This is a genomic window from Gordonia liuliyuniae (assembly GCF_021739025.1).
Classification (GTDB): Bacteria; Actinomycetota; Actinomycetes; order Mycobacteriales; family Mycobacteriaceae; genus Gordonia; species Gordonia liuliyuniae.
On the sequence record NZ_JAKKOT010000002.1, the window covers coordinates 691,571 to 749,241 of the forward strand.

54 protein-coding genes, 2 tRNA genes and 1 other RNA gene (1 of these 57 cut by a window edge) are annotated in these 57,671 nt (G+C 66.8%); 37 read left to right on the forward strand and 20 right to left on the reverse strand.

The window, feature by feature from the left end:
* Positions 1-44: 44 nt before the first annotated feature.
* Together L5G28_RS04200 and L5G28_RS04205 are read right to left on the reverse strand one after the other, a co-directional pair.
* The gene (locus L5G28_RS04200) at positions 45-812 is read right to left on the reverse strand and encodes a deoxyribonuclease IV (protein WP_237000420.1); all 768 of its coding nucleotides are present in this window, start codon (positions 810-812) and stop codon (positions 45-47) included.
* Between the two features lie 52 nt (positions 813-864).
* Complete coding sequence (locus tag L5G28_RS04205) at positions 865-1,737, reverse strand: acyl-CoA thioesterase domain-containing protein (protein WP_237000421.1); 873 nt, start codon at positions 1,735-1,737, stop codon at positions 865-867.
* Between the two features lie 24 nt (positions 1,738-1,761).
* On the opposite strand from L5G28_RS04205, the gene L5G28_RS04210 reads away from it, so the two are divergent.
* Positions 1,762-2,325, forward strand: a complete 564-nt coding sequence (locus L5G28_RS04210) for an HdeD family acid-resistance protein (RefSeq protein WP_237000422.1) — start codon at positions 1,762-1,764, stop codon at positions 2,323-2,325.
* Positions 2,326-2,365: 40 nt separating this feature from the next.
* Here the strand turns inward: L5G28_RS04210 and L5G28_RS04215 are convergent, their stop codons facing one another.
* Positions 2,366-2,935 carry a hypothetical protein gene (locus L5G28_RS04215; protein WP_237000423.1) on the reverse strand — a complete coding sequence of 190 codons (570 nt, stop codon included), beginning with the start codon at positions 2,933-2,935 and terminating at the stop codon, positions 2,366-2,368.
* Positions 2,936-3,031: 96 nt separating this feature from the next.
* Between L5G28_RS04215 and L5G28_RS04220 the strand changes: the two genes are divergently transcribed.
* From L5G28_RS04220 to L5G28_RS04240, 5 genes are all read left to right on the forward strand, one after another.
* Complete coding sequence (locus L5G28_RS04220) at positions 3,032-3,928, forward strand: cation diffusion facilitator family transporter (protein WP_237000424.1); 897 nt, start codon at positions 3,032-3,034, stop codon at positions 3,926-3,928.
* Between the two features lie 18 nt (positions 3,929-3,946).
* Positions 3,947-4,306, forward strand: coding sequence for a DUF5709 domain-containing protein (locus tag L5G28_RS04225; protein WP_237000425.1), 360 nt, complete (start codon positions 3,947-3,949; stop codon positions 4,304-4,306).
* Positions 4,307-4,360: 54 nt separating this feature from the next.
* Positions 4,361-4,906, forward strand: a complete 546-nt coding sequence (locus tag L5G28_RS04230; protein ID WP_237000426.1) for a TetR/AcrR family transcriptional regulator — start codon at positions 4,361-4,363, stop codon at positions 4,904-4,906.
* A 182-nt stretch (positions 4,907-5,088) separates the two neighbouring features.
* A complete protein-coding gene (pta, locus tag L5G28_RS04235; RefSeq protein ID WP_237000427.1) occupies positions 5,089-7,182 on the forward strand; it encodes a phosphate acetyltransferase in 2,094 nt (697 codons plus the stop codon).
* Complete coding sequence (locus L5G28_RS04240; RefSeq protein ID WP_237000428.1) at positions 7,179-8,381, forward strand: acetate kinase; 1,203 nt, start codon at positions 7,179-7,181, stop codon at positions 8,379-8,381. Before pta ends, L5G28_RS04240 begins: the two co-directional genes overlap by 4 nt.
* 41 nt (positions 8,382-8,422) lie before the next feature.
* On the opposite strand, the gene L5G28_RS04245 is transcribed toward L5G28_RS04240, so the two are convergent.
* Positions 8,423-10,018: an ABC transporter permease gene (locus tag L5G28_RS04245; protein ID WP_237000429.1), complete on the reverse strand. Its 1,596-nt coding sequence runs from the start codon at positions 10,016-10,018 to the stop codon at positions 8,423-8,425.
* Positions 10,018-10,929 carry an ABC transporter ATP-binding protein gene (locus L5G28_RS04250; RefSeq protein WP_237000430.1) on the reverse strand — a complete coding sequence of 304 codons (912 nt, stop codon included), beginning with the start codon at positions 10,927-10,929 and terminating at the stop codon, positions 10,018-10,020. Before L5G28_RS04250 ends, L5G28_RS04245 begins: the two co-directional genes overlap by 1 nt.
* A 132-nt stretch (positions 10,930-11,061) precedes the next feature.
* Here L5G28_RS04250 and L5G28_RS04255 point away from each other — a divergent pair, with 132 nt between their 5' ends.
* Positions 11,062-12,243, forward strand: coding sequence for an AI-2E family transporter (locus tag L5G28_RS04255; RefSeq protein WP_237000431.1), 1,182 nt, complete (start codon positions 11,062-11,064; stop codon positions 12,241-12,243).
* A 211-nt stretch (positions 12,244-12,454) separates the two neighbouring features.
* On the opposite strand, the gene L5G28_RS04260 is transcribed toward L5G28_RS04255, so the two are convergent.
* A tRNA-Ser gene (locus L5G28_RS04260) sits at positions 12,455-12,542 on the reverse strand.
* A 60-nt stretch (positions 12,543-12,602) separates the two neighbouring features.
* On the opposite strand from L5G28_RS04260, the gene ffs reads away from it, so the two are divergent.
* The 4 genes from ffs to L5G28_RS04280 all read left to right on the forward strand — a co-directional run bounded on the left by ffs (position 12,603) and on the right by L5G28_RS04280 (position 17,566).
* Positions 12,603-12,697, forward strand: an RNA gene (gene ffs, locus L5G28_RS04265) — signal recognition particle sRNA small type.
* 57 nt (positions 12,698-12,754) lie between these two features.
* Positions 12,755-14,026, forward strand: coding sequence for an aspartate aminotransferase type Ic (locus L5G28_RS04270; RefSeq protein ID WP_237000432.1), 1,272 nt, complete (start codon positions 12,755-12,757; stop codon positions 14,024-14,026).
* 9 nt (positions 14,027-14,035) lie between these two features.
* A complete protein-coding gene (locus L5G28_RS04275; RefSeq protein WP_237000433.1) occupies positions 14,036-15,313 on the forward strand; it encodes a glycosyltransferase 87 family protein in 1,278 nt (425 codons plus the stop codon).
* Positions 15,314-15,322: 9 nt separating this feature from the next.
* Entirely contained in the window at positions 15,323-17,566 is a 2,244-nt protein-coding gene (locus tag L5G28_RS04280) for a DNA polymerase III subunit gamma and tau (protein WP_237000434.1), read from the forward strand.
* Positions 17,567-17,595: 29 nt separating this feature from the next.
* On the opposite strand, the gene L5G28_RS04285 is transcribed toward L5G28_RS04280, so the two are convergent.
* Both L5G28_RS04285 and L5G28_RS04290 read right to left on the reverse strand, forming a co-directional pair.
* Positions 17,596-18,864, reverse strand: a complete 1,269-nt coding sequence (locus tag L5G28_RS04285; RefSeq protein ID WP_237000435.1) for a class I SAM-dependent methyltransferase — start codon at positions 18,862-18,864, stop codon at positions 17,596-17,598.
* Positions 18,861-20,279 (reverse strand): FAD-binding oxidoreductase, encoded by a 1,419-nt coding sequence (locus L5G28_RS04290; RefSeq protein WP_237000436.1) that lies wholly within the window; start codon positions 20,277-20,279, stop codon positions 18,861-18,863. Before L5G28_RS04290 ends, L5G28_RS04285 begins: the two co-directional genes overlap by 4 nt.
* A 98-nt stretch (positions 20,280-20,377) precedes the next feature.
* Here L5G28_RS04290 and L5G28_RS04295 point away from each other — a divergent pair, with 98 nt between their 5' ends.
* The 7 genes from L5G28_RS04295 to L5G28_RS04325 all read left to right on the forward strand — a co-directional run bounded on the left by L5G28_RS04295 (position 20,378) and on the right by L5G28_RS04325 (position 25,349).
* Positions 20,378-20,815 (forward strand): SRPBCC family protein, encoded by a 438-nt coding sequence (locus tag L5G28_RS04295; protein ID WP_237000437.1) that lies wholly within the window; start codon positions 20,378-20,380, stop codon positions 20,813-20,815.
* A 67-nt stretch (positions 20,816-20,882) separates the two neighbouring features.
* Positions 20,883-21,743, forward strand: coding sequence for a pseudouridine synthase (locus L5G28_RS04300; protein WP_237000438.1), 861 nt, complete (start codon positions 20,883-20,885; stop codon positions 21,741-21,743).
* A gap of 58 nt (positions 21,744-21,801) precedes the next feature.
* Positions 21,802-22,131 (forward strand): hypothetical protein, encoded by a 330-nt coding sequence (locus tag L5G28_RS04305; protein WP_237000439.1) that lies wholly within the window; start codon positions 21,802-21,804, stop codon positions 22,129-22,131.
* Between the two features lie 23 nt (positions 22,132-22,154).
* Positions 22,155-22,508: a YbaB/EbfC family nucleoid-associated protein gene (locus L5G28_RS04310; protein WP_236997960.1), complete on the forward strand. Its 354-nt coding sequence runs from the start codon at positions 22,155-22,157 to the stop codon at positions 22,506-22,508.
* 6 nt (positions 22,509-22,514) lie between these two features.
* The gene (recR, locus tag L5G28_RS04315) at positions 22,515-23,126 is read left to right on the forward strand and encodes a recombination mediator RecR (RefSeq protein WP_236997959.1); all 612 of its coding nucleotides are present in this window, start codon (positions 22,515-22,517) and stop codon (positions 23,124-23,126) included.
* A gap of 3 nt (positions 23,127-23,129) precedes the next feature.
* Entirely contained in the window at positions 23,130-23,690 is a 561-nt protein-coding gene (locus L5G28_RS04320) for a uridine kinase family protein (RefSeq protein ID WP_237000440.1), read from the forward strand.
* Between the two features lie 81 nt (positions 23,691-23,771).
* Positions 23,772-25,349 (forward strand): alpha/beta fold hydrolase, encoded by a 1,578-nt coding sequence (locus tag L5G28_RS04325; RefSeq protein WP_237000441.1) that lies wholly within the window; start codon positions 23,772-23,774, stop codon positions 25,347-25,349.
* 53 nt (positions 25,350-25,402) lie between these two features.
* Here the strand turns inward: L5G28_RS04325 and L5G28_RS04330 are convergent, their stop codons facing one another.
* Together L5G28_RS04330 and L5G28_RS04335 are read right to left on the reverse strand one after the other, a co-directional pair.
* Positions 25,403-26,116 (reverse strand): type 1 glutamine amidotransferase, encoded by a 714-nt coding sequence (locus L5G28_RS04330; protein ID WP_237000442.1) that lies wholly within the window; start codon positions 26,114-26,116, stop codon positions 25,403-25,405.
* On the reverse strand, positions 26,109-27,419 hold the full coding sequence (locus tag L5G28_RS04335; protein WP_237000443.1) for a Mur ligase family protein: 1,311 nt from the start codon (positions 27,417-27,419) through the stop codon (positions 26,109-26,111). The genes L5G28_RS04330 and L5G28_RS04335 overlap by 8 nt, the downstream gene beginning before the upstream one ends.
* Before the next feature lie 158 nt (positions 27,420-27,577).
* On the opposite strand from L5G28_RS04335, the gene L5G28_RS04340 reads away from it, so the two are divergent.
* The gene (locus tag L5G28_RS04340; RefSeq protein ID WP_237000551.1) at positions 27,578-29,035 is read left to right on the forward strand and encodes a sugar porter family MFS transporter; all 1,458 of its coding nucleotides are present in this window, start codon (positions 27,578-27,580) and stop codon (positions 29,033-29,035) included.
* A 45-nt stretch (positions 29,036-29,080) separates the two neighbouring features.
* Complete coding sequence (locus L5G28_RS04345; protein WP_237000444.1) at positions 29,081-30,139, forward strand: alpha/beta hydrolase; 1,059 nt, start codon at positions 29,081-29,083, stop codon at positions 30,137-30,139.
* Positions 30,140-30,258: 119 nt separating this feature from the next.
* Here the strand turns inward: L5G28_RS04345 and L5G28_RS04350 are convergent, their stop codons facing one another.
* On the reverse strand, positions 30,259-31,701 hold the full coding sequence (locus L5G28_RS04350) for an MFS transporter (protein ID WP_237000445.1): 1,443 nt from the start codon (positions 31,699-31,701) through the stop codon (positions 30,259-30,261).
* 130 nt (positions 31,702-31,831) lie between these two features.
* Here L5G28_RS04350 and L5G28_RS04355 point away from each other — a divergent pair, with 130 nt between their 5' ends.
* Positions 31,832-32,812, forward strand: coding sequence for a helix-turn-helix transcriptional regulator (locus tag L5G28_RS04355; RefSeq protein WP_237000446.1), 981 nt, complete (start codon positions 31,832-31,834; stop codon positions 32,810-32,812).
* A 73-nt stretch (positions 32,813-32,885) separates the two neighbouring features.
* On the opposite strand, the gene leuA is transcribed toward L5G28_RS04355, so the two are convergent.
* The 3 genes from leuA to L5G28_RS04370 all read right to left on the reverse strand — a co-directional run bounded on the left by leuA (position 32,886) and on the right by L5G28_RS04370 (position 37,629).
* Positions 32,886-34,733, reverse strand: coding sequence for a 2-isopropylmalate synthase (gene leuA, locus L5G28_RS04360; protein WP_237000447.1), 1,848 nt, complete (start codon positions 34,731-34,733; stop codon positions 32,886-32,888).
* A 127-nt stretch (positions 34,734-34,860) separates the two neighbouring features.
* Positions 34,861-36,357: an MFS transporter gene (locus L5G28_RS04365; protein ID WP_237000448.1), complete on the reverse strand. Its 1,497-nt coding sequence runs from the start codon at positions 36,355-36,357 to the stop codon at positions 34,861-34,863.
* A 120-nt stretch (positions 36,358-36,477) separates the two neighbouring features.
* Positions 36,478-37,629, reverse strand: coding sequence for a mannosyltransferase family protein (locus L5G28_RS04370; RefSeq protein ID WP_237000449.1), 1,152 nt, complete (start codon positions 37,627-37,629; stop codon positions 36,478-36,480).
* Positions 37,630-37,873: 244 nt separating this feature from the next.
* Between L5G28_RS04370 and L5G28_RS04375 the strand changes: the two genes are divergently transcribed.
* From L5G28_RS04375 to L5G28_RS04425, 11 genes are all read left to right on the forward strand, one after another.
* Positions 37,874-39,139, forward strand: a complete 1,266-nt coding sequence (locus L5G28_RS04375) for an aspartate kinase (RefSeq protein WP_236997949.1) — start codon at positions 37,874-37,876, stop codon at positions 39,137-39,139.
* 40 nt (positions 39,140-39,179) lie between these two features.
* Positions 39,180-40,205: an aspartate-semialdehyde dehydrogenase gene (locus tag L5G28_RS04380; protein ID WP_237000450.1), complete on the forward strand. Its 1,026-nt coding sequence runs from the start codon at positions 39,180-39,182 to the stop codon at positions 40,203-40,205.
* Between the two features lie 135 nt (positions 40,206-40,340).
* Entirely contained in the window at positions 40,341-41,633 is a 1,293-nt protein-coding gene (locus L5G28_RS04385) for a lipase family protein (RefSeq protein WP_237000451.1), read from the forward strand.
* A gap of 185 nt (positions 41,634-41,818) precedes the next feature.
* A complete protein-coding gene (locus L5G28_RS04390; protein ID WP_237000452.1) occupies positions 41,819-43,225 on the forward strand; it encodes a hypothetical protein in 1,407 nt (468 codons plus the stop codon).
* On the forward strand, positions 43,222-43,872 hold the full coding sequence (locus L5G28_RS04395; RefSeq protein ID WP_237000453.1) for a hypothetical protein: 651 nt from the start codon (positions 43,222-43,224) through the stop codon (positions 43,870-43,872). The genes L5G28_RS04390 and L5G28_RS04395 overlap by 4 nt, the downstream gene beginning before the upstream one ends.
* 60 nt (positions 43,873-43,932) lie before the next feature.
* Positions 43,933-44,364 carry an organic hydroperoxide resistance protein gene (locus L5G28_RS04400; protein WP_236997944.1) on the forward strand — a complete coding sequence of 144 codons (432 nt, stop codon included), beginning with the start codon at positions 43,933-43,935 and terminating at the stop codon, positions 44,362-44,364.
* Positions 44,365-44,407: 43 nt separating this feature from the next.
* The gene (locus L5G28_RS04405) at positions 44,408-44,866 is read left to right on the forward strand and encodes a hypothetical protein (protein ID WP_236997943.1); all 459 of its coding nucleotides are present in this window, start codon (positions 44,408-44,410) and stop codon (positions 44,864-44,866) included.
* Positions 44,863-46,314: a hypothetical protein gene (locus tag L5G28_RS04410; RefSeq protein ID WP_237000454.1), complete on the forward strand. Its 1,452-nt coding sequence runs from the start codon at positions 44,863-44,865 to the stop codon at positions 46,312-46,314. Before L5G28_RS04405 ends, L5G28_RS04410 begins: the two co-directional genes overlap by 4 nt.
* A gap of 138 nt (positions 46,315-46,452) precedes the next feature.
* Positions 46,453-46,526, forward strand: a tRNA-Pro gene (locus L5G28_RS04415).
* Positions 46,527-46,676: 150 nt separating this feature from the next.
* Positions 46,677-47,006, forward strand: coding sequence for an immunity protein CdiI family protein (locus L5G28_RS04420; RefSeq protein ID WP_237000455.1), 330 nt, complete (start codon positions 46,677-46,679; stop codon positions 47,004-47,006).
* Positions 47,007-47,138: 132 nt separating this feature from the next.
* A complete protein-coding gene (locus L5G28_RS04425; protein WP_237000456.1) occupies positions 47,139-48,032 on the forward strand; it encodes an ABC transporter ATP-binding protein in 894 nt (297 codons plus the stop codon).
* 27 nt (positions 48,033-48,059) lie between these two features.
* Here the strand turns inward: L5G28_RS04425 and L5G28_RS04430 are convergent, their stop codons facing one another.
* A complete protein-coding gene (locus tag L5G28_RS04430) occupies positions 48,060-49,037 on the reverse strand; it encodes a metallophosphoesterase (RefSeq protein ID WP_237000457.1) in 978 nt (325 codons plus the stop codon).
* 36 nt (positions 49,038-49,073) lie between these two features.
* Positions 49,074-51,500: a penicillin-binding protein gene (locus L5G28_RS04435; RefSeq protein WP_237000552.1), complete on the reverse strand. Its 2,427-nt coding sequence runs from the start codon at positions 51,498-51,500 to the stop codon at positions 49,074-49,076.
* Positions 51,501-51,779: 279 nt separating this feature from the next.
* Here L5G28_RS04435 and L5G28_RS04440 point away from each other — a divergent pair, with 279 nt between their 5' ends.
* Positions 51,780-52,112, forward strand: a complete 333-nt coding sequence (locus tag L5G28_RS04440) for a WhiB family transcriptional regulator (protein WP_237000458.1) — start codon at positions 51,780-51,782, stop codon at positions 52,110-52,112.
* 50 nt (positions 52,113-52,162) lie between these two features.
* Here L5G28_RS04440 and bagB read toward each other — a convergent pair whose 3' ends face one another.
* On the reverse strand, positions 52,163-53,266 hold the full coding sequence (bagB, locus tag L5G28_RS04445; protein WP_237000459.1) for an ArsA family ATPase: 1,104 nt from the start codon (positions 53,264-53,266) through the stop codon (positions 52,163-52,165).
* Complete coding sequence (bagA, locus tag L5G28_RS04450) at positions 53,266-54,294, reverse strand: ATPase BagA (RefSeq protein ID WP_372477164.1); 1,029 nt, start codon at positions 54,292-54,294, stop codon at positions 53,266-53,268. The genes bagB and bagA overlap by 1 nt, the downstream gene beginning before the upstream one ends.
* 50 nt (positions 54,295-54,344) lie before the next feature.
* On the opposite strand from bagA, the gene sp36 reads away from it, so the two are divergent.
* The 3 genes from sp36 to L5G28_RS04465 are packed head-to-tail and all read left to right on the forward strand — an operon-like array spanning position 54,345 to position 55,812.
* Positions 54,345-54,509: a Sp36 family protein gene (gene sp36 / locus L5G28_RS04455; protein ID WP_236997935.1), complete on the forward strand. Its 165-nt coding sequence runs from the start codon at positions 54,345-54,347 to the stop codon at positions 54,507-54,509.
* A 5-nt stretch (positions 54,510-54,514) separates the two neighbouring features.
* Positions 54,515-54,988: a RidA family protein gene (locus L5G28_RS04460; RefSeq protein WP_236997934.1), complete on the forward strand. Its 474-nt coding sequence runs from the start codon at positions 54,515-54,517 to the stop codon at positions 54,986-54,988.
* An 8-nt stretch (positions 54,989-54,996) separates the two neighbouring features.
* Positions 54,997-55,812, forward strand: a complete 816-nt coding sequence (locus L5G28_RS04465; RefSeq protein ID WP_237000553.1) for an MBL fold metallo-hydrolase — start codon at positions 54,997-54,999, stop codon at positions 55,810-55,812.
* Positions 55,813-55,971: 159 nt separating this feature from the next.
* Here the strand turns inward: L5G28_RS04465 and L5G28_RS04470 are convergent, their stop codons facing one another.
* Together L5G28_RS04470 and L5G28_RS04475 are read right to left on the reverse strand one after the other, a co-directional pair.
* Positions 55,972-56,646, reverse strand: coding sequence for a Crp/Fnr family transcriptional regulator (locus tag L5G28_RS04470; protein ID WP_183369883.1), 675 nt, complete (start codon positions 56,644-56,646; stop codon positions 55,972-55,974).
* Between the two features lie 129 nt (positions 56,647-56,775).
* On the reverse strand, positions 56,776-57,030 hold the full coding sequence (locus tag L5G28_RS04475) for a hypothetical protein (RefSeq protein ID WP_372476879.1): 255 nt from the start codon (positions 57,028-57,030) through the stop codon (positions 56,776-56,778).
* A gap of 201 nt (positions 57,031-57,231) precedes the next feature.
* Here L5G28_RS04475 and nth point away from each other — a divergent pair, with 201 nt between their 5' ends.
* Positions 57,232-57,671, forward strand: partial view of an endonuclease III gene (gene nth / locus L5G28_RS04480; protein ID WP_237000554.1) — the 5' portion only. It continues 247 nt past the right edge of the window; 440 of the gene's 687 nt are visible here — the first part of the coding sequence; the start codon lies at positions 57,232-57,234; its stop codon lies off the right edge, out of view.

Below are 57,671 nucleotides of genomic sequence, written 5' to 3' on the forward strand. Positions count from 1 at the left end.
TGGTCCCGCTAACAAATGCAAGCGGATGTCGCGGCGTTCGCTGTTCAGTGGCTGCGCAGGTAGGACAGGTCGTCGGCGATACCGTCCGACGGCGTCTCCAGTACGCCAGGTGCTCCGGCCGTCTTCATCAACTCCGCCAGAACGTCGGGAGCGATGTGGCCCGACTCGATGTTCGCGTGCCGGTCACGACCGGAGTCGAACTCGTCCCGCGAATTGTTGAGGTGGATCAGGTCAATCCGTCCGGTGATCGCCTTGATCCGTTCGACGAGGCCGACGAGGTCCTCACCGCCCGCCCATGCATGGCAGGTGTCCAGGCAGAATCCGGCCTGATCGTAGTCGCCGACCGCGTCCCACAGACGCTCGATCGACTCCAGCGTGCGTGCCATCGCGTGCGAGCCGCCTGCAGTGTTCTCGATCAGGATCGGGACGCCGAAACCGCCCTTGTCGGCCTGTCTCTCGAACAGCTTGCGCCAGTTGGCGAACCCCTCGGCGGCGTCCTCCCCGTCGCGAAGATGTCCGCCGTGGACGACGAGGCCGATCGCCCCGAGACCCTTGGCAGCGTCCGCCTGCTGCTCGACGGCCTTGCGCGACGGCATGCGCAGTCGGTTGTTCAGGCTGGCGACATTGATCTGGTAGCTCGAATGCACCACCACGTCGATCGGCGACTCGCGAATCTCATCGGCATGCGGGTGCGGCTGCGGCTTCTTCCAGCCCTGCGGGTCGGTCACGAACATCTGGAAGATGTCGATCCCGAGCTCGTTCGCGGTGGCGACGGGATTCTCGTCCTGACGAAGATGGGCTCCGATACGCATGAGTCAACGATATGGGAGACGGCCAGATAGGGATATAGCGCCAGGCGCCTCGTCAGACGTTGCGGTCGTCTCCGACGAACGGGCTGTCTTCGGAGTACGCGGACCGCGGCGTGACCTCCCGGAAGTCGATCATGGCGCGAGTGTTGTCCACGGCGGTCACCAGGCCGATGCCGAACTGGCCGTGCTCGTCGAACAGATTCGCGGTGCCGGCCGAGACGCCGGCGTTCTCGAGGTGGCTGTCGGATTCGACGCCGACCCGGTCGCCCTCGGGGAGTCGGCTCAGCGCGACCGTCAGGTCGCAGTTGATGAAGCCGATGCCGCCCTCGCCCCAGTTGGTGGCCAGGCTCGTGCCCTCCGCCGCGATCACGGCGCGCTGGAACGCGGTGAGGGGCTCGTCGGGCAGCACGTTGATCGGCCTGCTCCACAGGCGACGTCGGTTGCCGTTCTGGAATGCGCCCATGTCGGAGCTCCAGTCGTGCTCGGTGTCGGCGAACCGGGTGTGGAAGTCGCCGTCGGGGGTCGCTGGGACGGCGATCGGCTCGTCGGCGCGGGACCAGCGCGCCCCCGGCGGGTTGTCGCCCTGCTTCAGGAACACGACATTGCCCTGCGCGACGAGCGTGCCGGTCTCGTCGTTTCGGTTCTCGTCGTGCTGGCGGACGCTCACCTGCACGACGCGGATGCGGCGCCCGTCGCGGAGGGTCTGCGTCTGTGTGCTCGTCGGCAGCCTGCGCGCTGACTTGAATAGTTCCAGCGTGAACCGTGCAGGCAACCACCCTTCGCGGGAGTGGTCGCGTTCCGCGGCGTACGCGGCGAGGCCGCACACTGCTGGGCCGTTCAACGCGTCCGGCCCCCACAGGCTCATCGCGAAACGTGTCGGGTCGGCGCGTTGTGAATCGCCGGGGGTGAAGAACGACGTCTGAGACATGTTCTCCGACGTTACGCTTTGACCATGACTGTCAATTCAGCCCCGTCTGCTCTGCCCGATTCCGCGGTCAACGCCGTCCGGTCGTTCCTGGTCACGACGTCGATCGTCGGCATCGCCCTCGGCATCACCGCACTCGTGTGGCCGGGCGTGACGTTGACTGTGGTCGCGATCCTGTTCGGTGTGTCCCTCGTGGTGGCCGGGCTGATCCGTCTGTTCGTGGCGTTCGCGACCACTGCGGCGCCGTTCGGTTCCCGAATGCTGCTCGCCGTGTTCGGTGGCATCGTGCTCGTCGCCGGCGTCCTCGCGATCCTCAACCCGTCCGAATCGTTGACCCTGCTCGGCATCTTCATCGGTGTCGGATGGATCTTCGCGGGCCTCCAGGATCTGTTCGGCGCGCAACTGTCCGCCTACCTGGTGCCGCGCTGGCTGGTGATCGTCTCGGGCATCGTGTCCGTGGCCGCGGGCATCGCCATGATCGTGCTGCCCGCCATCTGGACGCTCAGCACCATCCTGTGGTTCATCGCGATCATGTTGATCGCGGTCAGCATCGTCACGCTGTTCGCGCTGCCCGCCAAGCGGAAAGCCTGACCGCGGGCACGACTCTCACGCGGAGTCGGACGCAACAGCCCTATGCCGCCACGTGTGGGGCGAGTGAATCCGTCGTCGCCGATGTTCGGGCGCCGTCGTCGACGAGCGCGCGGTTCCACCGGTCCAACACGGTGACGAGGTCGGCGGCGTGGATCAACCGGACGCCGTCGACGAGGCCGGTGGCGGCGAGTTCGGCCGCCTCCGGCGACTGTGCGGCGGCCGCGCCGAGCAGTAGGTCGGCGCCGGACCGGTCGGAGTCCCACATGGCGTCGGCCGTCGTCATGCACAAGGCGGCAGCCGACCTCGACTGGTCGAGGTGGATCATCGCCCACCCCCAGTGGCGGGCGACGTCGACGGTGTTGCCACCGCCGCGGCCGTGGGTGCGCACATACTTGGCGTGGAGCTCGCTGCACAGCAGATTCGAATCCATCCAGAGATTCAGATGCGACATGCAACGCACGCAGTCATGGAGGGCGGCAAGGTATTTCACCGAGTACGGACCTTCTCTGCGGGACCGGATCTCGCGGAGGACCGAATAGTCGGCGAGCGCGTGACTGAACTCGCCCGCGTCGTACAGTTCGCGCGCCTGGGAGTTCAACTCGTCGAGCATGCCTCCATAGTGCCCTGCATCACACTGTGGCGTGGGTGAATCACCTCTACGCTCGAGCTCCGTCGCGGGTGCGGTGCGTGATGACATGCTGGAGGCATGACCGATCGTCGTGATCTCAGCCGGTGGGCGCTGGTGTCCATCGCGGCGGCGATCGTGACGATCGTGCTCAAGACGGTGGCCTGGCAGCTGACCGGATCGGTCGGTCTGTTGTCGGACGCGGCGGAGTCCGTGGTCAACCTCGTCGCATCGGTCGGCGCGTTCGTGGCCCTGCGTATCGCGGCCCGTCCATCCGACGACGACCACAATTTCGGGCACTCCAAGAGCGAGTACTTCTCCGCGGTCGTCGAAGGCGTGATGATCGTGGTCGCTGCCTCATTCATCTGCTATTCGGCGATCGATCGACTCATCCACCCCGAGGAACTCGAGTCGGTCGGGCTCGGACTGGGGATCTCGGTGATCGCAAGCGTCGTCAACGGGCTCGTCGCGTGGAAGCTGATGTCGGTGGGTCGGGCGCACCGGTCCGCGGCGCTGGAAGCCGACGGCAAACACCTGCTCACCGATGTGTGGACGACGGCCGGAGTGATCGTCGGCGTCGGGCTCGTCGCGATCACCGGGTGGGCCCGGCTGGATGCTCTCGTCGCGATCGCGGTCGCCGTCAATATCATCGTTGTCGGCTGGCGCCTGGTGCGCGATTCGACGATGGGGTTGATGGACACCGTGATCCCCGCCGCCGACCGCGCCGTCGTCGACGAGGTGCTCGATAGTTTCCGCTCGGCGGGAGTCGACTTCCACGACGTCCGCACCCGCGAAGCCGGACACGTGCGCTTCGTGCAGTTGCACATGCTGGTCCCCGGCGACTGGACGGTGCGCCGCGGACACGACTTGGCCGAAGAGGTCGAGGCCGCGCTGTACGCAGCCGTCGACGACCTCCGATGCACCATCCACATCGAACCGATCGACGATCCGCGCAGTTACGAGCCCTGGCGGCGATGACGGACCTACCCTGAAGCCATGAGTGAATCTGACGACCGCGACGGCGACTACTCCGTCGACGACGACGACCAACTCCAGCCGGAGGACACACTGCTCGACGAGGAAGTCGGGGATGTCCTCGACCGCGGCTACTCGCCGCCCGACTACGAGCCGGGCGGGCACGAGCACGACAGCCTCGACTCGAGGCTCGCCGAGGAGGTTCCGGAGACGGCCGCCGCCGACAACGACCCGGACTTTCCCGAACCGGAGGGCGCAGGTGAACAACGGTCGGGTCGGCTCGTCTCGTCGGATGACGACTCCAACGTCTTCGGCCGAGACGCCGGAGTCGACGGCGCGGGCGCGACCGCAGAAGAGGCCGCCGTTCACAACGTGGAGTAGCCGCGACGGGAGCCTTCGGCAGCCGGGCGGGCCGGGGTTCGATAACGTTTTCCCATGGATCGTGACCGGATGCTCGAAGTCGGTGTCGGCCTGGTGTCGCGTTTCGGGGCGAAGGCACTGAGCCTGACGTCAGTAGCTCGGCACGCAGGCGTCGCGCGTGCCACCGCGTATCGGATGTTCGGCGGCCGCGACGCATTGGTGGACGCGATCGTCTCGCACGAACTGGAGCAACTGCGTCTGCGTCTGGCCGAATGGGGGGCCGACGAGGCCGACGCCGCCGAACGCGTTCGGGTGCGCGTCCTCAAGTCGCTGGAGTACATCCGCGCACACGACGCGCTCCAATACGTTCTGCGTGAGGAACCTGAGGAGATCGTCCGAGCCCTCGTGTCCCCCGACCTCGCGAGGCCGAGTCTCGTCGAGCGGGTCGTCGACATGAGCATCGTCGACGTGTCCGACGCGGAGGCGCAGGAGTTGTACCCCGATCCACGCGCTGCGGCGGAGTTCCTGGTGCGCGTCGTCTACTCGTGCATGTTGGTGCCGGGCAGCTCGATGAGTGACGAACAGGTCGCCGATCTGGTGGTGCGCGCCGTCATCCGCTGAGACGACTCCATCGAGGAACGAGTCGCTGCGAGCTCGTCCTGCCGTGGCGGCGCGGCCGCTCGTCGCCTTCGGCCCGACGGCCCGACCGTTCACCTCGGCTCGGGAACCGCCCGTCGACGTCGCCCGGCTTTCGGCCGCTCACATCCGGTGAAGCCGCCGTCGCTACCGATAGGCTGGACGTCATGACAGGCTCTGGCGCCCGCAGCATCTACGTCGCATCAGCCGAAGGGGACACGGGGAAGTCGACCGTCGCGCTCGGGGTCCTCGCCCTGCTCGCCGCGACCGGCGGACGTGTCGGCGTGTTCCGGCCGATCGCCCGCGCCGGGGCGGGGGAACGCGACTACATCCTCGACCTTCTCCTGCAGTTCACGTCGGTCGACATCTCGTACGACGACTGCATCGGCGTCACCTACGACGAGGTGCACGCCGACCCGGATTCCGCGATCGCCGACATCGTCGCCCGCTTCCACACGGTCGCCGACCAGTGCGACAACGTGCTGGTGATCGGCTCGGATTACACGGACATCGCATCGCCGTCCGAGTTGAGCTACAACGCGCGGATCGCCGCGAACCTGTCGTCGCCGATCATCCTGGTGGTGAAGGCACTCGACCGCGAGCCCGCGGAGATCCGTTCGCTCGCCGAGATGCTGATGGCCGACATCAAGGGATCGCACGCGTCGACGGTCGGCATCGTCGCCAACCGGTGCGATCCGGCAGCGCTGATCGACGTCGCGAACGCCCTGCGTGACACCGGCGTCCGAGCGTGGGCGCTGCCCGAGGAACCGGTGTTGACGGCGCCGACGATTGGTGAACTCCAGGAGGCGCTCGGGGCGACCCTGTACAGCGGCGACCGCGACCTTCTCGACCGGGAAGCACTCGATGTGATGGTCGGCGGGATGACCGTCGAACACATTCTGGAGCGGTTGAGCGAGTCGATGGCGGTCATCGCGCCCGCCGACCGCTCGGACGTGCTGCTGGCCTTGGTGAACGCGAACGCCGCCGAAGGGTTCCCGCGACTGTCGGGGATCATCATGAACGGCGGGTTGCGGCCGCATCCGATGATCGAAGGGCTCGTCAAAGGTCTGCGACCGACCCTGCCGATCCTGATGAGCGAGCACGGGACATACGAGACAGCACGGATCGCGTCGTCGACGCGCGGACGCATGTCGTCGGCGTCGGTGCGCAAGATCGACGCCGCGCTGGCGCTCATGGAACGCCACGTGTCGGCGACCGAGCTGGTCGACGAGCTGAATCTGCACGTCCCGGAGGTGGTCACCCCGCAGATGTTCGAGTACCAGCTGATGTCGCAGGCACGGTCGGACGTGCAACACATCGTGCTGCCGGAGGGCGGTGACGACCGCATCCTGCGGGCCACCGACCGGCTGCTGCGTCGGCGGGTCGCGAAGCTGACCCTGCTCGGCAACCCGGAGGCGGTGCGCCGTCGGGCGAACGAACTCGGCATCGACCTGTCGAGCGTCGACGTCATCGACCCGGCGTCGTCGGAACTGGTCGACGAGTTCGCCGACACGTACACCGAGCTGCGCAAACACAAGGGCATGACGCGCGATCGCGCGCTCGAAGTGGTGCGCGACGAATCGTACTTCGGGACGATGCTGCTGCACACCGGCCGCGTCGACGGCATGGTGTCGGGCGCCGTGCACACCACCGCGCAGACGATCCGGCCCGCGTTCGAGATCGTCAAGACGGTGCCCGGCGTTTCCACCGTGTCGAGCGTGTTCTTCATGTGTCTGGCCGACAAGGTCCTCACCTACGGGGACTGCGCGGTGGTACCCGACCCGACGGCCGAAGAACTCGCCGACATCGCCATCTCGTCGGCCCGCACCGCGGAGGCGTTCGGGATCTCGTCGAGAGTCGCGATGCTGTCGTATTCGACCGGTGGATCAGGGTCGGGCAAGGACGTCGAGAAGGTCGTGGCCGCAACGGATCTGGTCCGCGAACGGTCGCCGGAGCTGTTGGTCGAAGGGCCCATCCAGTACGACGCCGCGATCGAGCCGAGCGTCGCAGCCACGAAGATGCCCGACTCGCCGGTCGCCGGACGCGCGACGGTGCTGATCTTCCCCGACCTGAACACGGGCAACAACACGTACAAGGCCGTCCAACGCAGCGCGGGCGCCATCGCGATCGGCCCCGTCCTGCAGGGTTTGAACAAGCCGATGAACGATCTGTCGCGTGGTGCGCTCGTGTCGGACATCGTCAACACTGTCGCGATCACCGCGATCCAAGCACAGAACATAAAGAAGGGAATCGACAAGTGAGCGCGGTCATCGAAGGATCCGTTCTGGTGGTGAACGCCGGCTCGTCGTCACTCAAATACCAGGTGCTCGACCCGGCGACCGAAGAGGTCATCGCCGACGGTCTCGCCGAACGGATCGGGGAGCAGGGCTCGTCGATCAAGCACTGGTATCGCGGCACCGAGGTCCGCCGCGAGGTCGCGCTGCCCGACCACGAGGCGGCGATCGCACTGGTCGTCGAACTGTTCGCTGAGGAGGGCGTGGACGTCGCGGACTCGGGGCTGGCAGCCGTCGGCCACCGCGTGGTCCACGGCGGCCGCAGCTTCTTCGAGCCGACGTTGATCACCGAGAGGGTGCGTTCGGAGATCGTGCGGATCTCATCGCTGGCACCCCTGCACAATCCGGCCAACCTGACCGGGATCGACGCGGTGAGCGCGTTGCTTCCCGACGTCCCCGCGGTGGCCGTCTTCGACACCGCGTTCTTCAGCCACCTACCTGACGAGACAGCGCATTACGCGCTCGACGCGGAGGTCGCAGCCAAGTATGCGATCCGCCGCTACGGCTTCCACGGGACCAGCCACGAGTATGTGTCGCAGCGTGCCGCAGAGTTTCTCGGCCACGCGCCGAGCGACATCAATCAGATCGTGCTGCATCTGGGCAACGGGGCGTCGGCATCGGCCATCCGCGGCGGGGTCCCGTTCGACACGACAATGGGCATGACACCGCTCGAAGGCCTGGTGATGGGGACGCGCACCGGCGACATCGACGCGGGCATCGTCTTCCACCTCGCTCGGGTCGCCGACATGTCGATCGAGGACATCGACGTGCTCTTCAACAAGCGCTCCGGACTCAAGGGACTGTGCGGTGAGAACGACTTCCGCGCGATCCTCGAACGCATCGACGCCGGCGACGAGGCCGCAACGCAGGCGTACCTCGTCTACCTGAATCGTCTGCGCCGATACATCGGCGCCTACATGATCGAGTTGGGTCGAGTCGACGCGATCGTGTTCACGGCGGGCGTCGGGGAGAACGCCGCACCGGTGCGCGCCGCCTCGCTGGCGGGGCTCGAGCGCTACGGCGTGGTGATCGATTCCGAACGCAATGCGGCCCGGTCCGACGAGCCTCGCCTGATCTCGACCGATGACTCGCCGGTCACGGTGCTGGTGGTGCCGACCAACGAAGAACTCGCGATCGCGCGGGCGGCGGTCGCTGTCGCCGGGTGACTGCCGTCCTGGTGCTCGGAGATCGACATGAGCGGTCTCCTCTACGGAGTGTCTCGGCTGCGGAAGCCGACGACACCGACGGTGAGAAACCCGACGGTGAACAGGCTGATCCAGATCAAGCCGACCCAGTTCGATGAGTCGACGGCAACGTCGGGGACGTGCCGGAACGGGCTGAATCCGAGCGCCCAGTTGGGGAGTTTGAAGCTGGGGCCGAGCAGCGTGAGAACGAAGGAGAGCAGCACGCCGGCCCACCCAGCGACTCGGGCCTCAGGTCGTGCACCGATCACGGCGACGGAGAACGCGACGACCGTCCACACCGCCGGGATCGTCGCGAGCGACTGGAGGATCACGGTGCCGAAGCTCAGACCGAGGTCGGCGAACGAGACGAAGACGCTCATCACCACACCCGCGACGACGACACACACCGCAGGAGTCGCGAGAGCGAGCAGGATGCTGCTGCGCAGGTATCCGACACGGCTGACCGCCGTCGCCAGCACCGGTTCGGCGCGGTCGCCGAGTTCTTCGGTCCGGAGTCTGTTCATCGTCTGGACGCCGGAGATCGAGGCGATAATGCCCGCCAGCCCGAGGATGGTGACCACGAACGCGCTCGTCAGATCGGCCGGCGATGTCGAACCGCCCGCGAAGATCTCGGTGAGTGCCGGGCTCGATGCCAAGATGTCCTTCACCGACCCGGCGAAGTAGCCGAAGATGACGCCGAGCCCGACGAAAGCGACCGACCAGTAGATCGCGGTGGAGCGGTTCAACCGGACGGCGAGCCCGAGCGGACTGCGAATCGACCCGCGAGCCGGACCGGGCCGCGCGGCGATCAGACCCTGCCCGAAGTCGCGCGATCTCTGCAACACGACCGCCAGGGCGATGAGCACGACAGCGAGGAGCACCGAGTAGATCAGCGGCACCCAGTGGTCGCCGCTGGCCGGACGAGTCTCGGTGACCCAGCCGAGTGGGTTGACCCAGGTCGTCCACGACGGCGCGTCGACCGAATAGAGAAAGCCGCGCAGGACGAACAGGACACCGAGAATCCCGACTGCGATCGAACTCGCCGTTGGTGCGTCGGCGCCGACCTGCGACGTCACGGCCGCGATACTCGCGAACGTCGCGCCCGTCGCGGTGAACCCGGCGCCCAGGATCATCGACGCGCCCCAACCGCCGCCGCACCACGCGGTGACTACTCCGGTCACCGCTCCGGCGACCACGGACATCAGTACGCCCATCGCAACGGCGGTGAGCAACCGGGATTGGCGGCCCAGTACGCCGGAGGCGAGAAGTTCGGCCTGGCCCGAATCCTCTTGTCCACGACTGGCTCCGACGACGATGAAGATTGCGCCGAGTGCGACGGCGAAGCCGCCGAGCGCCAAGCTTCGCCACGCGTTGAACCCGTCGACGGTACCCAGGTCGAACGCGGGACCGAAGATGAGACCGAGAGCGGGATTGGAACCGATGGTCGCCGCGAACGACATCCGTTCGGGCACGTCGGGGAACAGAAGCGGGTAGATGACGACCGACGACACCGAGAGTGCGATCGGGATCAGAATCCACGGTGCGAAGGTGCGCGCCTCGTGCCGGACCGACGCACGCAGGAGAGGCCCGATGCCTGCGATGTCAGCGGACAGTGCCATCACCGGTGTCCGGTCGAGGCGTCGTCGTTCTCGTACATGCGCAGGAACAAGCTCTCCAACGACGGCGGCGCGACCTCGAGCGACGTGAAGCCGAACGGGGTGAGTGCGGCCATCGCGTCGTCGACCCGGTCGGTGTCGACGGTCGCGGTGAGACGGTTGCCGTCGAAGGCGGCATCGTGCAGAACCGACAGCCGGTCGTGCGATGGCACAGTCCTCAGCGTCGCGTGGATCGTCGTCCTGGCGTGACCGCGCAGTTCGTCGATCGTGCCGGTCGCGACGATCTCACCTTCACGGATGATGCTCAGCTCGTCCGCGAGCGTCTCGACTTCGCTCATGATGTGGCTGCTCAAAAGTACGGTCACCCCACGATCGACGGACTCCGCGACGACCTTCTGGAACACGTTCTCCATCAACGGGTCCAAGCCACTCGTCGGCTCGTCGAGGATCAGCAGCTCGACGTCGGAGGCGAGTGCGGCGACAATCGCGACCTTCTGTCGGTTGCCCTTCGAGTACTGTCGGCCCCGCTTGGTCGAATCGAGTTCGAAGCGTTCGATGAGGTCGGCGCGACGCGACTCGTCAAGGCCGCCGCGCAGCGAGCCGAGGAGGTCGATGGCCTCGCCACCGGACATCCCGGGCCACAGGGACACGTCGCCGGGCACGTAGGCGAGCCGTGAATGCAGATCCACGGCATCGGTCCAGGGGTCGCCGTCGAAAAGACGGACTCGGCCGGCATTCGCTTTGAGGAGCCCGAGAAGAACGCGGATCGTCGTCGACTTGCCTGCGCCGTTAGGACCGAGGAAGCCGTGGACCGTTCCGCGCGACACGCTGAGATCGACGCCGCGCAGCGCCTCGAACTTCCCGAAGGCCTTTCGGAGCCCGCGTATGTCGATGACCAGGTCGGTGTCTGTCATGCCGCCTCCAGAATGTAGGGGTACGACCGACGCTATTCCACAGCCCGTCGGCACTGGCTAGGAATGGTCCGTTCGCGGCGACGATCGCAGATCGCTGGGTTGACCGGGCCAGCGGCCGATATGCTTTGCGTCGTGCCTGACGACTCTCGGTCCTTCGACGAACGTCGCAGTCTGACCAGTAGCGAGGAGGACGCCGCCAAGGTCGCTCCCGCCGTCCGGGCCACCGCCGCGTGGACCTGGCGACTGCTCATCATCGGGGCAGGAGTCGTAGCCCTGGCATGGCTGTTCCGCCGGTTCGAGGACGTCCTGTTCCCGACGGCGCTCGCCCTGCTGCTCACGGCCATGCTGCGCCCAGGGGTGGAGTGGGCCACCGGCAAGCGAGTGCCGAGGGTCGTCGCTGTTCTGACGGCGGTGACCGCCACATTAGTGGTCGTCATCGGGCTGGTCGCGTTCGCCGTTCAACAGGGTGTGGCGTCCGGCTCCGAACTGGTCTCCGAGTTCACCGACACGGTGAACGACGCACGGAAGTGGTTGACCGACAGCGATCTGCCCATCAGCGACGACACGATCAGCTCCATATCGACAGACCTGATCCACTGGGCCAAGACCAACGAGGCGACGCTGGCGTCCGGCGCCCTCGGGACCGCCGAGTTCGCCGTCCGCATCGGCAGCGGCGCGCTGCTGACCGTCTTCCTGGTGATCTTCTTCCTGTACGACGGCCACCGCCTCTGGCGCTACGTCACCAGACTCGTGCCCGAAAGTAGTCGCCACCGGGTTCGGGGTGCGAGTGCCGCAGGATTCCGGACACTCGAGTCGTACGTTCGTGCCACAGTGATCGTCGCCGCCATCGACGCGACGGTGATCGGCATCGGACTGGCGCTCCTCGGCGTTCCGCTCGCGTTGCCGCTGGTCCTGATCATCTTCCTCGGCTCGTTCATCCCGATAGTCGGTTCGTTCGTGTCGGGCACACTCGCCGTCGTCGTCACGTTGACGACGCAGGGACTACTCAACGCCGTGATCGTCCTCGCCATCCTGGTGTTCGTGATGGCGTTCGAAAGTCACATCCTGCAGCCGTTCGTCCTCGGACGTTCGGTGCGACTACACCCCGTCGCCGTGATTCTGGCGATCGCGCTCGGGCTCCTGCTGGCCGGTATCGTCGGCGGTCTCCTCGCCGTACCTCTCGTCGCCTTCCTCGACACCGCGTTCACCTGGAACCCGGACAAGAAGATCGCACCGCCCGAAGAGAGCCGCTTCTCCAAGTGGCTACGCAGAAAGTTCGGCCCACAACGTCGGGAGGACGCGCCGACTCTGTGATCAGGGCGGAGGATAGGGGAACCGTCGCTACGCTCCTCGGCGAATCCACTCTGCTCAATATGCGTCTGGACTCCTACCCTCGTTCCTCGGGCAGGAGTCCAGACACATGGCGGAGGATAGGGGAACCGTCGCTACGCTCCTCCCGAAATCCACTCTGCTCAATATGTGTCTGGACCCCCACCCTCGTTCCTCGGGCAGGAGTCCAGACACATGGCGGAGGATAGGGGATTCGAACCCCTGAGGGCGTTAACCCAACCCGCGTTCCAGGCGAGCGCCATAGGCCACTAGGCGAATCCTCCAGCACCAAGATGCTAACCGGTGCCGGCTACCGATCACAAAACGGGACCGCTACACTGGACGACGGATCCCGCGCGGCGTGCATCCTGTGAACTCCCCCAGGGCCGGAAGGCAGCAAGGGTCAACGGGCTCTCTCGGGTGCGCGGGATCCCCTTATTTCCAGGTGTTTACAAGTTGCAGCCGGGACTGGCCGGGACTGCGCGAGAGGTTCACGTTGAACTTTCACTCGATGAGTGTCGAAGAACTCCGCAACACCCGAAACGATCTGCAGAAGCGCTACGAGACGTTGTGCGCCGCAGGTCTGAAGCTGGATCTCACCCGAGGCAAGCCCGGAGCCGACCAACTGGACCTGTCCGCGCCGATGCTGTCCCTGCCGGGCGAGAACTACACCAGCCCGAACGGCACCGACTGCCGCAACTACGGCGGCGTCAGCGGCCTCCCCGAGCTCCGTGAGCTCTTCGGTGAACTCTTCGCGACCGGCACCGACCGCACGCTCGCTCTCGGCAACGCCAGCCTCCAGGTGATGCACGACATCGTCGTGTTCTCCCTGCTGCACGGCAACGTCGACTCCGCGCGCCCCTGGTCGGCCGAACCCATCAAGTTCCTGTGCCCGGTCCCCGGCTACGACCGACACTTCGGGATCACCGAGCTGTACGGCATCGAGATGATCAACGTTCCGATGAACCCCAACGGCCCCGACGTCGAAGCCTGTGCCGCGCTCCTCGCCGACGACCCGTCGATCAAGGGCATGTGGTTGGTCCCCACCTATTCCAACCCGACCGGCTACACCGTCACCGACGACGTCGCTCGCCGCCTCCTCGCGCTCGACGCCGCACCCGACTTCCGCATCTTCTGGGACAACGCGTACGCCGTCCACACGCTCGTCGAGAACGCGCCCGCACCGCTGCCGATCCTCGATCTCGCGGCCGAAGTCGGCCACCCCGACCGCGTCTACGTGTTCGGCTCCACCAGCAAGATCACCTTCGCCGGTGCAGGCGTCGCCGCGTTCGCGTCGTCGAAAGCCAACCTCGACTGGTACATCGAGCACATCTCGGCGGCCACCATCGGCCCCGACAAGCTCAACCAGCTGCGCCACCTGCAGTTCCTGGGCGACGCCGACGGCGTCCGTGCCCACATGGCGCGTCACCGCGACATCATCGCGCCCAAGTTCCAGCTCGTCCTCGACATCCTCGACGACCGCCTCGGTGACGCGAAGATCGCATCCTGGACGACGCCGGAAGGCGGCTACTTCATCAGTCTCGACGTGGTCGACGGCACCGCGGCCCGCACCATCGAGCTGGCCAAGAACGCCGGGATCGCGCTCACCGCAGCCGGATCGGCCTTCCCGTACAAGACGGACCCGCACGATCGGAACATCCGCATCGCGCCGACCTTCCCGACCACCGACGAACTGCGTACAGCGATGGACGGGGTCGCGACCTGCGCTCTGCTGAGCGCGACCGAGGTTCTCCTCGACTCAGCGTAGGCGGACCATGTGAAGCTCGAACGGTCCACGCCCGCGCTCATCGGGTTCGTGGTCGCGGGGGCGCTGTCGCTGTGGCTGCAGTACCTGATCGTCCCCTACAGCACCCCGTACTGGGGCCTCTTCGACAACTTCCTCGACCTCGACGTCTACCGGGCCGGAGCACAGGTCGTCCTCGACGGCGGCGACCTGTACGACGCGAAACTCCTCGGCCGGATGGACTTCACCTACGCACCGTTCTCGATGGTGCTGTTCATCCCGGTCGCACTGATGTCCGCGCCGATCGCACACGCGGTGTGGTCGATCGGGATCTTCGTCGCGCTCTACCTGGTGATCGTCGTCGGATTCCGCAGCCTCGGCCACACGACGACGTGGCGGCTCCGCGCGATCGCGGTATCGCTCGTCGCCGCGTCGGCCCTCCTGGAACCCATCCGATCGACTATCTGGTTCGGACAGATCAACGTCTTCCTGATGCTGCTGATCGTCGCCGACCTCGTCCGGCCGGAAGGGAGCCGACTGCGGGGAGTCGGTGCAGGCCTCGCCGCAGGCATCAAACTGACGCCGATGCTGTTCGTCGTCTACTACGCGGCGCTCCGGCAGTGGAAGACAGCGGTCGGCGTCGTCGCCGGATTCCTCGGCTCCGTGGTGTTCGGCTTTCTCGTGATGCCGCGTGCGTCATCGCGGTTCTGGTCCGACACGCTCTTCGACTCCAATCGGGTGTCGTCACCGCACACCGTCGGCAACCAGTCGGTCCGCGGCGCGATCGCCAACATAGCCGGGACCGACCACCCGAGCACCGTCGTGTGGATCGTGCTGGCGACGGCGGTCCTCGCACTCGTCATGGCGGCCGCCGTCCTGGCACACCGCCGTGGCCAGGAACTGCTCGCGATCACGCTCGTCGGGATGGCCTCGTGCGCGGTGTCGCCGGTCGCCTGGGGCCACCACTGGGTGTGGATCGTGCCGCTGCTCGTCGTCGCCGTCCACCATGTGATCGACGGCGCGAGCCGGTGGCGTCGCGGGCTCGTCGCGCTGTTGACGGTCCTCGGCCTCCTCGCGACCGTCGCGTGGACGACGCACCTGGCCTACCCGATCTGGTACGTCAACCGCAGCGTCGAAGAGGCCTACCTGACCGGGCTGTTCTTCAAACACAACGCCGACATCATCGGCTGGTTCTCGGTGCAGCCGTACAACGTGCTCCTCGTGGTCGTCGCGATCGTCACGATCGGCTTCTGTCTGCGCCCGCCCGCGACCATCGATCCGCCCGTCACCGCTGTCGGTGACCGCCGGTAGTGTGCACGTGTGGCCCTCTATCGCACGTATCGTCCGGCGACATTCGCCGAAGTCGTCGGCCAGGAACATGTCACCGAGCCGTTGAGTCGTGCTCTCGACTCCGGGCGCATCAACCACGCCTACCTGTTCTCGGGTCCGCGAGGATGCGGTAAGACGTCGTCGGCCCGCATCCTGGCGCGGTCCCTCAACTGCGTTCAGGGGCCGACATCCACCCCATGTGGCACGTGCTCGTCGTGTGTGTCCCTCGGCCCCGGCGGCCCGGGCAACCTCGACGTCGTGGAACTCGACGCGGCCAGCCACGGCGGCGTCGACGACACCCGCGACCTTCGCGACCGCGCCTTCTACGCCCCCGCCGAATCCCGCTATCGCGTCTTCATCATCGACGAGGCGCACATGGTCAGCTCGGCCGGCTTCAACGCGCTCCTCAAGATCGTCGAAGAGCCACCAGAGCACCTCATCTTCATCTTCGCGACCACCGAGCCTGAGAAAGTGCTCACCACCATCAAGTCGCGGACCCACCACTATCCGTTCCGGTTGCTGGCGCCGCCGGTGATGCGCGGCCTGCTCGAGAAGATCTGTGCGCAGGAGAACGTCACCGTCGCCTCCGAGGTGTTCCCGCTGGTGATCCGAGCGGGCGGCGGGTCACCGCGCGACTCGTTGAGCATCCTGGACCAACTGCTCGCCGGGGCGGGCGATGAGGGCGTCACCTACGATCGCGCGCTCAGCTTGCTCGGCGTCACCGACTCCGCATTGATCGACGCCGCAGTCGACGCGCTCGCCGCAGGCGACGGCGCCGCACTGTTCGGCGTCGTCGAGGACGTGGTCGACGCAGGACACGATCCGCGTCGCTTCGCCATCGACCTGCTCGACCGCTTCCGCGACCTGATCCTTCTCCAGGCAGTGCCCGACGCTGCCGAACGCGGACTCGTCGAAGCCCCCGACGACCAACTGGTCCGGATGAGGGCGGTCGTCGAACATCTCGGTGCGGGCACGCTGACCCGCTACGCGGAGGTCGCGCACGCGTCACTCGGCGACATGCGGGGAACGACGTCGCCGCGGCTCCTCCTGGAAGTCATGTGTTCGCGCATGCTGCTGCCCGCGGTGTCTGCGGACGACGCCGCGCTGCTGCAGCGCATCGAGATGCTCGAACAACGTCCCGCAGGCGCGGGATCCACGCCGACCGCCACGGCGGCAACGCCGCCCCCGCCAGCTGCCGCCCCCGCACCCGACGGGCCAGCGCCGCGCTTCGTCCGGCCGTCGCAACGCAAAGCCGCCGAACAAGCCGACGAGGCGAAGGCTCCGACGGCAGAAGCCGAACAACCAGCGGGTGGACAAGCCGCACTCAAGCCTGAACCCGCGCCCGAGCCTGAACCGACACCCGTCGTTCGCGCCCCCGAGCCGACTGCGCCCGAACCCCCGCAGCCCGAACCTGAAGTTTCGGAACCGGAGGCTCCCCGACAAGAGGCTCCCGCTCCGCTAGCTGAGCGCGGACCGACTCGCCCCGAGCCTCCAGCGCAGCATGCTGTGCCGGAGGTGCATGGTGAGGCTGTCCCGGCAGCGCCTATCGAGGCTGTGCCGGAGGCGTCGCAGGATCCGTACGACGACGTCCCACTGCCGCCTGAGCCGCCGACCGACGTGCCGCCGGAACCGTATGGCGCGGCACGGCGCGCGCCGGAGCCGACACCACAACCCGTGGCAGAGCCTGAACCGGTGGCCGCCGGCCTGACGGTGCAGACGGTCTCGACGCGCTGGCCCGACATCCGGTCCGCGGTCCGCGCACAGAGCACCGTGCTCGAGGCGATGTTGTCGTCGGCGTCGGTGCATGACGTCGTCGGGACCGAGATCGTCCTCGGCCACCCGCACACCGCGCTCGTCGGCCGACTCTCCGACGAGCGCGGGCTGAGGACTCTCACGACCGCAGTCGTCGACGTGTTCGGCCCCGGGCACAGCGTCCGCGTCGTGCAGGCATCACCGGACACTCCGCCGCCGTCGGCGACGGCTCCAGCCGCCGAACCGCACAGACGTCAGACGTTCACGCGTCCGAGCCGACCGCAGGAGGAGCAGGCTCCCGAACCGGAGCCTGAACCGGAACCCGAACCTGAATCGCTCACGGCTGACGAGGATCTGACCGACGCCGAACGCGCCGAGATGGTTGCGCAGGCGCACGACGCGAGCCCGGACCCTCGTCTCGACCCCCACCAGGTGGCGGTCGATCTGATGACGTCCGAGCTCGGCGCGCGTCCGCTCGAGTAGGGTCTTCTCGCCCTACCAGCAGATTCGCCCTACGGCTGCCACCACGGACGGAGCGGAAGCAGGTCGGCTTTGTCGTTGGGCAGCTTCGTGGCGAGCACGTGGTGCAGTTGGACGATGTCGCGTTCGAAGCCGATCCGACAGCCCGCCATGTACAGACCCCACAGCCGGGCGGTGCCTTCGCCGACTTCGGCGACGGCCTCATCCCAGTTCTCGACGAGGTTGCAGTTCCAATGACGCAGCGTCATCGCATAGTGGCTGCGGAAGTTCTCTTCGTGCACCACCTCGAGGCCGGGCACGTTCTGCATCTTGGAGATGATCGTCCCGCTGCCGGTGAGCTCGCCGTCCGGGAACACGTAGCGGTCGATGAACGGGCCAGCCTTGCTGCGGGCGGCGTTGTCGGGCCGAGTGATCGAATGGTTGAGGATCATGCCGCCGTCGCGCACCTTGTCGCGCATGAACGCGAAGTACTTCGGGTAGTTGGCGACACCGATGTGCTCGGTGAGACCGATCGACGAGAGCGCGTCGAAGCCGGACTCGGCGACGTCGCGATAATCGCTGTGCCGGACCTCGCCGAACTCGGTGAGCCCCTCGTCGACGATCGCCTGCTGCGCCCACTGCGCCTGTTCGTTCGACAGCGTGACGCCGAGGGCGTGGACGCCGCGTCGCGCCGCGTAGCGGACCATGCCGCCCCAGCCGCAGCCGATGTCGAGGAGGCGGTCGCCCGGCTTCAGACGCAGTTTGTCGAAGATCAGGCGATACTTGTTCTCCTGGGCTTCCTCGAGGGTGGCGTCGCGGTTCGGGTAGACGGCGCACGTGTACGTCATCGACTCGCCGAGGACCAGTTCGTAGAACCGGTTCGAGACGTCGTAGTGGTAGCTGATCACCTCGGCGTCGCGGTCTTTGCTGTGCCGGAAGCCCTCGGCGAACCGACGCCAGCGGGGCAGGGACTCCTGCGGCGGCGGCGCGATCGGCTTGAAATGTTCGACGCCGAGGTCGCGGACGAGCTGCGCCATCTCCAATGGGCTGGGCTTGGTGAACTTCAGGTCGCCCGCCAACGCCTGCAACGTCTCGTACGGGTCGCCCGGATGGTTGCCGATCAACTCCAGGTCGCCTGCTACATAGGCGCGCGCCAGACCGAGATCGCCGGGCGCAGTCACCAGATATGTGGTCCCGCGCGGCGTCTTCAGGTCGAGCCCGTACTCGGCGTCCGTCGGTCCGGCAGTACTGCCGTCGTACGCGGTTATTCGGACGTTGAGATCCTGGCCGACCAGTTTCTCGAAAATGTTGGCTAGTTTCACTTCTGCTTCACCGTCTTCTCATACAAGCCGAGGAGGCGTCCCTTCGGGTCGTACCGTGACTTCAGTTCGCGGTACGCGGCGCCCCCGTACATTTCATAGAATTCGTCCTCAGGATAGAAGGATTCCGAGTACAGGGACTTGTGTCCACCGAGCTGGGCGACCTTCTTCTCGATCCGCCGATTGGTGTACCCGGGGTCACCGGGTGTGACGGGCACGGCGGACCAGAACCCGAAATTGACGTAGGTGCGGGCGCGCTCCAACGGGTACAGCGGCCACGGCTGCACGCTCGCTGAACCGTCGGGCGACGGCTCGGCCAAGCGCAGCGGGCACAACCAGATCGGCTCGATGGGGACTTCGGTCAGGAACCATTCGGCGAAGTCGGCGGCACGGTCTATCGGGACCTCGATGTCCTGGACGACGCGCTCGTTGGCGGGCAGACCCTTGCGGGCGTTGAGTCGGTCGCCGATGTTCCACCGATGGTCGTAGCCGATGAGCTTCCAGTAGAAGCTGCTACGCAGATACTTCTTCGGCCAGAACCGTCGGATCCTCGGATTCTGTGCGCCGAACGCACGCGAACACCAGAACCAGTCGGTGTCCCACCGCCACAGATAGTCGCGAATCGTCAGACGGTCACGCTTGGGGGTCTCGACGTCGTCGTGCTGGATCGATCGGTAGAAGATGTGGTCGTCGGTGTAGTCGCTGACCGGGCCACGGTCGTCGGTCTGCCGGCCCAGGACGAGATAGCTCTCGTCGGCGCTGAACACGACGCCGTCCAGATAGTCGACGGGTTCGCCCTGGTACTCGCGGTCGGACGAGATCGCCGTCATCGCGTCCTGCATGGCACGCAGATCGGTGAAGCGGACGTGGCGCAGTTCGACGAATGGTTTGACCTCTTCGAGTGTGATCGCGAGTCGCACCGAATAGCCGAGCGTGCCGTATGAGTTGGGGAACCCGAAATAGAGGTCGCGATACTCGTTGTCCGGTCGTGCGACGACGAGTTCACCTGCCCCGGTGAGGATCTCGATCTCCTGAACGGCTTCGTGGGGGAGTCCGCTGCGGAACGAGGTGCTCTCGATGCCCATCCCGGTCACGGCGCCGCCGAGGGTGATCGTCTTGAGCTGCGGCACGACAGTCGGGGCGAATCCGTAACGGAGGGTCGCGTCGACGAGGTTCTCGTACGTGCACATGCCTGCGACCTGCGCGGTGCGAGTCGTCGGGTCGACCGAGATCACTTTGCCGAGTCCCGAGACATCGAGTCCGGGGGTGTCGGTGTCGGCGCGTTTGCGAAACAGATTGGACGTCTTCTTCGCGAGCCGGACGGTCGAACCGTCGGGGATTCCCGCATAACTGGAGACGAGTCGCTCGACTCCTTCAGCGAACTCCGAGCCGCGGTATTCCAAACGATCGCCAGTCACAGGACCAGGCTAGCCCTAGCCCCAGTACCGTGGTTCACGCACGGGTTCCCCGCCTTCGACGGCGGGAGCATCGCACATTCATGAAGGAGTCACCCACCGTGGGACAGGTCACCGCTACCACCACCGTCGAGATCGGCGCACCGGCGCAGACGGTCTTCGCCGCTCTCGCCGATTACGCGCAGGTTCGTCCGACGATCCTGCCGGCCAACTACCGCGACTACCGCGTCGACGAAGGCGGACAGGGCGCGGGCACCGTCGTGCACTGGATTCTGCAGGCCACCGAGAAGCGGTCACGCGACGTCCTCGCCGACATCACCGTCGCAGGCGACCGGATCACCGAGACTGACCGCAACTCGACGATGGTCACCACCTACACGGTGACATCGGTCGGCGACAGCGCACGAGTCGAGACCACCACCAGCTGGAAGGGTGCGGGCGGCATCGGCGGCTTCTTCGAGAAGACGTTCGCACCCAAGGGCCTTAACCGGATTCAGACCGAGCTGCTCGGCAACCTGAAGTCGCGCCTCGAGAAGTGATCTGAGCAGGAGAGGGCGCAGACGCGTCAAACCTCTGGCCACCCGGGACGGCGTCGACGCCACCCGGGTGGTTCTGCGTGTCGGTGACGCGCCGACGACCGTCGCCGAGACGTTGCTGCGGGCTCCGGTCCTGGCAGGCTGGACGCTCGACGACGTGATGCGGCGCGCCTGGGCGGGCGAGATCGTCGACGTCGACGGCGCGCCCATCGACCTGGACGCGCCCGTCGTCCGCCCGACCCCCGTCTACCTCTACCGCGACCTGCCGTTCGAGCCGCCGGTCCCGTTCGACATGCCGGTGCGCCACATCGACGACCGGTTGATCGTCGTCGACAAACCCCACTTCCTGGCGACGATGCCGCGCGGCGCGCACGTCACACAGACCGCGCTGGTGCGTCTGCGGCGCGAGTTCGGCGACGACGTGGCACCCGTTCACCGGTTGGATCGGTTGACCGCGGGCGTCCTCTTGTTCACGCGACGCCCCGACGCGCGTGCCGCGTACCAGGACCTGTTCGCACAGCGTCGCGTGAGGAAGGAGTACCGGGCGCTCGCACCCGCAGACCCTGCGCTGGCAGACGGCGTGCGGGTGGAGAACCGCATCGAGAAGGACTCTGGCGACCTGCGTGCTCGCGTCGTCGACGGCGAGGTCAACGCAGTCAGCGACATCGCACTGGACTCGGTGCGCGCCGACGGCCTCGGCGTCTACCGTCTGCTGCCGGCGACCGGCCGCACACACCAACTGCGCCTGCACATGGCGGGGGTCGGGGTTCCAATCGTGGATGACCCGCTGTACCCGGAGGTCGATCGGGAACGAGTCGACGCCGCCGTCGACGACTTCTCCCGTCCGCTGAAGCTGCTCGCCTATGCGATCGAGTTCGACGACCCGTACACCGGAGTGTCGCGTCGGTTCGTGAGCGGCTCGACGCTCTGACCGACTACGGGCCGGGTCGCCTGACTGAGATGGACGCCGCCGCCCGTACCCTGCAGTCATGGCGATCTTCGGTACGTACGAGCGGCACAGCGACCTCGGATGCGAAGCCGTCGTCTTCCTCGACGAGGAGTCGGACGCGTGCGTGCAGTTGCAGCGGGACCTGCCGGGCGGGCCGCGCGCCGACGAATACTGTCTGACGACGGGAGCGAGCGCACCGGTGTACGGGGCCGTGACGCAGTGGCGGCGCGTCGGCGATCGATTCGAGTTCGCGCTGATCGGAAAGGCCGCACGACTGTTCGGCGACGAGGTCCTCTCCTTCGACGTCGTCACCGACGGTGAGGTGAGCGTCGATGAGCTCGCCGAGCATGTTGAGCGACTGCTCCGCTGACGCGACCGACTATCGTGGACCCCGTGACTGACGCATTCGATCCCAGCTCCCTGCTCGGCGGTGGCGGCGATGACAACCCGATGTCCGGACTCCTCGCACAGGTGCAGGAGATGCAGGCCAAGGTGATCGCCGCGCAAGACGAGATAGCGAACACCGAAGTGACCGGACAGGCCGGGAACGGCCTGGTGACCGTGACCGGCAACGGCGTCGGCGAGGTGACCGGCGTCGAGATCTCGCGCGACGTCGTCGACCCGGACGACATCGACACTCTGCAGGACCTGATCGTCGGTGCACTCGCCGACCTCGCTCGTAACCGTGACACCGTCACCCAGGACAAGATGGGTCCGCTCGCAGGCGGACTACCCGGACTCGGCTGACCACTCATGTACGAAGGACCGATCCAGGACCTCATCGACCAGCTCGCGAAACTCCCCGGGCTGGGCCCGAAGGGCGCGCAACGCATCGCGTTCCATCTGCTGGCCGGCGAGACGACCGAGATCGATCGACTGACCGCGGCTCTGGGCAAAGTGCGCGACGACGTCACGTTCTGCGACGAGTGCGGCAACATCGCCGCCGACCGACTGTGCCGCATCTGCAGCGATTCGCGGCGAGACGCGACCAAGATCTGCGTCGTCGAAGAACCCAAGGACATCTACGCGATCGAACGGACCCGGGAGTTCGACGGCCGGTACCACGTCCTCGGCGGTGCACTCGATCCGCTGTCGGGCATCGGCCCCGACCAATTGCGGATCCGGGAACTCCTCAAGCGTCTCGCCGAACAGTCCGACGGTTCGGTGGTCGGCGAGATCATCGTCGCCACCGATCCGAACACGGAAGGCGAAGCGACCGCGACCTACCTCCTGCGCATGCTCAAAGACTTCCCCGGCCTGTCGGTGACACGACTCGCATCCGGTCTGCCGATGGGCGGCGACCTCGAGTTCGCCGACGAACTGACGCTCGGCCGCGCACTGTCCGGTCGCCGCATCCTGGTCTGACCGGTGTCGGACGACTGGAGGCACCGGTGGGCCCGGCTCGCCGACGAGGTCGCGGTGCGCGACGGTCTCACCGCAGGACTGATCGCGATCGACGGACGCTCCGGTTCGGGCAAGAGCACCTTCGCCGCCGAACTCGTCCGCGCACTCGCCGACCGTGGACGCAAGTCCGTTCTCATCAGCACCGACGAGTTCGCGACCTGGGACGATCCAGTGTCGTGGTGGCCGGAACTCGAACGTGACGTGCTTCGCGCGTTCGAGCGCCGCCACGACTACGTGTACCGGCCGCGCGTCTGGGTGGACGGGGTGCCCGAGATCGGTCCGTCGGTGTGGATCCGCTGGCAGCCGTTGCTCATCGTCGAAGGCGTCACCGCGGCGCGGCGCACCGTCGCCGACGAACTGACCGCCGCGTACTGGATCGACGGTCCGTCCGCGCAGGAGCGGTTGGAGCGGACCATCATGCGCGACGGCGAGGCCGCTCGACCGCATCTCGCTGCCTGGCAGCAGTTCGAGGACGGATGGTTCGCCGTGGACGGTGCGCGTGAGCGTTGCCGGGTGATCGGCTAGTGTCCGAAACTAGTGCCCGAACCCTGATGCGGTATATGTAGTTCGAACAATCGACCCGCCATTCGACCTGTGTCACGAGGAGTGATCCCCGTCTTCCGCTCAATCCGTTGCGCAGCCGCGACCGTCGGCGCATCCGCCATCGCTGCAGGGCTCCTCGTCCCAGGGCTCCTCGCTCCAGTACCCGCAGCGGCGGACGCCGCACCGCAGGCCCTCGCGTGGGGCGCGTGCGACCCGATCCACGGGGCATCGCCGGACACCCAGTGCGCGACGCTGCAGGTTCCCCGCGACTACGCCGAACCGAACGGCCCGCAGATCTCGATCACCATCAGTCGTATTCCGGCGACCGGAGCCAAACGTGGTGTGCTGGTCGGCAATCCGGGCGGACCCGGAGGTGACGGCGTCAGCATGTTCACCGCGAGCTCGCCGTCCACCGAGATCCGGCAGGAATGGGATCTCGTCGCCGTCCAACCGCGCGGCCTACTCGGCTCGACCCCGGTGAAATGCGATCGCGTCGACGCATCAGACGCGTCCGGTGGGGCCGGAGCCCTCAACCGCGACCGGTGCGAGAAGAACACGCCCGGATACACCAAGACGTTGACGACCGCGACCAACGCGCGCGACATCGAACAGGTGCGACGCGCCCTCGGCGTCGACAAGGTCAGCCTGTACGGGATCTCGTACGGGACGTGGCTGATGTCGACCTATGCGACGCTGTTCCCGTCCCACACCGACCGCCTCGTCCTCGACTCCGCGATGGACCCGAAACGCGCATGGGGTCAGCTCCTCCACGACCAGACATCGGGGTACAAGGCTCGTGCGCACGCCATGATGGCGTGGATCGCCGACCACGACGACGTGTACCACCTTGGGAAGACGCCGCTGAGCGTCTACCAGCGGTGGAGCGCCCAGGTGGAGCGAGAAGCGGGTGTGCCGCCGTCGTTCAGCGCTCCGCCCGCCCGAGTCGGTGACGTGCCTGCAGGCTTGAAGACCATTGCGCAGCAGTACATCGCCGGCGTGAACCTGACCGCCGACGCGCGAGCTCGCATCGAGAATCTCGTCGCGACATTGACGACAGGCAAGGTGCAGGCGACGTCGCCGCTGCTCGGGATGACCCGCCAAGTGGCGCCGAGCCGCAACTACTGGCCGATGGTCGCGCAGCGGATGACCGGCAAGAGCAGGCAGGGCAAGCTCCCCGCCGACGTGGCAGAGATGGTCACCAACTCGCAGGACATGCAGTCGATCATGCTGTGCAACGAGGACTGGTCGGCCAAGGACCCGTTCCTGGCCCCGGCCGCGATGATGCAGACCCTCGTCACCGGCGACGTCTTCGAGACGGCCGGGCTGACGTTCGGGTCCGGGATCGGCTGTGCAGGCGCCGCGCCCGTCACCACGCGGATCCCGCTGCGCAACAAGCTCTCCGTGCAACCGCTGCAGATCCAGAGCATCGGCGACCCGCAGACCCCGTACCGCGCGTCGATGGCGACCCGGAAAGCGATGGGCGCACACCTGATCACCGTCGGCGGCGGCGACCACGGACAGCTCGGACGGTCGAACAAACCGCTCGACGCCGCGATCGCCCAGTATCTGCGGACGGGTCGCACCAGCGTGACGTCGGTGCCGCAGGCTCCGATCACGACCTCGCTGACCCAGGCCCCCTGACACTCGCGCGTCCTCTGCTGGGCCACGCCGACCGAGTCGACGCCGCCGCGACACTACCGCGCGACAGCGAGCCTCTCGCGGCGCAGCCTGTCCACCTGCGGCAGATCGAGCGGAGCCAGTTCGGAACCGGTCGCCCTCGCCAGGAGATAGTCGGCGAACTCCGGATTCCGGGCGAGCAGCGGGCCATGCATGTACGTGCCGATCACACTGCCCTGGACGACACCCTCGACCGCATCGCCGCCGCCGTTGCCGACCCCGTGCCGCACCCTCCCCAGGGGCTTGGCACCCGCACCGAGAGCCGTCGCGCCGCGGTGGTTCTCAAAACCCGACAGCGGCTGGGTGAGCCCGTCGAGACACGGGGCGGTGATGAGCTCGCCGATCGCGCGGACCTCGCGGGGCGACGTCGTCACATCGAACATGCTGATGCCCGACACACGCTCGCCCGACGACGTCTCATACCAGTGGCCGAGCACCTGGATCGCCGCGCAGATCGCGAGGACAGGCGTGCCCTTCTCCGCAGCACGCTGCAGCCCCGGATGATCGGAGAGATGACGAGTGGCCAGTCGTTGCGCGGCGTCCTCGGCTCCGCCGAGCGTGTACACGTCCAACGAGTCGGGGACGTCATCGTCCAACGTCAATTCGACGATCTCAGCGTCGATGCCGCGCATCCGGGCCCGCTGACGCAGAACCAGGGCGTTGCCGCCGTCGCCGTACGTGCCCATGACGTCCGGCAGCACCAAACCGATCCGCAGACTCGACTCACTCACCGCTGATCCTCTCGCTCCCGGCGCCCGGCTGATTGGGCCCGCTCGCTTCGCTCCCGGCGCCCGCACGATCCAACGCGATCGCCAGATCACGGAACGCCGTGTAATTCGCCAGGACTTCGACTCGACCCGGCGGACACGACCTGATCGCCGCCAACGGATCGTCGACCACCGTGTGCTCGGCGCCCGCGTACAACAGACGAACCGACAGGTCCGCCGACCGTTCACCCGCCGCGATCACCGTCGTGTTCTCGAACGCCTCGAACCGCACGTCCCACAGCCACGACAGATCCTCACCGTCGGGAACCTGTCCGTTCACTGCGATCACCAGACTGTCGGCGTCCTCGTCGATCATCGACAACGCCTCCTGCCATCCGGCCGGATTCTTCGCCAGAAGGGTGCGGACCCGGTGGTCTCCCAAACGCACCACGCCGTACCGGCCTGCGATCTCGCCGACCGTGCCAACCGCACGGGCCGCAGCAACCGGATCGACACCCATCGCGACGGCCGTCGCGACCGCTTGCGTCGCATTCCCGCGATTCGCGCGGCCCGGCACCTGCAACGTGAGCGGCGCCTGGAAACCGTCGGGACCGTAGACATTGTCGTCGTCGAACCACCAGCGCGGCGTCGGACGGCGGAACACCTCGTCGCCGCTGGAGAACCAGTCGTCGCCGCGCCGAATGATCGGCTCGCCCGACCGCGGGCAACCGACGGAATCGCCGACCCAGCCCGCACCGGCCGCGACCCAGACGACATTGCGCGAATCGAACGCGGCCGACGCGACCAGGACATCGTCGCAGTTGGCGACGATCACCGCGTCCGGGTGGGCGGCGACCGCCGCACGGAGTCGACGCTCGATCACATTGATCTCGCCGACACGGTCAAGCTGATCGCGCGAGAGATTCAGCAACGTGATCACCGTCGGCGACGTATTGTCCGCGACCTGCGGCACATGCAGTTCATCCACTTCGAGCGCGGCGAGCGGCACGTCCTGGTGGAGGCTGAGGGTCGCGATGATCCCCGCATCCATGTTGGCGCCGTCGTCCTGGGTGGCGACCTCGCCGAGCGTCGCCAGCGCGGCCGCAGTCATCCGGGTGGTCGTCGACTTTCCGTTCGTGCCCGTCACCAAAGCAGTCTTCTTACCTGCGGCGAGACGGCGCATGATCTGCGGATCGATCTTCTCGGCGACGAGCCCGCCGATCATCGATCCCTTACCGCGACCGGCGGTCCGCGACGCCCACCGTGCGGAGGCTGCGGCGGCGAGCGCGGCGCGAGTGCGAAGCGGTAGACGCGATGCTGCTGGCATTCCACGAGTTTCCCACACCCGGACGCGCACGCTCGGGACGCGTCGTGTGACGGCCACGACAGGGGCAGCGCGACACGGAGAGTCGACGTTTCTACCCGCCCGACGCCGTTTGCGGAATTACGCTGACTCGAGGTCCAACGATGAGACGGGGCATGAGAATGGCGGAGGGCGGAGCGATCCCAGAAGTTGAGTCGATCCACGGAGACGGCGAACCAAACGCGAAGGGCGTCGTACGGATCGCATCGGTCGCCGCACTCGGCGGGCTCCTTTTCGGGTACGACAGCGCCGTCATCAACGGTGCCAACTCGTCGATCAAAGACCACTTCGGGGTCGGCGACCTCTATCTGGGTTTCGCGGTCGCATCGGCGCTGCTCGGCGCGGCCGCCGGCGCGATGCTCGCCGGACGAATCGCCGACCGGATCGGCCGCCTGCGCGTCATGAAGATCGCGGCAGTGTTCTTCCTCGTCAGCTCGTTCGGCGCAGGCCTCGGCGACCTGGTTGTCGACGACCTGTGGACGCTCGTCTTCTTCCGGGTGATCGGCGGCGTCGGTGTCGGCATCGCGTCGGTCATCGCACCCGCGTACATCGCCGAGACGTCACCCGCACGGCTGCGCGGCCGACTCGGCTCACTGCAACAGATGGCGATCGTCCTCGGCATCTTCGCGTCGCTGCTCATCGACTGGCTGCTCGCGCACTTCGCAGGCGGCGCGGGCGAAGACCTGTGGCTGGGCCTGCAGGCGTGGCGGTGGATGTTCATCGTCATGGCGATCCCCGCCGTCGTTTACGGGGTGCTCGCCAGCACCATCCCCGAATCGCCGCGCTATTTGATCTCGCAGCACAAGATCCCCGAAGCTCGGCGAGTTCTCACGAAGCTGCTCGGCGAACACGATCTGGAGATCACGATCGACCGGATTCAGACGAGCGTCGCCACCGAACGGAAATCATCGTGGCGTGACCTGATCCGGCCGACCGGCGGCGTGTACCCCATCGTGTGGGTCGGTCTGCTGCTGTCGGTCTTCCAGCAGGCCGTCGGCATCAACGTGATCTTCTACTACTCCAACATCCTGTGGGAAGCAGCTGGATTCGACGAGAGCCAATCGTTCCTGATCAGCGTCATCACCTCCGTCACCAACGTGCTCGTCACCATCATCGCGATCGCGCTCGTCGACAAGATCGGGCGCAAACCGCTCCTGCTGATCGGCTCGACCGGCATGACCGTCTCACTCGGCACGATGGCGGTCTGCTTCGCGACGGCCGACGTCGTCGACGGCAACCCGGTGCTCGGCGACGTCGCCGGACCGATCGCGTTGGTCGCCGCGAACCTGTTCGTCGTCTTCTTCGGGATGAGTTGGGGACCGGTCGTCTGGGTGCTCCTCGGCGAGATGTTCCCGAACCGCATCCGCGCCGCGGCGTTGAGCTTGGCAGCCGCCGGGCAGTGGGCGGCGAACTGGGCGGTGACGATCTCGTTCCCCGGCCTCAAGTCGTTCAACCTCGGCGTGGCGTACGGCCTCTACACGATCTTCGCGGTGCTGAGTCTGCTCTTCGTCGCCAAGTTCGTGAAGGAGACGAAGGGCAAGACTCTCGAGGACATGGACGAGATGGCCGGCATCAGGTGACCGCCGTCACCGACCGTGCCAATGGCTGGTGATAGGTTCTCGGGTGTGAGCCGCGCAACGTCGATCAACCTGTCCCTGCAAGGCCGTGTCCAGCGGTCGGCGATGAGAGTCCTCGCGAAGACGCCGCTCGGCGTCCTCCAGCGCCGGACACGAGTCAACGCCGACGGCGAGCGACTCCTGCCCGAGATCGCCGTCGTCGCCTTCGCGTCGCGACACGTGCCCGGCGCGGCGCTGATGAACGGGAGCGTCGGCGCGTCCCGCGTGACACTCGACGAAGCGTCGGCGGCGATGGCAGAGGACTTCCCACCGTTCGCGATCGAGGAAGACCTCGAAATCCCGTCACCGGACGGACCGATCCCGGCCACCCGGTACCGCGTGGAGGCGACGGGCGCGCGCGGGCTCATCGTGTTCCTGCACGGCGGAGGGTTCGTCGTCGGCAGCCGTGCCAGCCACGATTCGCTGGTTCGCGCGCTTGCGGTGCGTTCGGGCGCCGATGTGCTGTCGATCGACTACCGTCTCGCCCCCGAGCACGTGTTTCCCGCCGCGGTCGACGACTGTGTCGCAGCGTTCCGTTTCGCCGTCGAGAAAGCCGCAGACTGGGGCCTCGATCCCCGGAAGATCGTCGTCGCGGGCGATTCGGCAGGTGGCAACCTCAGTACTGTTGTCGCGCAACAGGTGCGCGACGACGCAGTCGTGCCATGCCTTCAACTGCTGATCTACCCGGCGGTCGACCTGTCGACGAAGCGCCCGTCCGTCCACGAGTTCAGCGAGGGCCTCTTCCTGACCGAGGCCGACATGGACTTCTTCACGGCCACCTACCTGCCGTCCCCCGAGATGCTCGACGATCCGCGAGCCACCCCATTGAAGGGCGACCTCGCCGGGCTGGCGCCCGCGCACATCGTGGTCGCGGGGTTCGACCCGCTGCGTGATGAAGGACTCGAATACGCTGCAGCACTCGAACGCGCGGGCGTCGAGGTGACTCTCGAACGCGTCGGCGGCATGATCCACGGCTTCGCCAACATGGGGTTGATCAGCCCGACGGCCCGCGCAGTCGTCGGCCGCATGGCCGACGCCGCAGCCCGCGCCATGGACGCGGTGAACTGACGCCCACCCGGTACTGCTGCGCACGATTGGTTCACCCAGGAATACGGGCAGTGCAGGGGTCTCCGAGGGCATATTTCCCTCGGCGACCCCTGCAGTGACCGAATAGCGAGTGCCGGTCGCTACAGAGTGATGGCCACGCGCGGCATCGACTGCGCGATCACCGCGCCCACTGCGAGGAGCGCGATCATGGCGAGCATCGCCGCGCGATAGGCCGCGTCGAACCCCGACGACTCCGCGACGGTGGAGTAGACAGTGCCGATCACTGCGGCGCCGACCGCGACCGACAACGCCTGCACCGTGTTGAACACTCCCGATGCGGCACCCGCCTGTTCGACCGGCACGTCGTTGAGGACAAGGAGTCCGGCAGCGCCGACGATCAGGCCGAACCCGAGGCCGGCGACGATCAGTGCGACGGTGAACCAGAACGCCGGATGCGCCGACCCGTTCGCGACGATCATCGACGTGATCCCGGTGATGAGGACCACGGCGCCGACCTGAAGGACATGCTTGCCGAACCGTTGGGCCAGAACGGTCGCCGACAGGCCCGCCGCGAGTGGGACCGCGATCGAGAACGGAATCCACATGAGACCCGTGTGCAGCACTGACCAGCCGTGGGCGAGTTGCATGTGCAGGGATTGGACGAGGAAGTAGCCGCCGGTCGGGATGAACAGTGCCGCGAACGCGAGCACGCCGTTGCGGAACGAAACGGTCGCGAACACCGACGGCGGAACCATCGGCACCGCGCCCGCCCGCTCAGTGGCGACCTGTCGGTAAGCGAAGACGGCCAGCCCCGCGACACCCGTCGCGATGACCACGAAACCCCAGGCAGGCCAGTCGGATTCCGGTCCGAGAGTGATGGGAGCCATGACTGCGGCGAGGGAACCGCCGAGCAGGGCGACCGAGCCGAGCGTGATCGGTGCAGGCCTATCCGCCCGAGTCTCCGGGATGAAGACCCTCGCCGCGATCACGGCGATCACGGCGATCGGCACGTTGATCAGGAACACCGGGCGCCACGACAGGCCGAACCAGTCGCCGTCCGTGATGACCGCACCCAGGACGGGTCCGGCGACCGCTGCGATGCCGATGATCGACGTGAACAGACCCATCGCGCGGCCGCGTTCGGCTGGTGGGTACAACACCTGGATGTTGGTCAGGACCTGCGGCACCATGAGCGCGGCCGCGGCGCCCTGCACGAGCCGGAACACGACCAGCTGTTCCGGTGTACCAGCGACGCCGCACGCAAGCGACGCCGCACCGAATGCCACCAGCCCCAGCACGAACAGTCGGCGACGCCCGAACTGGTCGCCGAGCCGCGCGCCGAGGACCAGTCCGACCGCGTAGGCCAGCGGATAACCGGCGACGATCCACTGCAACGACGTCGCGGACGCGCCGAGGTCGTCGGCGATGGTGTGCAGTGCGACGTTGACGACCGTCGCATCCATGAGTTCCATGAACGACGCGGCCAACAGGCAGACGAGGGCGATCGTCCGCGCTCGTCCGCCGATCGCCGGGGACTGGTCGGGTGGCGAATCGGTTGTGACGGTATCTACGGTGGTGGACATCGGCCGCTCCTGACGTGGTGTTCGGGATTCTCACCGATGACGCTACGAAGCAAAGTGGACAGCATTCGTCCGCAATGGATCGTGATTTAACAGGTCAAGAACTGTCCGCAATCTGCGACACTATGAGGTCATGGCCGATACGACGACGAGGACGCTGAAACTGTTGGCGCTGCTTCAAGCCCACAGGTTGTGGGCTGCCGCCGACCTCGCGGCGCGTTTGGACACCACCGAACGCACCGTGCGGCGAGACGTCGAACGTCTACGCGAGCTCGGGTATCCCGTCGATTCGGTGCGCGGCGCGGGCGGTGGATATCAGCTGGCTCCGGGCGGCTCGCTCCCACCGCTGGTCGTCGACGAGGAAGAGGCGGTCGCGATCGTTGCGGCACTGCGGAGCGCCGCGTCGGGTCCCGCCGCAGGCCTCGCCGAGGCGTCGGTGCGTGCGCTGGCCAAGGTGACCCAGGTCCTGCCGCCGAAACTGCGTCGTCGCGCCGACGCCCTGCGCACCATGAGCGTGACCGTCGGCGACGATGTCACCGCGCCAGCCGTCGAAGCCGAAGCGTTAACAACCGCGGCGCTGGCCTGCCGCGATGCGACCGAGCTGACGTTCCACTACGCGCCCGCCGCCCGGTCGGGGAGCGCTCCCCGACGCCGTCGAGTGGAGCCCCTGCGGCTGGTGCCCGTCGGGCGACGCTGGTACCTCCTCGCATACGACCTCGAGCGGCAGGACTGGCGGACGTTCCGGCTCGACCGGCTCCACGACGCGCGCCCGGAGAAGCGCCGGTTCAACCCGCGGCAGGTGCCGGGCGGCGACGCCGCCGAATATGTTCGAGACAGCCTCCGGGCAGGACGCGAGCAGCACGCCGTCGTCGTTCTCGTGCACGCCGACGCGGGACTCGTCCGGCAGCGAATCGGGCGACACGCCGAGGTCGCCGACCACGCAGACGGCGCGCTCGTCACGATGCAGATCGACGACGCGCGCTGGATCGGAGTGGCCGTCGGCAGCTTGGACGCCGACTACGAGTTCGTCGACGTCTCGCCCGAGGTCCTTCACGAGTTGCGTGGACGCAACGCGCGTGAGTCCCGGGCGCTCTACCTCGCCGACCGCGGGTAGGCCGGCGAGGTAGGGCCGAGATCGGCGACCCCGTCTCGAGATCGGCGACCCCGTTCGAGATCGGCGACGCAGTCTACGGCGCGTAGGTGCGCGCGCCCTCGGCGGCCGTTTCGTCCGGAGTGGTGACACGGTTGGCGCGGTTCACCGCGGAGATGACGGCGCGCAGGCTCGCGGTGGTGATCGACGGTGCGATGCCGACACCCCAGACGGTCTCGCCGTTGATCTCGGTCTCCACATACGAGGCGGCGCTCGCGTCGTCGCCCGCCGTCATGGCGTGCTCGTGGTAGTCGAGGACGCGGACGTCGTAGCCGATGGTGCCCAGTGCTGCGACGAACGCCGCCAACGGACCGTTGCCGCTGCCGCTGATCTCCTTCTCGACGCCGTCCACCTTGACGATGGCTTCGATGCGGTCCTCGCCCTCATCGCCTTCGGCCGTGTCGAGCTGCTTGCGGACGCCCTCCAGCGGGGACACCGGCTCCAGGTACTCCTGAGCGAAGACGTCCCACATCTCCTTCGGGTTCACCTCGCCGCCTTCACCGTCGGTGATCTTCTGAATCTCGCGGCTGAACTCGATCTGCAGGCGGCGCGGCAGGTCCAGGCCGTGGTCGGCCTTCATGATGTAGGTGACGCCACCCTTGCCGGACTGACTGTTGACGCGGATCACGGCCTCGTAGTTGCGGCCGACGTCCTTCGGGTCGATCGGCAGGTAGGGGACCTGCCACAGCAGATCGTCGACGTCCTTGTCGGCGGCGTCCGCGTCGTACTTCATCTGGTCCAGGCCCTTGTTGATGGCGTCCTGGTGGCTGCCGGAGAACGCCGTGTAGACCAGGTCGCCGCCGTACGGGTGGCGCTCGGGGACGTTCAACTGGTTGCAGTACTCGACGGTGCGACGGATCTCGTCGATGTCGGAGAAGTTGATCTGCGGGTCGACGCCGCGACTGAACATGTTCATGCCCAGCGTCACCAGACAGACGTTTCCGGTCCGCTCGCCGTTGCCGAACAGGCAGCCTTCGATACGGTCCGCGCCCGCCATGTAACCGAGTTCGGCTGCGGCGACGCCCTCGCCGCGATCGTTGTGCGGATGCAGGCTCAGAATGACCGAGTCGCGACGAGCCAGATTGCGGTGCATCCACTCGATCGAGTCGGCGTACACGTTCGGGGTCGCCATCTCGACGGTCGCGGGCAGGTTGATGATCATCGGCCTCTCGGGGGTCGGCGCGATGACCTCGGTGACGGCGTCGCAGACCTCCTTCGCGTAGCTCAACTCGGTGCCGGTGTAGCTCTCCGGGGAGTACTCGTACCGCCAGCTGGTGTCCGGGTGCTTCTTCTCCTCTTCCAAGCACAGCTTCGCGGCGTCGGTGGCGATCTTCGTGATCGCCGCCTTGTTGGCGCGGAACACGACACGGCGCTGCAGCACGGACGTCGAATTGTAGAAGTGGACGATCACGTTGGTCGCGCCTGCGCACGCCTCAAAGGTGCGCTTGATCAGTTCCGGACGCGACTGCGTCAACACCTGGATGGTGACGTCGTCGGGGATCGCGCCGTCGCCGATGATCTCGCGGACGAAGTCGAAGTCGGTCTGGCTCGCGGACGGGAAGCCGACCTCGATCTCCTTGTAGCCCATCCGGACCAGCAGATCGAACATGCGGCGCTTGCGGGCCGGGCTCATCGGATCGATTAACGCCTGGTTGCCGTCGCGCAGGTCGACGGCGCACCACGCGGGGGCGCGGTCGATGACCTTGTCCGGCCAGGTGCGGTCGGGCAGGGCCACGTTCTCGACCTCGTCGGCGAAGCTGCGGTAGCGGTGGACGGGCATCGCCGAATTGCGCTGGGGATTCCAGCTCGGCTGACCGTCGGGAATCGGGCCTGCCGGCTCGACGATGCGGCTCGGTCCGGAAGTGAAAGCATCTGCTGGTGCCATGATTGGTCAATCTCCTGATCAGAACAAATGATGGGGTTGACCGGCGCGTAGAGAAGCCCCGCGACGGAGGGCCGGTCGAATCAGACCCCGCCGCGGCAGCCGAGAAGAAGCAGTGCGCGCATGCCTGTCATGGTAGCACCGGTTCTTCTCGGCGCTCTGCGGAGCCGCGCATGACGACCACCACGACGACACCCAGCACGACGAGGAGACCGCCGCCGGTGAGAGCTGCGACGTGCAGTCCGTCCACGAACGCGCTGCGGGCGGCGTCGGCGACGGGACCGGTGCGGCCGGACTGTTTCAGCGTCTCGCCGAGCGAGTCGGCGAACCCGCGTCCACCGTCGCCTGCGAGGAACACAGCAGTGGCGAGGGAGCCGAGGAGCGCGAGGCCGAGGGCGTTGCCCAGTTCGAAACTGGTCTCCGAGACGCCGGAGGCGGCACCGGACTTCTCCGGGGGAGCCGAACCGACGACGACGTCGCTCACCAGCGAGAACTGGATTCCGAAACCGATGCCTGCGACTGCGGTGATGACCAGGTAGACCCACAGTGGGGTGGACGTCGACAACGACACCAGCGCGATTGCGGACGCGCCCGCGAGCATCACGGCGCCGGCCAGCGCGAACCGCACGCCGACCAGACGCGTGACGCGGTCCGCGTAGATCGAGAACACGGCGACGGTGATCGCCATCGGGATGCCGGCGAGAGCCGCGGTGAGAACGTCGTAGCCGAGCACTGACTGCAGGTACACGTTCGTCAGGTAGGCGAGGCCGCCCTGCGCCATCATCCCGACCATCGCCACCGCCAGCGACGAGCTGAACGAGGGGTTGGAGAACAACGAGAGCACCAGAAGCGGTGCGGCGGCGCGTCGTTCGTGTCGGATGAACGCGGCGAGCATCGTGATACCGAACAACCCGGTGACGACGGCGGTCGCGGTTGCACCGTGCACGGCGAACGTCTTCACCGAGTAGACCACCGGCAGGATTCCCGCGAGCGACAGCACGACGCCGAAGACGTCGAATGGTTCGGTGCGGGCGGCACGGAACTCGGGGAGCAGCGACGGACCGGCCAGGAACAGGACGGCGAGCACTGGCACGTTGATCAGGAAGACCACACCCCACCAGAAGTGGTGCAGGAGCGCTCCGCCGATGACCGGCCCGACGGCGGCTCCGCCCGCGAACGCCGCGGTCCACACGCCGATGGCGCGGGCCCGTTCGCGGGCCAGCGGGAACATGTTGGCGATCAGGGACAAGCTCGCAGGCATCAGCGTCGCACCGCCGATGCCCATGAGTGCGCGGGCGGCGATCAGCAAGCTTGGATCGGAGGCGAACGCGGCGAGCGCGGACGCCCCGCCGAAGACGGCGGCACCCGCCAGGAGGATCCGCCTGCGGCCGATCCGGTCGCCGATGTTGCCCATCGTGATGAGCAGCCCGGCGATCATGAATCCGTAGATGTCGAGGATCCAGAGCTGTTGCGTGGCAGTGGGTTCGAGCGCGTCGCTGATCGTCGGCATCGCGAGGTAGAGCACCGAGAAGTCCATCGACACGAGCAGCACGGGCAACTGCAAGACGATGAGGCCGAACCACGTGCGACGAGTCGCGGGGCGGGCGACCGAACGCGGCGCTGACATGGGTTTTCGCTCCTGCGAATCACTGATGGGCTGAGGCGATCTACTCCACCGTCACGATACGTTTCGACTGGTCGCCCAGTCGAATCGATTTCAGTCGAATCGAAATCAGCCGAATCGATTTCAGATGGCGAAGTCGAAGACCGTCAGCATGTAGGCGCCGAGCCACGCGGACGCGAGCGTCGCCCCGACGGCCGTGGAGATCGCCGCGGTCCGGGATGACCGGGCGAGGCGGATCGCGATCGGCAGTGCGATGACGAACGCCGGCAGCATCAGTCGCGGCCGCGACGGCATCAGACCGCTCGACAACAGGACCGACGCGATGACGAGCGTCGCGTAGGCGAGGACTGGCCACGGCAGGCGGTCGGCGAACGACCAGACGAGTAGAACAAGCGATGCGATGATCACGAGCGCAGTGAGTACCGAAACCGCGTCGAGCGAGCCGGTGAGCGTGTCGTAGAGGAACGACCCGACGGCTTTCCCGCCGTCGAAGGAGGTGTTCCAGCCTTCGGTCTGGATGCGGAACCATCCGGACGGGCTCCCGGTCTTCGCCCACACCACGCACAGGTAACCGATGTACCCGAGTGGTGCGATGATGCCTGCGATCCAGGCCCGGGTGCCGTCGCGGTGGGTGATCATCGCGGCGATCATGACGACGACGATCACCGCGATGCCCGTCGGACGGACCAGGCCGATGGCAAAGGCGCTGAGCCCGGCGAGCAGCCATCGCTCCTCGAGGACGCCGACGAGCGCCCACACGGCGAGCGCGCAGAAGAGCGCTTCGGTGTAGGTCATCGACAGGACGACACCCATCGGGGCGGCCGCGAACAAGACGACGAGTATCAGGCCGGTGTTGCGGGCCGTGACGTCCGCGGTGTCGGAACGCACGCGTTTCGCGCAGTCCGCGCCGAGGCGGGCGACGCCGACTGCGGCGACGGCGCCGATCACGACGTTGAGTGCGATGCCTGCGCCGAACGGGCTGACCAACGGGAGCTTCGCGAACAAGCCGACCAGGATCGGGTAGCCGGGGAAGAACGCGTATGCCGTCGTATCCGTGTGCACGCCTTGGGCATCCGTACCGGTCTCGGGTACGCCGTCGTATCCGTAGTCGGCGATGTCGAGCATCCAGACCCCGTCCCACCTGGACAAGAGATCGTCGAGGGAGAGGTCGTGGATGGCTCCGAACCATGCGAGGACGAGCACTCCGACGAGGCGTACACCGAGGTACACGGCAACGGCGGTGGCAGCCGGATTCCATCGGAGTGCGGGAGTCATCGCCGCAAATCCTACGGGGCCTCTCCGACTGCTCCGATGAGTACGTCTCCGACTGCATGCCGAGTACGTCTCCGACTGCACGGCGAGTACGTCTCCGACTGCATGGCGAGTACGTCTCCGACTGCATGGCGAGTACGTCTCCGACGTAGCCGCGGTCACATCGATCCGCGGCACCTGTGGCCAGACGAATCGGACCGGTAAGGTTGTCCCCTGACCGAACGTAAGACAACGAAGGGTGCACGACGTGGCACTGGTGGTCCAGAAGTACGGCGGCTCCTCTGTGGCGGACGCCGAGCGCATTCGCCGTGTCGCCGAACGGATCGTGGAGACCAAGCGCGCGGGCAACGACGTCGTCGTGGTCGCATCGGCGATGGGTGACACCACCGACGAGCTGCTGGACCTGGCCGAACAGGTCAATCCGGACCCGCCGCAGCGCGAGATGGACATGCTCCTCACCTCCGGTGAGCGCATCTCGAACGCGCTCTTGGCGATGGCGATCGAATCGCTCGGCGAGGACGCGCAATCGTTCACCGGCTCGCAGGCTGGCGTCATCACGACGTCGAGCCACGGCAAAGCCAAGATCATCGACGTGACGCCGGGCCGAGTCCGCAGCGCGCTCGACGACGGCAAGATCGTGCTCGTCGCCGGATTCCAAGGGGTCTCGCAGGACACCAAGGACGTCACGACGCTCGGCCGCGGCGGATCGGACACGACCGCCGTCGCTCTCGCCGCGGCGCTGAACGCCGACGTCTGCGAGATCTACACTGACGTCGACGGAATTTACACCTCTGATCCGCGCATCGTCTCGAATGCGCGCCGCCTCGACAACATCTCGTTCGAGGAGATGCTGGAGCTCGCGGCGTGTGGCGCGAAGGTGCTGATGCTCCGCTGCGTGGAATACGCACGGGCTTACAACGTTCCCGTTCATGTGCGCTCGTCGTACTCGACAAACCCGGGCACTGTGGTGTCCGGCTCGATGGAGGACATCCCCGTGGAAGAAGCGATTCTCACCGGCGTTGCGCACGACCGCAGCGAAGCTCAGGTGACCATTGTCGGCATCGAAGACAAGCCGGGATTCGCCGCGAAGGTGTTCCGTGCGGTCGCCGACGCCGAGATCAACATCGACATGGTCCTGCAGGGCGTGTCGCGGATCGACACCGGCAAGACTGACATCACGTTCACGCTGCCGAAGGAACTCGGCGAGCTCGCCGTCACCGAACTCGGCAAGCTGCGGGACGAGCTCGGTTTCGCCGAGGTCGTGCTCGACGAGAACATCGGCAAGGTGTCGCTCGTCGGTGCGGGTATGAAGAGCCATCCCGGCGTCACCGCGACGTTCTGCGAGTCGCTCAGCGATGCGGGCATCAACATCGAGTTGATCTCCACGTCGGAGATCCGCATCTCCGTGCTCGTCGGCGACGAAGACCTCGACCGTGCCGTCCAGGTGCTGCACGCGGCGTTCGACCTCGGCGGCGAAGAAGAGGCCGTCGTGTACGCGGGAACGGGGCGGTAATCATGGGCGAGCGAAGCTTGCGAAGCGACGGGGGATTGTAATGGGCGTGAAGCTTGGAGTGGTGGGTGCGACGGGTCAGGTCGGCGCCGTGATGCGCGAGATCCTGGCGCAACGCAACTTCCCGGTCGACGAGATCCGATTCTTCGCGTCGCCGCGTTCGGCGGGCAAGACGTTGCCATGGGGTGACGAGGAGATCGTCATCGAGGACGCCACGACGGCGGACCCGACTGGCCTGGACATCGCGTTGTTCTCGGCGGGCGGCACGATGTCGAAGGTGCAGGCTCCGCGGTTCGCGGCGGCGGGCGTCACTGTCATCGACAACTCGTCGGCGTGGCGCAAGGACCCCGACGTGCCGTTGGTGGTCGCGGAAGTGAACGGCGAACTCGCGAAGAATCCGCCGAAGGGCATCATCGCGAACCCGAACTGTACGACGATGGCCGCGATGCCGGTCCTCAAGCCGCTGCACGACGCGAAGGGCCTCAAGCGACTGATCGTGTCGAGCTACCAGGCGGTGTCCGGCAGCGGGCTGGCCGGAGTCGCCGAACTCGCGGGACAGATCCGCAACGGCGTCGACGACGCCGAGAAGCTGGTGCACGACGGCAAGGCCGTCGACCTGGGCGAGCCCGTCAAGTACGTCGCACCGATCGCCTTCAACGTCGTCGCTCTCGCGGGCGACTACGTTGACGACGGCTCGGGTGAGACCGATGAGGATCAGAAGCTGCGCAACGAGTCGCGCAAGATCCTCGGCCTCCCGGATCTTCTGGTCAGCGGTACGTGTGTGCGGGTGCCGGTGTTCACCGGTCACTCGCTGGCCATCAATGCCGAGTTCGACGAGTCGGTCTCTCCCGCCGAGGCGCGCGCCATCCTGGCCGACGCCGCGGGGGTTCAGGTCGTCGACGTTCCGACGCCGCTCGACGCGGCGGGCGGCGACGTCTCGCTGGTCGGCCGCATCCGTCAGGATCCGGGTGCCCCGGACGGCACTGGTCTCGCGCTGTTCGTCTCGGGCGACAACCTGCGCAAGGGTGCGGCGTTGAACACGATCCAGATCGCCGAGCTGCTGGTGTAGTCCAGGCTCGTATTTCCACCTTTCGGGGCGGTGACCGCATGGCGGTCGCCGCCCCGAAATCGTATGGCTCGCGCGAATCGCACGGATGGTGTCCCCCGTTACAGCTTTCGGGCAATCGTGCGCTACATTGCACCCATGAGAAAATACTCGGGAGTAGTCTCACGTTCTGTTCGGGCGTCACGACACGCCGTCGCCGCTGGTCTGGTCACCGTCGTCGCGGCTGCCGGGGTTGTCGCCGTCGGTGATCCGGGGACCGCAGATGCGGCACGGAACTTCTACGTTCCTCCGTCGACGTACGATTCGACACCGGGTTCGATCATCCGCACCGAACACAGCGACCTGCTGCTGCAACTCCCGGGGATGAAGGGGCAGTGGCCGGGCACGGCGACGCGTCTCATGTACACCTCGAAGCTCCAGAACGGGAAGCCGACCGCGGTGACGGGCACTGTCGTCGAGCCGACCGCGAAGTGGAACGGCAAGGGGGAGCGCCCGACCGTGGTGGTGGGGCCGGGCACCGTCGGGCAGGGCGACCAGTGTGCCGGGTCCAAGATGATGAACTTCCCGATGGCGGTCGACCTCACCAAGCCGAGCATCGGCGTCAACTACACGGCGCCCGAGATGTACCTGATGCTGCTCAACGGTGTCCGAGTCGTTATCACCGACTACGTCGGCATGGGGACTCCCGGCATCCATACGTACGTGAACCGGGTCGAATCCGGCCGGGCGATGCTCGACGCCGCGCGCGCCGGACTGAAGGTTGCGAACGCCCCGAAGGACGCGCCGGTCGCATTCACCGGCTACTCGCAGGGCGGCGGCGCCGCCGCGTCGGCCGCTGAGCTCGCCGAGACGTACGCGTCCGACCTCAACGTGAAGGCCACCTACGCGGGTGCCCCGCCCGCCGACCTGTCGAAGGTCATCACGAAGATCGACGGCACGTTCATCGCCGGGGCGATCGGCTACGCGATCAACGGTCTCGACGCCCGCTATCCGGAACTCGGCCCGATCCTGACGAAGGAGACCAACGCGCAGGGCAAACGCGTGCTCCGTGACACGGCGACCCAGTGCATCGGCGACTCCGGTCTGGCGTTCGGTTTCCAACGAACCAACCAGTGGACCCGTGACGGCAAGTCTCTCGCGTCGGTGATCAAGCGGCACCCCGAAGTCCAGAAGATGCTCGACGACCAGCGCATCGGCTCGCTCAAGCCGAACGCGCCCGTCCTGATCTCCACCGGTGTCAACGACGACGTCATCCCGACCGGCCAGGTCGTCACCCTGTACAAGGACTGGCGCAAGCAGGGTGCGAATGTGCGCCTGACCCGTGACTACACGCCGCCGATCTTCCCCGGCCTCGTGGTCAACCACGCGGTCCCGATGCTGTTCAAGCTGCTCCCGGCGACGAGCTTCCTCCTGACGGAATTCAACCGCTGAGGGTTCAACCGCTGAGTGTTCGACCGCTGAGCAGACTGAGCAGTGGAACCTGTCTGGCTGACTAGTCGAGCTTCCTTCGTCCGAGAGTTCGGGTCACATCCCCGAGCCCTCGGACGAAGTGCTTTCTGTGCGCATCCCGCGGATTACCGTGCCCAGAATCGGTGAAACGTGTTCCACTCGATTGCGTGAAACGTCTGACTCGAGCCCTCGCCGTCATGGCGACCGTGGCACTCGCCGCCGGAGTCGCACCGGCACAGGCCGCACCGCCCGTCGGTTCGCCTCCCGGGGTCGCGACACCGTGGACGTCGCTCATGCACGGTGACGCGGCGTCGACCGACAGCACGCAGTTGCGCGGGCCGGGCACGACGGGGCATCTCGCCGCGTCGAGCGTTCCGGGCGGAGTGTGCGCGGCGACGTTCGTCGGGACCGACGGCTACCCGGTCTCGCTGTGCACCTCGTACCTCGCCGGCGATCCGCCGCAGGTCGCGACTCCGGTGGTCACCCTCTTCCACCCCTACTCCGCGAAAGTCCTCGCGACCCTGCCGCTCACGAAGGGCGGGCTCCTCGGCGGCGTCTACGGCTACCTCGACGAGAAGAACCGGGTGGTCGTCGCCGACGGGAGCGGAGCCGTCCTGCACGTCGGACATCATCGGACCCCGAACGGCTGGAAGCTGTCGGTCGACCGTCGCGTCGACATCTCGAAACGGATCGGGAGCGATCAGGTGACTGGTCTGGCGCCCGACTTCGACGGACGCGTCTGGTTCGTGACGACGAAGGGAGTGGTCGGCACCATCGCGCCGAACGGCCGTGTCGCCGCGAACCGACTGCCCGTCGGCGAGCGACTCGGGAACGGATTGACCATCCGGCGGGACGGCGCGTCCGTCCTCACCACCCACGCGCTGTACGAGATGCGCGCCGGCGACGACGGCGTCCCTCGCACCGTGTGGCGCCGCGCGTACGACCGTGGACCGGCACGAAAGCCCGGTCAACTCACCTGGGGTTCGGGCACCACTCCCACCTACTTCGGGTCGGGCGGCGACAGCTGGGTCGCGATCGTCGACAACGCGCACGTCCCGCGCCTGCACGTCCTGAACGCCGACACCGGCGCGCCGGTCTGTTCGATGCGCGCATTCACCCGGTCGCCGCAGGGAACCGAGAACTCACCGATGGCGTGGGGCGACAGTATCGTCATCCCGAGCACATACGGCTACCAGTACCCGCCGATGGCGGTGACGGGACCGAGTCGCCCGGCGGGCGCCCCGTTCACCGGCGCCATGACGCGTATCGACGTCGTCGACGGGAAATGCATGCGCGTCTGGGAGAACTACCGCGACCGGATGGCGACGTTGCCGCGACTCTCGCGCGCCGACGGGCTCATCCACGGGCTCGCATATGGCCCGTATCGGCTCGGCCCGCAACAGCTCGGATCGGTGAACTACGTCGGCGTCGACTTCCGGACCGGGGCACGCATAGTCACCCGCAAGGTCGGCGACGCACCGGTCGACGAACCGATGCAATTGACGGGCATGATCGGACCCGGTGGCGTGCTCTGGCAGGGGACGGTGACGCGAATGCTTAAGATCGCCCCATGACGTTCCCCGACGGCGACCCCGACCGCATCCCGACGCAGGCCGAGCTGGATGCACAGGACATGGCCGAGATCGCCCGTCAATCCAAGGATGCCGAGCAGCGTGACCGCTACCCGGGACGGCCCACCGACCCGGGGCCGCCACCGACCGCACTCACCCGCGACGCCCGGGTTGCGTGGCTGCTGTCCGCGGCGGCAGGCCTGATCTGGGTGGTCTACGGTTTCACGAACCTGTCGGCGACGACGTCTCGGCTCGCCGGGCGGCTGCAGCCCGGGCTCGAGGATGTTCCCGACGTCGACCCGGCGGCGAAGGCGGAGTCGCTTGCGCACTTCTGGCCGCTCGCGTTCCTGATCGGCATCCCGGTCGTCGTCGCGCTCTCGTGGCTGATGCTCGTCGGCATCGAACGCGCACACAGCCGTAATCTGCGCAGCGTCTACCTGTCGACCGTCGTGGTGGTGCTCCTGTTCATCCCGGTGTGCGCGGACCTGCTGTTCAACTATCCCGATTCGCCCCGATGGGTGTGGGCGATGGCATGGGTCCAGTTCGCGCTGCTCATCGTGTCCGCGCTGATGACGTTGCGGCGCAGCGTCGGACAGTGGCTGCCGCAGTCGATGCGCGTGCGCCCCATGAGGGTGGCCCGTGGCGAGTAGGTTGGAGATCGTGCGCCGCGAAGACCGTCGGCGACGACACGCGAAAACAAGGAGACTCTCATGACTGTGACCCCCGTGTACCGAGTATCGTCGACGTCCCGCGGCGGTGGCCGTGACGGCGAAGTGGTGTCCGAGAGCGGGCGCATCGACCTCACCCTGGCGCCTCCCGTCGAGATGGGCGGAAACGGCGACGGCAGCAACCCGGAAGAACTGTTCTCGGCCGGTTGGGCGGCGTGCTTCATGGGCGCGCTCCGCCTCGTCTCCAAGAACGCCGGCGTCACTGTGCCCGAGGGCGCCGAGGTCAGCGTGACCGTCGGCATCGGCAAGGACGACGCCGACGAAGGATTCGGGCTCACCTCCGACATCTCGGTGTACCTGCCGGGCCTGGAGACCGCACAGGCCAACGAACTGGCACTCGCCGCGCACGGCTTCTGCCCGTACTCGAAGGCGACCCGCGGCAACATCGCCAGCACCGTCACGTCGCGTGTGTGAAACACGTTTCAATTCGTGACCCGCTGGCGGTAGGTTGTCCCTCGTGAACAGTTGGGCATTTACAGCAGGCATCGGCATCTTCGCCGTGACCATCGCGACGATCGCATTCGTCGCCTACCGCCAGCGAGAGGCGGCTTCGCTATTGCGAGAAGCCGAGCTCGCGAGGAGTCTGCGTGAGCTGGCCGACGGTGACGCCGTGCGGCTGGCAGCGGTCGACGAGTTCGAGACGACGGTCTACCGACGTCTGTTCTACAGTTCGGTGATCGGGCCGCGGCTGCGCAGTGTCGCTTGGGCGCTGCTCGGCGCGGTACTCGCCGGAGCGGGGGTCCTCGCCCTCGACACGTTCGACGGAGTCGTCGCGATGGTCATGTGGGGCGTGCTCCTGGCCGCGACGGTCGTCTTCGCGCTCGCCGCACTCGGATACGCCGGAGCCGCGATCTTCCACGCTGCGACCACACCGCGAGTCACCGTCTCCTACACGGAACCGTCCGACGACGAATGATTCGTCGGCGGGCGACGGCTCTGCGGCACCCGATCCTCGCCGCAGCGGTGATCATCGTCGTCGGAGCGCTCACCGCGTCGTCGGTTCCGATCCTCGGCGCAGCCGCACCGGCGGCGACCAGACTGCCGCCGTTGGCCGTCGTCCGTGATCCCGGTGTACCCGCCGCGGTTCTCGTCAGCCGCACCCTCTTCGATTCGGCTCCGACCGCCGTCGTGCTCGGCGCCGACGCATCTGCCGCCGATGTGCAGCGTGCCCGGGACACGGCCGTCGAGAACCGGCTCCCGATGTTCGAGGTCGGACGGGACGTCCGCGCTGTGCGAGACGAGCTCGCGCGACTGCGCACCGTCGGGTTGATCGAGATGGGCGACGTGCCCGACCTCGGGGTTCCGGTCTCGGACGACGCCCCTGCGCCCGCAGTGGTCTCCGCTGTCGCCGGGCAGGACGCGCTGGTCCTCGTCGCCGGAGGGCCCGATGCCGTCACCACGGCCGAATCGGCCGGAACGTCCGTCGTCGGGCTACCGGTCGGCGACGCGCGCGCCACTGGGGAGTCGGTCGCCGCGCTGAAATCCGACGACGGACGGCCCGTCGTCGCCATCGGTGCGTTCGGCGACGAGAAGACATTCGCCGGCCAGGTCGACGCCGCACGGACCGTCCCCGAACTCCCCGGCGGCGGCCAGCTCGTGTTTCCCGGACGACGCGTTGTCGCCCTTTACGGATCGCCCGGCTCGGCCGACCTCGGTCCTCTCGGCGCGCAGGGAGTGGACGAGTCGATCCGGCGAGTCAAGCGCATGACGCGTCCTTACGCTGCGCTGTCGGACGTGCCGGTGGTCCCGGCGTTCGAGATCATCGCGACCGTTGCGTCCGCCGACCCGGGGAGCCGGGGCGATTACACGAACATGCTCGACCCGGCGATGCTCCGGCCGTGGATCGACGCCGCCGAGAAGGCGGGCGTCTATGTGACGCTCGACCTTCAGCCCGGGCGGATGGACTTCCTCACGCAGGCTAAAAGGTATCGGGGCCTGTTGCGCCGACCGAACGTCGGTCTTGCGTTGGACCCCGAATGGCGACTCAAACCGAACCAGAAGCATCTGACGCAGATCGGCTCCGTCGAACCGGCCGAAGTCAATCGGACCGCCGACTGGCTTGCCGGCCTCGTCCGCAGCGAGAACCTGCCGCAGAAGGCCTTCGTCCTGCACCAGTTCGACGCCGCGATGCTGGGCGACCGCCGTCTGATCGACACGTCGCACCCCGAGCTCGCCACCGTGATCCACGCCGACGGGCACGGGACGCCGTCGGTCAAGATGGAGACCTGGCGGCGGATCGTCGCAGGACTGCCGCCGAATGTCTGGCTCGGGTGGAAGAACTTCTACACCGAGGACAAACCGATGTTCTCTCCCCGCCACACTCTCCGAGTGAACCCGGAACCATGGTTCGTCTCGTATCAGTGACGGGGTATCAGTGATGGGGCGCATCAGTGACAGGGCGCATCAGTGACAGGGCGCATCAGTGACAGGGCGGAAAAGGCCTTCTGAGCAGACGATTTAATACTTCGCAGGTCGTCGTTGTAGGCTGTATCAGGTTGCACACGGGGTGTGGCGCAGCTTGGTAGCGCGCTTCGTTCGGGACGAAGAGGTCGTGGGTTCGAATCCCGCCACCCCGACGCTAGGTTGAGATAGCAGAAGAGGCCCCCGGCCTGCAGAGATGCGGACCGGGGGCCTCCTCGTATCTCCAGCGCCTTAACAGGCGGCGACGGGGATGGACGTGATTGGGGAGGATCTTGGCGATGCCTACTATGAGAAGTAAACAACTTATGCTCTATCCCGACTATGGCGCTTCGTGGGGGCTGTGGTCCGGTGATACACCTAGTCCGGAACCTGGCGGTTGGTGGCCGGGGCCGAAGAACTTCGGGTTCAGCGAGGAACTCGAGAGCGCGTTGCGCACGTGGCTCGACCAATGGCAGGACAACTTCGCACAGTCGCCCCAACAGGAGCAGCACACGTGGCCGCGGGATTTCGATGTCGACGCGTGGATGGCAGAAGGCGATCGCCTCGCCGACATGATCGAGACCGAACTACCGGAGTTCACCGTCGAGCGGGGGTATCTATCCCACGACAGACGGGGAAATTGGATGCTCGACTGAACTCTGGCCTGGCGGGTACTGGCCGGCCCAGCCGCTCGGCCGCGATGGGCCACAGCGCCAGCCACGCCGAACGACTCACCACGCGCCATCCGAGGTCGCCACAATAAGGCAGCTAAGGCTAGCATTACTAGAATGGATATGAGTAAGGCAGTCGCGCCCGTCCTGGCATCGATCGGCAGCCCGTCCTCCGTCCGAGATGCTCAAGAGTTCGCGGCGATCGACACCTTCCCCGACGACACTCGACTGGCGGCCCGCTCGATAGCATCCGGCTACGGCGGGACGCCGATCATCGGCGACCTCGACCTCGACGTGCCGACCGGGGTTGTCACCACGATCATCGGACCCAACGGCTGTGGGAAGTCGACGCTGCTGCGCACCCTCGCCCGGCTGATCAAACCGTCAGCGGGTTCGGTGGTACTCGACGGCAAGGACATCGCCGAGTACCGCACCAAGGAGGTCGCCACCAAGCTCGGCCTGCTGCCGCAGTCGCCGATCGCGCCCGAGGGCTTGACCGTCGCCGACCTCGTCGCCCGGGGCAGGCATCCGCACCAGAGTTGGATGCGACAGTGGTCGTCGACGGACGACGACATCGTCGACGCCGTGCTCACCCAGACCGGTATCCGGGATCTCGCCGACCGCACCGTGGACTCGCTCTCCGGGGGACAACGGCAGCGGGTGTGGATCTCGATGACGCTCGCTCAGGGCACTGACATGATCCTGCTCGACGAGCCGACCACCTTTCTTGACCTGTCGCACGCGCTCGACGTCCTCGATCTCGTCGATGACCTTCACGAGGAAGGCCGCACCGTCCTCATGGTGCTCCACGACCTGAACCTCGCAGTCCGCTACAGCGACAACCTCGTCGCGATGAAGGACGGCTCCGTCATCGCACAGGGCCCGCCGTCGAAGGTCATCACCGAGCAACTCCTCTTCGACGTGTTCGGCCTCCGGTCACGTGTCGTCGACGACCCGGTCAGCGATCGTCCCATGATCGTCCCGATCGGGCGCAGCCACACAAACGTGTGACCGGGTGTGTGACGGGGTTACGCGAGCCTAGACGGGGACGCCCTGGAGGCTGGGGAGTTGCAGATCGACGTCGGCGTCGTGGCCGCCGTTGGAGACGGGCGTCAAGGTCAGCAGCGTCGCTTCGGGACGGCAGCTGAAGCGGGCCGGAGCGTAGGGCGACGTGCCGAGGCCTGCACTGACGTGCAACGCCATGTCTGCGCCCCAGCGGGACAGGCCCTTCACGCGTGACCGGTCGATGTGACAGTTCGTGACCACCGCGCCATACCCGGGGACGCAGAGTTGCCCGCCGTGGGTGTGGCCCGCCATCACCAGGTCGTAGCCGTCGTCGGCAAACGAGTCCAGGACCCGCGGCTCCGGCGAATGGGTCAGACCCAGGCGCAGTTGAGCGAGCGGGTTCGGACGTCCGGCGATTGTCTCGTACCGGTCGCGTTCGATGTGCGGGTCGTCGACGCCTGCGGCCGCGATGCGGACACCGGACGCCTCGATCTCGCGGATCGTGTGCGTCGCGTCGAGCCAGCCGCGTTCGGTGAAGGCGGCGCGCAGATCCTGCCACGGCAACGACTCGCCGTGCGTCCGCTTGTGGTCCTTCTTGAAGTACTTGAACGGGTTCTTGGGCTTCGGGCCGAAATAATCGTTCGACCCGAACACGAACAGGCCCGGCCGCGACAGGAGCCCGCTGAGCGCTTGCACCACGGCGGGGACAGCGTTCGGGTGGGCCAGATTGTCGCCGGTGTTGACGACCAAGTCGGGTTCGAGCGAGTCGAGTTCGGCGATCCACGCCTGCTTGAGGTGCTGGTGGGGCGTCATGTGGATGTCGCTGATGTGCAGCACCCGCAGCGGTGACGAGCCGGCCTCCAACAGCGGGGCGCTCACATGGCGCAACGCGAACGCATTGCGTTCGATCACCGTCGAGTAGAGCAGACCAGCCGCCGCGGCGCCTGCCGCCCCCGCGGACAGTCGTGCCAGGCTCGTCGCGGAGATGCCTGTGCCGGAACCAGAATCCATGCCTCCACGATAGCGCTGCCCGCGTCGGCGGTCAGGTCACTCGTCGGGGACTTCGATCACCACAGGCCCCACACCGGGCACTTCGACGGTCTTCTGCGTCGACCCGCCGCCGTCGCCGTCGCGGTCGTTCTTCTCGGTGCCGCGGCCGTTGCTCACATACATGGCGATGGTGCTGCCGGGCATCGCGCTGTCGGATGGGGCCGTGAACACCACGGTGCCCTTGGGGCGTCCGCTGTCGACCTCCAGCTCCTTCACCTTGAACCCTGCCTCCTGCAGGCGTGACGTCGCCTGACTGGCGGGCAGGCCACTCACGTTCGGGATCCGTCCGCGATCGCTGCCGACCACATACGACGGGTCCTTCGGCGGCATCGCGACCGGACCGAACTTGGTGGCGACGGGTTTCACCGCGTTGTACCAGGTGCGGGCCGGCTCGAAACCGCCGTAGACGTCGCCGTCGTAGCACTGGCGCAGCGGAGCGGTGCAGATGCCGCTCGGGGTCGGGCCGTCGTTGTACACGTACGACGCGGCCGCGAGCTGGTTGGTGAATCCGAGGAACGCCGCCGATCGGTGCGCCTCAGTGGTGCCCGTCTTGCCCGAGAGGGGGAGCGTCCAGCCGGTCGACGCTGCCGCGGCAGCTGAGGTGCCGCCACCGCGGTCGTCCTCGCTCATCGCGTTCGCCAGGGTGTTGGCCAGACCCGAGTCGACGACCTGCTCGCAGGCCGGCGGCGTGAACGGCACCGGGACCATCGCCGGGTTGCCGTTCTCATCCATCACGCGGTTGCCGTACTTGTCGCGCTTGACCTGCTGGATGGAATGGATGGGGTTCGGCGGGCACCAGACGCCGCCGGACGCGAGCGTGGCCGCGACATTCGACAGTTCGAGCGCGTTGACCGCGAACGGGCCGAGCGTGAACGAACCGAAGTTGCCCTTCTTGATGTACTCGGCGAGGCTCTGGTCGCCGTTGCCGGACGTTCCGGGGGAATTGTACGAACGGAGCCCCAGGCGCACCGCCATGTCGACGGCGGGCTTCACGCCGACCTGCTGGAGCAGTTGGACGAACGTGGTGTTCGGGGACGTCGCGAGAGCTTGCGTCACCGATGCGTTCGGCGGGTAGGCGCCCGCGTTCTTGACGCAGTACGCGTTGACCGGGCAGCCGTTGAGGCCGTTGCTGTCGCCCATCCCGTAGACGGCGACACTCGACGGGATCGCCAGCACGGCGTCGGTGCCCATGCCCTTCTCCATGGCGGCGGCGGTCGTGAACAGTTTGAAGATCGAGCCCGCGCCGTCGCCGACCATCGAGAACGGCTGCGGCTGCACCGTCTCGTCCTTCGCCGCGTCGAGCCCGTAGTCGCGGCTGGACACCATCGAGACCACATCGTGGGACTGCTTGCCCGGACGGACCAGGCTCATCACGTTCGCGATGCCGGTGGTGTGCGGGTTCGCCTGTGCCTTGGCTGAGCGCAGCGCAGATTCCTGGACCTGCGGGTCGAGCGTGGTGCGGATGACGTAGCCGCCGCGCATCACGGTCTGGCGGGAGATGCCGTTGTCGGCGAGGTACTGCAGGACGTAGTCGCAGAAGAATCCGTCGTTGCCCGCGCCGATGCAGCCTTGGACGGGTGTGCGGGGGGAGGGCAGGACGCCGAGCGGCTTGTTCTTTGCCGCCGTGAGCTCGGCTTTCCTCTCCGGGAAGTTGCTGATCATGGTGTCGAGCACGGTGTTGCGTCGCGTGGTGGTGGCCTCGGGGTCGCTGTAGGGGTTCAGCGCCGAACTCGACTGCACCATGCCCGCGAGCATCGCTGCCTGCTCGACTGTCAGCTCCTTCGCCGAGTGGCCGAAGTAGGTCTGCGACGCGGCTTCGATGCCGTACGCGTTGTTGCCGAACGGAACGACGTTCAGGTAGCGGGTGACGATCTGCTTCTTCGCGTCCTGCTTGGCGGCCGCGTCGTCGAGCCCCTGTTCGCGTTTAGCTTGATCGGTGAGCGTCTGCTCCAAGGTCAGCGCCATCCGGACCTCGCGCAGCTTGCGCGCAGGCGTCGTCTCGATCGCGGCCTGTCGTTCGGCCTCGGTCCGTGCCAGCACCAGCAGTTGATAATTCTTGATGTACTGCTGGTCGAGCGTCGATGCGCCCTGCTGCACTTCGCCCGACGACGAGTTCTTCAACGCCGCGCGGATCGTGCCGCGCCAGTCCACGCCGTCGTGCTCGAGGAAGCGACGGTCCTCGATCGAGATGATCGCGCGGATCATGTCCTGGGAGATGTCGTTGTATCCGACCTGGTAGCGGTACTGGTCGAACAGTGTGGCGATGGGTTTGCCCGCAGCGTCGGTCACCGTCGTGACTTCGGGGACAGTGCCACTCAGCAGTTCGGACGAACTGTTCTCCATCGTCGCGGCGGCCCGGTTGGTCAGTACCCCGACCCCGCCCGCGAGGGGGAAGAGGAGGCCCGCCACCAGGACGCCCGCCATGACGCAGGCTACGGCCAGGCCGACTAGGTTCGATGTCTTCCGCACGGTCGCCAGGATACGTGTGAATGCAATCTCATCGCGGTAGCGACCTGGCCGATCCCACCTTCGATACCCTCACTCCCCGATCTCGACTTGATTTGCGATTGGGGTCTCAATAGTGTGTTGGACGTGAGGTACCCCACAAAGTAGTGATTTGTAGGGTGGATTCACTGAAGAGATCTTATGCGCGTACCGAGCGCCGGTTCGTGTCGATGGGTTTGTGAAAGGTGGGATCGCGCAATGACTCTCGCACCGTTGCCGTCCGGAGATACTGACACTCGATTGACGTGGGTCTCGCTAGCGCGCTGTCGCGGCGGGAATCCGGACGACCTGTTCGTTCGAGGGGCCGCGCAGCGCAAGGCTGCGACGATCTGCAGGCACTGCCCAGTGCAGATGGAGTGCGGTGCCGACGCACTCGACAACCGGGTCGAATTCGGCGTGTGGGGCGGCATGACCGAACGCCAACGCCGCGCGCTGCTCCGCCAGCACCCAGAGGTGACCTCCTGGGCGGCGTTCTTCGAAGCCCAGCGTCGCAGGCAGCGGATCGGCGCCGTCCCCGACGCCCACAACTGACGCGAGAGGCCCGGCGCTGATGCGCCGGGCCTCTTCTCGCTGAACTGGTCTCAGCCGCGGCTGATGATCTGCTCGGCCACCGCGCGGAGCGCGTCCGAATCGGCGACTTCGAACGGTAGTGCGGGCACGCCGACGGTCGGGACGCTCGGGTGCGACGACGTGAACCGTTGCAGCAGACGGAGTTCGCGTTTCGCCATGGTGGCGCGCTCGACGTGCACCTGCAGGACGCCACGCGTCAGGTCGTCGTCGACCGTGCTCGCCGCGGCTTCGACGGCCGGTGTCGGCAATGACGTCAGATTCGGGTGCGTGCGGTTCACGATCAAGCCCGCCAACGGCATCGTGTCCTTCGACAAGCGGTCGACGAAGAACGACGCCTCCCGCAGCGCGTCCGCCTCCGGAGACGCCACCACGACAAATTGTGTGCCCGGGCGTTTGAGGAGCGAGTAGGTTCGTTCGGCGCGTTCGGAGAAGCCGCCGAACATCGAGTCCAACGACTGCACGAAGGTCGCCACGTCGCGCAGGATATCGCCGCCGACGATCGTCGAGATGCCGCGCATCGCGATGCCCATCGCCCCGGTCACGACGCGGCCGACGCCGCGCCCGCCGCCGACGAGCATCTTCATGAGCCGACCCGACAGGAACGACCCGAGACGTTGCGGTGCGTCGAGGAAGTCGAGCGCGTTCCGCGACGGGGGAGTGTCGACGACGATGAGGTCCCACCGGTCCTCGTCGAGGAGCCTGCCCAGCTTCTCCATCGCCATGTACTCCTGGGTGCCGGAGAACGACGACGCGACGGTCTGATAGAAGGCGTTGTTCATGATCGCTTCGGCACGATCGGGCGTCGAATGCTCGACGACCATGTCGTCGAAGGTGCGGCGCATGTCCAGCATCATCGCGTCGAGCGACCCGCCCGCTGCCGCCGCGCTCGCGATCGGAACCGGCTGCGGCTCGTTGGTGAGCTCGCTGACGCCGAGCGACTGTGCCAGACGACGCGCCGGATCGATCGTCAGGACGGCGACCTTGCGGCCGTTCTCGGCGGCGTGCAGCGCCATCGACGCGGCCGTCGTCGTCTTGCCGACGCCGCCGGAGCCGCAACAGATGATCACGCGAGTACTCGGGTCGGCGAGCACCGCACCCATCTTCAGGTCAGGCATCAGGCTCCCGCTTTCTTCAGCACAGCGACGAGTTCGTACACGCCGCCCAGATCCATCCCCTGATCGATGGACGGCAGGGAGATCTGCGGGGCGTCGACGTCGTCGAGTTCGGCGTGCGCCACCTGCTGGGCTTGGACGCGTGCGGCGTACTCGATCGACTCGGTCAGCAGCCCGGCGAGGTCGTCGTCGGTGAGCTCGACCCCCGCATCGGTCAACGTCGACCGCACCCGGTCGGCGTCGATCCTCCCTTCGGCGATCGCGTCGAGCTCGTCGTCGGGGAGGTGCGCGGTCTCGACACGGTTGATGATGATCGAGCCGATGTGCAGACCCTTGGCGCGCAGTTCGTCGACCGCTTCGACTGTCTCCTGGATCGGCATCGCCTCGAGGAGAGTGCACAAGTGCACCATGGTGTCGGCCGAGTGCAGGAGCGTCGCGACACCTTCGCTTTGCTTGCGGATCGGGCCGGACTTGGCCAGGTCGCGCATCGCGGACGTGACGTCGAGGAAGTTTCCGATACGTCCGGTCGGCGGTGCGTCGACGACGATCGAGTCGTAGAGACGGTGCCCCTTCTTGTCGAGGGCGATGACGCGTTCCTTCACCTTGCCGGTGATCACGACGTCGCGCAGGCCCGGCGCGACGGTCGTCACGAAGTCGATCGCGCCGACGCGTTTGATCGCGCGACCGGCGAACCCGAGGTTGTAGAACATGTCGAGGTACTCCAGCAGCGCGTGCTCGATCTGCAGGGCGAGTGCCCACACCGAGCCGCCGCCCTCGAGAGTCGCGACCTGGGTGTCGACCGGCGGCAGCGGCTGCGTGTCGAAAAGCTGCGCGATGCCCTGGCGCTCCTCGCATTCGACGAGGAGGACGCGCTGGCCACGCGAGGCCAACGTCAACGCGAGCGCGGCAGCGACCGTCGTCTTCCCGGTTCCGCCCTTGCCTGACACGAAATGCAGTCGTGCCTGGCGGGCCTGATCGGACCACTGACTCGTGGGACCGTCCGTCACATGTTTCTCGACCACGCCGTTCACCTTATCGGCCTCGCCGACGTGACAGTTCGTTAACCGATAAGGTGAGCGACATGACAGCACCGACTTCCTGGGAATACGTGACAGTTCCGCTGCTCACGCACGCGACCAAACAGATTCTCGACCAGTGGGGATCGGACGGATGGGAGCTCGTCAGCGTGCTCCCCGGCCCGACCGGCGAACAGCACGTCGCATACCTGAAGCGCCCGAAGAGCTGACTGCGATGAGCGGACAGTGGAGCGCTCGGCTGGCGGAACTCGGCATCACCTTGCCCGACGTGGTCGCGCCCGTCGGCAGTTACACGCCCGCGCTGCGCGTCGGCGACATGGTCTACACCTCGGGTCAGCTGCCGGTGGTCGACGGGGCCCTCGACGTCACCGGCAAGGTGTCCGAGGGTGCGGAGGGCGTCGTCCGACCTGATGCGGCGAACGCGGCGGCGCGCCAGTGCGCGTTGAACGCGTTGGCCGCCGTGCACGCCGAGGTCGGCATCGACGCGGTCGTGCGCGTGGTCAAGGTGGTCGGCTTCGTCGCGTCGGCGAACGGATTCACCGGCCAGCCCGCCGTCATCAACGGCGCGTCGGACCTGATCGGTGAGATCTTCGGCGACGCCGGAGTCCACGCGAGGTCGGCCGTCGGAGTCGCCGAGCTCCCGCTCGGCGCCCCCGTGGAGGTCGAGTTGGTCGTCCAGGTCCGGTGAGTGAGGAGATGGCCCCAGCCGAACTCACCCATCCCGCCTACGGTCGGGCCCGCCAGGTGACCCCGTTCGCGTCGGTCGTCCTGTGCGAGAACCCCGGCATGATGACGCTCGACGGGACCAACACGTGGATCCTGCGGGCGCCAGGCGCGTCGCGCGCCGTCGTCGTCGACCCCGGGCCGCGCAAGCATCGCAAGCACTTGGCGAATGTGCTGGACGAGGCGGGCGAGGTGGAGTTGACGCTTTTCACGCACCGGCACGACGATCATGTGGGCGCCCTCAAACGATTCCGGAAGATGACCGGGGCTCCGACGCGCGCATACTCGTCGGACTTCTCGTTCGATGCGCCGCGGCTGACCGACCGCGAAGTGATCGAAGCCGCCGGGTTGCGCATCACCGTGATGCACACGCCCGGGCACACTCTCGACTCGACGAGCTTTCTCGTCGAGTGTGACGGACACCGTGCCGTCCTCACCGGAGACACCGTGCTCGGATCGGGGACCACGGTCCTCGACCCGAGGGACGGGACGCTCGGCGACTACTTCCACTCACTGAATCGGTTGATCGTGGAGGCGGCCGACGTTCCGATGCTGCCCGGCCACGGTCCCGACCATGCCGAACTCGGTCCGGTCGCGCGCTTCTACAAACAGCACCGGGAGGAGCGGCTCGAGCAGATCCGCGCAGCCCTCGTCGAACTCGGCACGTCGCCGCGCGAGGCGAAGCCGATGAAGGTCGTCAAGACCGTGTACGCGGACGTCGACGAGGAACTGTGGCCGGCAGCCAAAATGAGCGTGAAGGCGCAACTGGAGTATCTCCGGACGCTTTGACGTCCCTGACGCCTGCCCCTCCGGCGCTGGACCGACGCACTCGGTAGAACGCACTCGGCAGGAAGCACTCGGCAGGAAGCACTCAGCCCGGGCGGCTCGCACCGATGCGGTGCACAGTCTCCCGGGCTGAGTCGTTGCGTTACAACTGTCGTCCGCCGGTCAGCGGGCTCGGCGTGCGAGACGCTCCGAGTCGGCGATGAGGACGCTCTTGCCCTCGAGCCGCAGCCAACCGCGCTGAGCGAAGTCGGCGAGGGCCTTGTTCACCGTCTCGCGCGATGCGCCGACGAGCTGCGCGATCTCTTCCTGCGTCAGGTCGTGGGTGACGCGCAGCGCGCCGCCCTCCTGCGTGCCGAAGCGCTGCGCCAACTGGAGCAACTGCTTGGCGACGCGACCGGGCACATCCGTGAAGATCAGGTCGGCGAGGTTGTTGTTGGTCCGTCGCAGCCGGCGCGCGAGAACACGCAGGAGCTGCTCGGCGATCTCCGGACGGTCCTTGATCCACTTCTTGAGCGCGTCACGGTCCATGGTGACGGCGCGGACCTCGGTGACCGTCGTGGCCGACGACGTGCGCGGACCCGGGTCGAAGATCGAGAGTTCGCCGAACATGTCGGACGGACCCATGATGGTCAGTAGATTTTCGCGGCCGTCCGGCGAACGCCGGCCCAGCTTGACCTTGCCCGAGAGGATGATGAACAGTCGGTCGCCCGGCTCACCCTCGTGGAAGATCACATGACCGCGAGGGAACTCGACCGGCTGCAACTCTTTTGCGAGTGCAGCTACAGCCGTGGGCTCAACCCCCTGGAAAATGCCTGCCCTGGCGAGTACTTCTTCCACCTAAAGAACCTCTCTTGTTCCGAACGCATGTTCAGTGATCAACACTACTGGCAAAAATCATAGTTGTTGAATTGATCACTTGTGCGGCAGGCATTGACAATGGTGCGCAATGTCTGAATTTCGAACCTATCAACTCGCGCGGTTGCGAGCATCGGAACCGGTTGGAATGACCGGATCGCCTACCTCGTCGTTGTTCCGCCGCTGACGGAGTTCGTCCAACGCTGCGGGCAGACCGTCCTTCGCCAGATTGCCGACGTCGGTCTCGTCCGCCGTGTCGAGGAACTCCTCGACGTGCGCACGGCCGACGGACAGTCGGTCCAAACCGTTCTGGACCTTCTCCATCGCGAGCGCGAACAGCATCAGCAACGGGGGGATCAGAAGCACGGCCAGTCCTTGCATGGTTCCCCAGTCAACACGAAGTCGCGGCGAGGGTGAAACGAGAAGGCCCGTCGTCACCGAGTTGTGACCACATCGTCGCTCACGGCGCGGGCGCAGACGCGTGTCGGCACGCGACCGCTAACCTGGGATCTTGTGAGCAGCCGTAAACCGGAGACCCGATTGGGCCTGGTCCGACGAGCACGTCGGATGAACAGGGCCCTGCACGTGGCGTTTCCGCACGTGTACTGCGAACTCGACTTCACCACGCCACTCGAGCTGTCTGTTGCGACGATCCTGTCGGCGCAGTGCACCGACGTCCGCGTCAACCAGGTGACCCCCGCGTTGTTCGCACGGTATCGGGACGCCTTCGCCTATGCGAGCGCCGACCGCACCGAACTCGAGGAGATGATCCGTTCCACCGGCTTCTACCGGAACAAGGCGAACTCGATCATCGGTCTCGGCCAGGGGCTCGTCGAACGGTTCGACGGCGAGGTGCCCGGCACGTTGAAGGAACTCGTCTCCCTGCCGGGATTCGGACGTAAGACCGCGAACGTGGTGCTGGGCAACGCTTTCGGTGTGCCAGGCATCACCGTGGACACACATTTCGGCAGGCTCGTCCGACGCTGGCAGTGGACCGACGAGACCGA

What these genes read in the sequence shown, in the direction of transcription:
- L5G28_RS04340 (WP_237000551.1), top strand. Translation starts at nt 27,578, where the DNA reads ATGGCGGAGGGCGGAGCGATCCCAGAAGTTGAGTCGATCCACGGAGAC.
- L5G28_RS04430 (WP_237000457.1), bottom strand. Translation starts at nt 49,037, where the DNA reads ATGGATTCTGGTTCCGGCACAGGCATCTCCGCGACGAGCCTGGCACGA.
- L5G28_RS04220 (WP_237000424.1), top strand. Translation starts at nt 3,032, where the DNA reads ATGACCGATCGTCGTGATCTCAGCCGGTGGGCGCTGGTGTCCATCGCG.
- L5G28_RS04400 (WP_236997944.1), top strand. Translation starts at nt 43,933, where the DNA reads ATGACTGTGACCCCCGTGTACCGAGTATCGTCGACGTCCCGCGGCGGT.
- L5G28_RS04225 (WP_237000425.1), top strand. Translation starts at nt 3,947, where the DNA reads ATGAGTGAATCTGACGACCGCGACGGCGACTACTCCGTCGACGACGAC.
- L5G28_RS04355 (WP_237000446.1), top strand. Translation starts at nt 31,832, where the DNA reads ATGGCCGATACGACGACGAGGACGCTGAAACTGTTGGCGCTGCTTCAA.
- bagB (WP_237000459.1), bottom strand. Translation starts at nt 53,266, where the DNA reads ATGCCTGACCTGAAGATGGGTGCGGTGCTCGCCGACCCGAGTACTCGC.
- L5G28_RS04460 (WP_236997934.1), top strand. Translation starts at nt 54,515, where the DNA reads ATGAGCGGACAGTGGAGCGCTCGGCTGGCGGAACTCGGCATCACCTTG.
- L5G28_RS04305 (WP_237000439.1), top strand. Translation starts at nt 21,802, where the DNA reads ATGGCGATCTTCGGTACGTACGAGCGGCACAGCGACCTCGGATGCGAA.
- sp36 (WP_236997935.1), top strand. Translation starts at nt 54,345, where the DNA reads ATGACAGCACCGACTTCCTGGGAATACGTGACAGTTCCGCTGCTCACG.
- L5G28_RS04435 (WP_237000552.1), bottom strand. Translation starts at nt 51,500, where the DNA reads ATGGCGGGCGTCCTGGTGGCGGGCCTCCTCTTCCCCCTCGCGGGCGGG.
- L5G28_RS04370 (WP_237000449.1), bottom strand. Translation starts at nt 37,629, where the DNA reads ATGACTCCCGCACTCCGATGGAATCCGGCTGCCACCGCCGTTGCCGTG.
- pta (WP_237000427.1), top strand. Translation starts at nt 5,089, where the DNA reads ATGACAGGCTCTGGCGCCCGCAGCATCTACGTCGCATCAGCCGAAGGG.
- L5G28_RS04425 (WP_237000456.1), top strand. Translation starts at nt 47,139, where the DNA reads ATGGATATGAGTAAGGCAGTCGCGCCCGTCCTGGCATCGATCGGCAGC.
- L5G28_RS04335 (WP_237000443.1), bottom strand. Translation starts at nt 27,419, where the DNA reads ATGCCAGCAGCATCGCGTCTACCGCTTCGCACTCGCGCCGCGCTCGCC.
- recR (WP_236997959.1), top strand. Translation starts at nt 22,515, where the DNA reads ATGTACGAAGGACCGATCCAGGACCTCATCGACCAGCTCGCGAAACTC.
- L5G28_RS04365 (WP_237000448.1), bottom strand. Translation starts at nt 36,357, where the DNA reads ATGTCAGCGCCGCGTTCGGTCGCCCGCCCCGCGACTCGTCGCACGTGG.
- L5G28_RS04205 (WP_237000421.1), bottom strand. Translation starts at nt 1,737, where the DNA reads ATGTCTCAGACGTCGTTCTTCACCCCCGGCGATTCACAACGCGCCGAC.
- L5G28_RS04215 (WP_237000423.1), bottom strand. Translation starts at nt 2,935, where the DNA reads ATGCTCGACGAGTTGAACTCCCAGGCGCGCGAACTGTACGACGCGGGC.
- L5G28_RS04250 (WP_237000430.1), bottom strand. Translation starts at nt 10,929, where the DNA reads ATGACAGACACCGACCTGGTCATCGACATACGCGGGCTCCGAAAGGCC.
- L5G28_RS04440 (WP_237000458.1), top strand. Translation starts at nt 51,780, where the DNA reads ATGACTCTCGCACCGTTGCCGTCCGGAGATACTGACACTCGATTGACG.
- L5G28_RS04200 (WP_237000420.1), bottom strand. Translation starts at nt 812, where the DNA reads ATGCGTATCGGAGCCCATCTTCGTCAGGACGAGAATCCCGTCGCCACC.
- leuA (WP_237000447.1), bottom strand. Translation starts at nt 34,733, where the DNA reads ATGGCACCAGCAGATGCTTTCACTTCCGGACCGAGCCGCATCGTCGAG.
- L5G28_RS04245 (WP_237000429.1), bottom strand. Translation starts at nt 10,018, where the DNA reads ATGGCACTGTCCGCTGACATCGCAGGCATCGGGCCTCTCCTGCGTGCG.
- L5G28_RS04350 (WP_237000445.1), bottom strand. Translation starts at nt 31,701, where the DNA reads ATGTCCACCACCGTAGATACCGTCACAACCGATTCGCCACCCGACCAG.
- L5G28_RS04210 (WP_237000422.1), top strand. Translation starts at nt 1,762, where the DNA reads ATGACTGTCAATTCAGCCCCGTCTGCTCTGCCCGATTCCGCGGTCAAC.
- L5G28_RS04230 (WP_237000426.1), top strand. Translation starts at nt 4,361, where the DNA reads ATGGATCGTGACCGGATGCTCGAAGTCGGTGTCGGCCTGGTGTCGCGT.
- L5G28_RS04380 (WP_237000450.1), top strand. Translation starts at nt 39,180, where the DNA reads ATGGGCGTGAAGCTTGGAGTGGTGGGTGCGACGGGTCAGGTCGGCGCC.
- L5G28_RS04420 (WP_237000455.1), top strand. Translation starts at nt 46,677, where the DNA reads ATGCTCTATCCCGACTATGGCGCTTCGTGGGGGCTGTGGTCCGGTGAT.
- L5G28_RS04465 (WP_237000553.1), top strand. Translation starts at nt 54,997, where the DNA reads ATGGCCCCAGCCGAACTCACCCATCCCGCCTACGGTCGGGCCCGCCAG.
- L5G28_RS04395 (WP_237000453.1), top strand. Translation starts at nt 43,222, where the DNA reads ATGACGTTCCCCGACGGCGACCCCGACCGCATCCCGACGCAGGCCGAG.
- L5G28_RS04385 (WP_237000451.1), top strand. Translation starts at nt 40,341, where the DNA reads ATGAGAAAATACTCGGGAGTAGTCTCACGTTCTGTTCGGGCGTCACGA.
- L5G28_RS04410 (WP_237000454.1), top strand. Translation starts at nt 44,863, where the DNA reads ATGATTCGTCGGCGGGCGACGGCTCTGCGGCACCCGATCCTCGCCGCA.